Raw genomic sequence first — 57,671 nt, forward strand, 5'->3', positions numbered from 1 at the left:
CCTTCCGGCATCAGTCAACGCAAATTACTAACGGATATACTCGAATTACTGCATCAGCATCTTTCTTCACTGGGAGATAAAGGAGTGCCCGCAGGGAAGAAAGTGACGGCAATGATCCAGGAAATCAGCCAGTCAGGCATTACGCCGGGAGCCTATTTCCGCATCATGACCGGCCTGCTAAGCATTGGTGAAGACGTATTCGATCATGCACTAAAGCACTTTTCAGGCACCAAGAGTTTTATCGATCGCGCCAGATTCCACATTGAGAAAAACATTCTTAATAATCTGACGCTCGACGATATTGCCGCACGCTCCTTCGTCAGTTCCTGCTATCTGAGCCGGGCCTTCAAGAAAATGACAGGCTACGGTTTTTCAAATTACATCGCTGCCCGCAAGTTAAGCGTAGCCAAATCACTTTTGCAGTTCAGCGATCTCAGAATCAACACCATCGCGCTGGAACTGTCATATCAGGACGCCAACTACTTCTGCCGGATATTTAAAAAAGAGACCGGCATGTCACCGTCAGATTTCCGTAAAATCGTCGCACCAGAACCCGTCAATTCACAAGCGGGCTAATTTTGTGGGCGGGCTCGCCGTAAGGGCAAAAAAGTCCACCCTGCCCGCAAGATAATTTACGTTGCTTTCAGCCGCCGCCCCCTACCATGGGGGAACCTTTGAACAACGTGGCGCGACTTTGGAAGACTCTCTTTTTACCTCTGAATCGGTTGCCGCCGGGCACCCTGATAAAATGGCCGACCAGATAGCTGATGCCATTCTGGACGCCTTTCTTTTACAGGATCCACAGGCCAGAGTGGCATGTGAATGCCTGGTCAAAACCGGCGTAGCCATTGTGGCCGGGGAAATCAGCTCAACCGCCCATGTTGATATCGAATCAGTTATCCGTCACACCATTAAAGAAATTGGCTACAACCATTCCAGCCTGGGTTTCGATGGCGCAACCTGCGCCGTACTGAATATGCTGGGTAAGCAGTCTGCCGATATCGCACAAGGCATCGGCGGCACAACCCCTGACTCACTGGGCGCGGGCGATCAGGGCATCACTTTCGGATATGCCTGCAATGAAACGCCGGAATATATGCCGGCGACGCTGGTGTATGCGCACCGGCTGATGGCGCGTCAGGCGGCGTCACGCCAGTCTGGGCGCCTGCCCTTTCTGCGTCCCGATGCTAAAAGTCAGGTGACGTTGCGCTATCGCCAGCATCAGGTGGTATCCGCCGATACGCTGGTGATTTCAACGCAGCATTGCCCGGAGATTTCTCTTACACAACTTCGCGAAGCGGTGCTGGAAGAGATCATCAAACCGGTTATACCTGCCCGCTGGCTAACGCCGCAAACCCGTATTTTGATCAACCCCGCCGGACAATTTATCACCGGCGGTCCGGCAGCCGATTGTGGTCTGACTGGCAGGAAAATCATCGTAGATACCTACGGCGGCGTAGCACGTCATGGCGGCGGTGCATTTTCGGGTAAAGATCCGTCGAAAGTCGATCGCTCGGCCGCTTATGCCGCGCGCTATGTGGCAAAAAATATTGTCGCGGCGGGGCTGGCAGAACGCTGCGAAGTCCAGTTCGCCTGGGCCATCGGCCTGCCCCGCCCGGTCGCCATCCGCATCGACACTTTTGGCAGCAGCCCGCTGACGGAGCAACAGCTGGTTCAGCGGGTGAACCGACATTTTGACCTCAGCGTCAGCGGCATCATCGCGACACTGGATTTGCTTGTCCCGCGTTACCGTCAGACCGCCTGCTACGGCCATTTTGGTCGCGACATTTTCCCCTGGGAAAAAACCGATAAAGCACAGGCACTGCGCGATAACGCCTGAATATAGTGCGCGACGCACTTCACCTTGAATCTGTTAACAGGAGCGACTTATGCCCGGACAAAGTTTGGGATTAATTGAAACCGTCGGTCTGGCCGCGGCAATAGAAGCCGCGGATGCCGCGATAAAATCCGCGCACGTCACGCTTATCGGCTATGAACTGACCCAAGGTGGCGGTATGGTCACCGTCAAACTCGAAGGCGAAATCGGCGCGATTAACGCGGGGGTCGCAGCGGGTGTGATGGCGGCCAGCAAAGTTGGCACCGTTTATGCGCACAAAGTAATTGCCCGCACAGCGCAACACATTGAATGCATGATTTATTCTGCAGATACCCTCGGCATAACCGCTGCCGAGCCTGAAGCTGAACCCGTGCCGTTTGAAAACCCACTCACTATTCCGGTGCGTAATGTGGAAGAACTGAATGTGGAAGAAACGCCGGATCAATCCACTTGTATGGATTTTTCAGAAGAGGCACCGAAGAAGGAACAATCAACGGTCACTGTAAACAACAGCCAAAAGCCTCGTGGCGCTGGCCGTAGAAAATAAACGTAAAAAAATAAACGTAATTTGCAGATAAAAAAACGGCGATGCATCAGCACCGCCTTTTTTATGGGATGTTTTTATGGGCTAAATGAAATCTAAGGTTTTGCAACTTCCGCCACCGGCATATTACCCGGCAGGTTTTTACCTATACACAGGCGATACACCGCAGCACCCAGGCAAGCACCGATAACAGGCGCAACAATCGGGATCAGGAAATAAGGAATGTCACGACCTCCGGTCATGGCGATGTCACCCCAGCCGGCAAAGAAAGTGAATAATTTCGGGCCAAAATCACGCGCCGGATTCATGGCAAAACCAGTCAGCGGACCGGTGGAAGCGCCGAGAACTGCGACAAGAATGCCAATCAGCAACGGACCTAGCGGGCCACGCGGCACGCCGTTGCCGTCGTCGGTCAGCGCCATGATCAGTCCCATCAGAATCGAGGTTATGACTATTTCAATAAACGCGGCCTGCCACACGCTGATGGCCGCCGAAGGATAAGTACTGAAAATGCTGGCCAGTTGAAGGCTTTCCACACTGCCGCGTACCATATGGCTGGCGGTTTCAAAATTGATAAACAGATTATGGTAGAACATGTATGCCAGCAGCGCGCCACCGAAAGCCCCGGCTACCTGGGCGATAATATATGGCACCACTTTACGGGCGGGAAAACACGCAAACAGCCACAGAGCGATGGTGATCGCGGGATTCAGGTGTGCGCCGGAAATGCCTGCGGTGAGATAGACAGCCAGCGAAATCTCCAGCCCCCACACAATGCAGATTTCCCACAAACCAAAACTGGCTCCTGCAACTTTTACTGCCGCAAGACAGCTGATGCCAAAAAACAAAAATAAGCCGGTACCAAGAAATTCCGCAATACATTGCGTCTTCACTGAATCATTCATACAACGACCCTTCCCGATAATTGTTTTATAAGGCTGGATTTCCTTAACAGAAACTCAGCCGCCGATATGGCAATGAAAACCAGACGACTCAACTTCTCTTTTTAATAATTCCATTTTTGATTCGGCAATACTGTCTGCTTCGCCCATCGGATAAATACGCCCCAGCAGGCCATACTTATTTTCACCAAAAGAGTGATAAGGCAATAAATGCAAGGTATCGACGTTAGACATCAGCCGCGCAAATTCCGCAATATTATGTATTTCTTCGGAATTATCATTCACGCCAGGGATCACCGGAATACGCACAATGGTTTTGGTCAGGAATGAAATACGCAGTAAATTCTCCAGGATCTGACTATTTTCAATCCCGGTATTCGCCAGATGAACGGCCGGATTGATCGCTTTAATGTCGGTAAGTGCCAGATCAACGTAAGGGAATACATCGGCAATCACCTCCGGCGTGGTAAAACCGGTCGTTTCGATGGCCGTGTGCCAGCCCTTTTCCTTACAGGCTTTCAGCAGTTCCCGGGCAAAATCAGGCTGCGCCAGCGGTTCACCGCCGGAAAGCGTGATGCCGCCGCCAGAACGACGGTAGAGATTTTCTTCCTTTTGTAGTTCCCGCATAACGTCAGCGACCGTCATGCGTTTACCTTTCATTTCCAGAGCCTGTGTCGGACAAACCTGCGTACATTTGCCGCACTGAATACAACGTTCGCGATCAATAAAGAAAGCATTACTGACCGATAATGCCTGCTGCTTGCATGCCTCAATGCATTTACCACAGCGAATACAATCGCTCTTCTTAAAAATTAATTCCGGCTGAGGACGTTGTGATTCCGGATTACTGCACCATTTGCATGACAGCGGACAACCTTTAAAAAAAGGAATAGTGCGGATCCCCGGCCCGTCATGCAAAGAATAGCGCTGAATATTAAACAGCACCCCTTCCATCTCATAATCGACTTTATTCATAACTTGACCCGCCATCAGCGCCACAGGTTATTTAAAAAACGGGCTATGTATTGCTACATAGTCCGTGAAGGTAGCTGATCAGAATTGCTGTTCTGTACGGCTGATAATGTCGTCCTGCACCTCTTTCGCCAGCACCACAAACTGCGCACTGTATCCGGCGACCCGCACAACAAGATCCTGATGTTGTTGTGGATTGTTCTGCGCTTCTATCAGAGTGTTACGGTCAATGACGTTGAACTGGACATGCATACCTTTCTTATCAAAGTAGTTACGCACCAGTCCGCTGAAATGACGTAGCCCCTGTTCACCGGCCAGAGCAGACGGCAGGAATTTCTGGTTGTACAACGTGCCATTGGAGGCAATGAAATGATCGAGTTTAGCCACTGAGTTAGCCGCTGCCGTTGGCCCCTGTGTATCCTTGCCCTGACGCGGTGATACGCCGTCGGCCAAAGGTTCTTTCGCCATGCGTCCGTCAGGCAGTGCAGCCACATCTTTGCCGAACAAAACGTTAGCGGAAACCGGATAGATCCCAGCCTGGAACTGGCCACCACGCGGGTTGGTGTATTTTTCGACTTCCTGGCAGTAAATCAGCGCACAGTTGCGCGCCACCAAATCCACTTCGTCGATGTCGTTACCAAAGCACGGTGAGTTTTCCAGAATGTGGCGAATCTCTTCAAAGCGCGGGTTATTGCCAGCCGGAGCCGCAGAAGTAGTGCTGGCAAGCTGACGGTAAACTTCATTTTTAATCGCCGCCGGATCGAGAGAACCATGCTGATTGATGATACGTTTCACCATCTCATGAATTTCCTGCTCGCCGAGGGATGACTTACCGCCTGCTTCATGAGGAGCGCTGCCGATGGCATGACCGAAATTAGCGTCCAGCGCGCTTTTCAGCTCAGTCATTGACAGTTTGCGGTCTTCAAAAACTTGCTTCTGGATGGCGTAAACAGAATCCCCGGTGTCAGCGATACCAAAGGCCTGCGGGCCGGTAAAGTTGTAGATTGCTCCGCCATCCTGTAATGATTTACCACGACCAATGCAATCATCCACCAGCGCGGAAAGGAACGGTAACGGGCAGCGCTCGCCGTGAGCGATATCGACACTGTTACAGGCCTCGACCAGCTGATGAACGAAGTGTGCCATCTGTTTTTTGAAGGCAGTGAAGAAGTCATCAATGCTGGCATATCCGGTCATTTCGCCGGTCACTGGTCCTAATTGTTTACTGCCCACACGGCCATTGTTCAGTGTGATTTCCAGCACCTTCGCCACGTTGAAGAATGCCGCATCATGCCAGCCTTCGGTACGGTGAGGTGCCTGCGGTTCGACGCAACCGATAATGCAATAGTCACGGGCATCGTGCAGAGAAACGCCACGGTTTTGCAGCGCCGGAATGATCACTTCATCGTTATACATTGCCGGAACGCCCAGCCCCATGCGCACCAGTTCACATGCGCGGTAGAGGAATTCGTCCGGCGTACCCTGCCAGACGCGAATGGAGAAAGACGGCTGTGGCAGGCGCACATGTGCAGTGGCTTCCATGCACATGTAAGTCAGGGGGTTTGTGGCATCGCGGCCATCTTCAGTCTGACCACCGACGCACAAGTTCTGGAACACGGCGTAACCGGCAAATGCCTGTGCGGAAATTTCATCGCGGGTTTTGTTGATGTCGTTAAGCTTTATCCAGCAGCAATCCACTAACTCCTGCGCGAATTCTTTCGAGATGGAAGTATCAGCGGCGAGATACGGGTACATGTACTGATCGAAACGCCCCGGGGAAATGGAGTGACCGCTGGATTCTATCTGCAACATGCTTTGCAGGAACCAGAAGGTCTGACAGGCTTCCCAGAAATTGCTGGCACCGTTTTCCGGCACCCGCGTACAGTTTTGGGCAATTTGTTCCAGTTCGCGCTTACGCGTTGGATTACTTTCCAGCTGCGCAAGACGTGTCGCTTCCAGCGCATAGCGATGCGCAAAATTGATTGCCGCCTGATAGCTGATAATCACGGCATTGTAGAATTGTTCTTTTTTAATATATCCCGGTTCCGAACGGTCCAGAGCTTCCAGCTGACGGGTCACGAGGTTAATAATACCTCGGAAGCCGATTTTCAGTATTTTGCCGTAATCCACACTGACATGGCCGACACCACCATAGAAATAGTTGCCGACGGTAAATACGCCGCTGGCCATACTTTCTTTGGTGCCTTCTGACATATAAGATGCCGCCAGTGAACTGGTGGTTTTTCCCGGCCAGTATTTAAATGCCTCATGCAAATCATCAGCCGTTTTTTTCGGGATAATAAACGGGTCGGCGACCCGGTGTTCCATGGTATTAAACTCTTTTTCTACCCAGTCGTAAGAGAATTCAGGACAGATTTCAGTGGAGCGAGGATTAATCGTCACCGCGCCAACAATCAGTTCGTCAGGACGAATAGTTACCGGCAGCTCATTAAATATTTTTTCGACTACGCGTGCCCGGCGCATAATAGCGGGCAGTTGTTCATTTTCTTTATACGCCTGCGTCGCTAATACTGCACGTTCCGATTCAACATAAGGTTTCGCATGCAGGATCATATTTTTGAGTCTGACAACACGTTCGGTCGGATTAGAAAAACCTTTCTCTAACATAGTGTAACTCCCGAAATGAGTGATTTAACCTTGCGGCAGTAATAGTTTTTATTAGCGGATAATCAGAAAGCGCTATTATTGTTATCGTCTTCTATTATTCGCATGGCTTCATTTACCGCGGCGACTTCGCCAAAAATAGCAAGCGTCGTAATATGTTGTGGACAACTACCAAATATTTCCGAGACCACAACGTTGGCGCTTTTACTGGCAGCATCTGCGTAAAAATACAGGTCCGGCACCGGCAACATAATCATGCCAATCGCATCGATACGGATAAGATCAAGCCTTGAACGAAATTCCCCGGGCATTCTGCGTTTTATCATCGCCACGATGTCCGGGGTCGGGGCATTAATAATGCGTTTTTTCATCGACGCCCCTTATCTGACGTTAAGGGCCTCGACCATCACGCAGCGACGGGTTCTGGCAAATGAACGCGCTGACGTCAGCCCTTCTCCGGTAGGTCCGGCAATGGTAAAGGTGGCATGCCCTTCGCCGCCGACACCCAACCCGGCATAAGAAGGCCCGTTTTTGACGAAAATCGTGGTCTGGATCTGCCGGGCCATTTTGGTCAGCTTTTCGACGTTGGTTGAATGCATGATGGCGGTATGGCGGTTGCCATGTTCGACCTGCACCGCCAATTCAATGGCTTCATCCACATTATCGACCCGCACCACCGGCAGCACCGGCATCATCAGTTCATGCAACACAAACGGATGATTTTTCTCGGTTTCAATCAGAATCACTTTAGTGTCTTCCGGCGCACTGACGCCCAGTTGTTGCAGAATATAGCGAGCATCTTTGCCAACAAAAGCGGTGTCAGGACCGGAGCCTTTTTCGTTCAGCACCAGAGATTCCAGCTGGCGGATAAGTTGTTTGTCACACAGTAAATAGCCACCGCTTTTTTTCATGCAATGGATCAGATAATCCGCTACCTGATTGACCACAATCACTTCTTTTTCAGCCACGCACGGCAAATTATTATCGAAGCTACATCCGCGAATGATGTCGCGGGCCGCCTTTTCAATATCGGCGGTTTCATCCACTACTGCGGGCGGATTGCCTGCACCGGCGCCAATCGCTTTTTTACCGGATGACATTACCGTTTTCACAATCGCCGGACCGCCGGTCGCCACCAGCATATTGATGCGAGGGTCGTTGATCAGCGAGCGGGTGTTGTCTATGGAAGGCTGTGTTACCGTCACCACCAGATTGGCCGGCGCGCCCAGGGCGGCGAGTTTCTGGTTAATCAGTTCAACACAGTATAAAGAAACGTTGCGGGAGCGCGGATGCGGGCTGAATACCACGGAATTGCCTGCCGCCAGCATACCGATACTGTTGTTGATGATGGTTTCTGTCGGATTGGTGGTCGGCGTGATCGAACCGATAACCCCGTAAGCAGAAAACTCCGTCAGGGTCAGGCCGCTGTCACCACTCAGCGCGCCGGTAACGAGATCTTCCAGCCCGGGGGTTTTCTGTGCCGCCACGCGGTTTTTGGTCAGCTTGTCGGCGTAATTGCCCATGCCGGTTTCTTCTACCGCCATGCGGGAAATACCCTGCAAAACGGCGTCCTGCAGGAATACATCGCGGATGCCCTGAACAAACGTCGCCCGATCCTGCATTGAACAGTGGCGATACTGAACCTGCGCCAGCACTGCCGCGGCAATCGCTTCATCCATGGAAGCAAACGCACCGTTACCTGCCTCACATGCCGGTGACTGCACCGCCGTTGCAGGAGCTTTAGAAGGTGCCTGCGCCAGCGCTCTGGCAACAATGGCGTCGAGCGTGTCACCGCCCGTTGCCTGAGCGATTTCAGACACTACCTCAGGCGCAGTATCTGACGTTGTTTTGGTAAACCTGCTCAGCACGTTGGAGACCGCCTGAGCAATTTCAATATCATTCATGCTGTTAATTCCTTACTTCACGTCGCTTCGCCAGGTTAACCCTTAAATATAGGGCTTGGTGGTAGAGCTGATAGGCGTCGGATCCAGCGTGGCAAGCAGTTGCAGCCCGACTTCACGTGCTGCAATTACGGCCTGTCGCACTGCACCAGAATCACCGGCAAAGGTGAAAATGACTTCGTTGCTAAAACTGGTACCTTTCGACGGACTGGCGTAACCCACCGGCTCGATCACTGCCGATTTGGCCGCCACATCGGCAATGACCACGCCGATGGCCGCAGGTGACGCACAAGTCATACCGAAGGCTTTACCGACCGGCGCACCGAAAGCTTTATTCAGCGCAAAACTGGCACGTGCTGTGTACTGGAATTCAAGATGACCGGCCGGAGAGCCGTAAACATCGCCCATCGTGCGTTCAATCTCTGACAGCGCCACTTCAATAGCACGGCGGACATCGGACACATCAGTAGCACCAAAAATAATTAAACATCCGTGCCCGCCGCCGCCTTCAGTATCACGCGCCAGTTCCACCGATAATATTTCGCTGTTGGTGGCTTTCACTGCTTCATCTGCCGCAAATATATGCGGACCCGCACCGGTTCGCGCCCCAAGAATACCAATAGAGCGATATTTCTTGTCGATATTCATGACGTCATGCAACTGATGATCGACATTGGCAATAACCAGACCAATAGTATGTCCGAGCGCGGTACCGACAAATTCCGTTAACCCGCAACCAGCAATACTGGCGGCTTTTTTATCCCTGGCATTGTCGCTGGTCTGTTTATTCACTACTTCAGATATAATCTGCTCAACAAGATTATCTCTCATGGTCAGTATCCTCTGGGGTTATTAACCGACAACTGTTAACCGACCTTTATTAGCCGACGGCTTTTGGAAGAATTTTTTCAACTTCAATATGCGGGCGAGGAATAACATGTACAGATACCAGCTCGCCAACTTTGAGCGCCGCAGCAGAACCGGCATCCGTCGCCGCTTTCACTGCACCAACGTCGCCGCGCACCATGACAGTAACCAGCCCTGAGCCGATTTTTTCATAACCAACCAGAGTGACATTGGCGGATTTAACCATGGTATCTGCGGCTTCAATTGCAGAAACCAGACCTTTTGTTTCAACCATACCTAACGCTTCTTGTTGCATAACGACCTCTGATATTGAGTTGGGAAATTAATTAATGCAGGGTTATTAACGTCGGCCAAAAATCCGCGCACTTATACCCTGCAGGTAAACTATTCACGCACAATGATAATAAGGACTGCACGACAAAATGTTTTGCCCGCCAGCCGGACTTTCTTGTTATTTCATCCGGCAACGGGACAATAAAATCTCTTTGTTTTCTTTTTAATTAATTCACCGTCTGCTCGGCGCAAATCGCTACCGCATCCAGCGCTATCATTTTTTCTTCATTAGTCGGGATCACGACTACGCGCGGGGAACCAGGCAATGAGATAACGCCCGTGCGACCGCCGCAGGTGTGCTGATTTTTCTGCACGTCCAGTTTCAGCCCCAGCACACCAAGGCGCGCAAGCGTCAGTTCGCGGACCAGCGCTGAATTTTCGCCAATGCCACCCGTAAAAATCAGCGCATCGAGTCGTTTCAGTGAGGTCAGATGCGCCCCCAGATGGCGCGCCAGCCGGTGAACCATCACATCTATTGCCAGCGTTGCCCGGGCATCACCCTGCCCGCGCGCTTCCAGTAAGGTGCGGCAATCACTGGATAACCCGGATAATCCCAGTAATCCTGACTGGTTATTCACCATTTTGTACAACGCATCGATACTCTGACCGGTACAGGTCGCAATATGCGCCGCAGCACCAAAATCCAGATCGCCACAGCGTGTCCCCATCACCAGCCCTTCCAGCGGCGTCATGCCCATTGAGGTATCCACGCTGCGCCCGTTTTGCACAGCACATACCGAAGAACCGTTACCAAGATGGGCAATCAGAATGCCATGATCGGCCGGGTCGAGATCCAGCATTGTCAGCGCTTCGCCCGCAATATAACGATGCGAGGTGCCATGAAATCCGTAACGGCGGACCTGATAGCGTTGCTGATATTCCAGCGGAATGGCGTAGGTGTAGGCCGCCGCAGGCAGTGTCTGATGAAACGCGGTATCAAACACCGCGACCTGTGGCACCTGAGGCAGCAGTGCGATGGCCGCTTCGATGCCGGTCAGATTCGCCGGGTTATGCAGAGGCGCCAGCGCCGACAGCGCACGAATTTTTTCGATGACCTCCGGCGTGAGGCGAACCGATTGTTTGAATTCATTACCGCCATGGGCGACACGATGTCCGATAGCCTTTACCGCAGGCAACCACTGGCGTTCTGCCAGTTCCCTGAACAACACTTTCAGCGCGCAAACGTGGCTGGCTTCGCTCAGCGCCACCGTGGTCTTCTGTCCGTGACTGTTTTTCAGCGTCATGCTGGCGTTATCCAGCCCCAGTCTTTCAGCCAGACCCGACAACACCGGCGCGCCTGAATCAGACGGGATCAGCGAAAATTTCAGCGAGGATGACCCGCAGTTAATAACTAAAACCAGTGAACCGAAGGACATGTTGACCCCTGTTAATCATTTCCTGTTGTGAGTACGAAGCGGGCGACACTGAAGCGTGTGAGCGTGTTGCGCGCGACAGTCAGATCTTGTTCAACCGTGCCGCCGCTGATGCCAATCCCGCCAAGTAAAATCCCCTTCGACCAGCACGGTAGTCCGCCACCAATGCAGCAAATGCCGTTTTGATGTTGCAGGCTGTAAAGCGCTGCGCCCGGTTGGATCAACGCAGCAAGTTCGTGAGTGGGCATTTTGAGCGCCACGGCGGTGCGGGCTTTTTCCGGCGCAAGCTGGTGGCTGATCAGCAATGCATTCTCCATGCTGAAGAAATAGCGCTGATGGCCGCTGGCATCCGCCAGGCTGAACACCATCGGCACGCCAATACTCAGCGCTTCTTCAGCGGCAAACCGCGCCAGCAAGGCGCCGTCATCCAGGCTAAACGTGCACTGCGAACCCGTTCCCTGGAGGGTAATCGCCGCGCTGATCCAGCCATCGAGTTGTTCAGACATAGCGTTTCCTTAAGACAGATCTTGCGGATCGACGATGCCAACCACGGCTGCATCAATCACAGAATGCTCTTTGCTGTTGCTCATGCGCGCCGAACTGCCGGTGGAGATAATGACGATTTCGCCATTGCCTGCCCCGACGAAATCCACCGCCACCTGGGCGCTGCCGGTGGGCTGATAATGCTCATCCAGCCGCGCAACCATCAGTAATTTGGCCCCGTTTAACGAGACGTGTTTGGTGGTCGAGACCAGCGCGCCGGTCACTTTTGCCAGATACATAATTCCTCCGGTTCACCGGATCACGGTGATGTTCTGTCGGCGAATTTCATCTTGCGCAGCGGGCGTAATCAGCGTGTTACGGCCAATGTGCAGCAAGCCGCTGGTGTGATGAAGACGGATATCATTGAGTGTGATCAGTCGCTTTTGGCAGGCAGTGTCTTCAAGGCCTTTTATCGCAATGCCGTATTGCCTGAGCGAATCAACATAATCATTCAGCCGGGTCTGCAGCGGCGGCGTAAACGCACTGTCACTGAGATGCAGCAGTTCGGAATTGAGTGTGACAATCACCGGCGTATTTAAGCTGAGCGCGTGAAAAACCTGCGTAGTCGCGAGGTTATCGCGTAACCCCAGCGCAATTTTGCTCAGGCTGTTGGTGGAAAGCGCCGGCAAATACAGGCTGTCGTCGGTCAGCGTTGAAAACTCATCGGCACCGCTAACCGATTGAATTTCAGAGAGTAACGCAGATTTCAGGCCGGATTGTCCGGCGCTGTGTGAAAACATCACCCGGAGATCATAACCGGCAGATTCAAGCGCCCGCAGGCTTTTCAGAGTCTGTGGCAAGGTATTCAGATCGCTGCCGGTGATCACCACGCGCACGGTTTTGCGTCCGGCATTGCATGCCGCACGTTTGCGCACCAGCAGCTCGGCAATCGACTTATCAATCAGCCGTGACAAACGCTGAAGCTCCGGCGTATTCATGGGTGCGTCACCTTGCCGGTCCGAAACAGCAGGTCGCCGTTGCGCAGCCCCAGGCCGTTGGCTTCTTCCACATCGATATGCAATTCCAGCACTGCATCCGCACTGACCCGCACCAGCACATGGCTCAGAATGCCCGCCCGCTGGCCCTGTGCCTGCAAATCGATTTCCATGCCATCGCGCAAACCGTGGCGTTCTGCTTCCTGCGGGGAGATATGTATATGTCTCCAGGCCACAATGGTCCCGTGCGGTTTGCTGACTTGTCCTTTCGGCCCGACCAGCTCGATACCTGGCGAATTTTCCAGATCACCTGACATTCTCACCGGCGCTTTGACGCCCAGCGCAAAACTGTCGGCCACTGAAATTTCAATCTGCGTGACGCTGCGCAGCGGCCCGAGTACCCGCACATTGGCAATATCACCCTTGGGCGTACGCAAGGTAACGGTCTCTTCCGCAGCAAACTGACCGGGTTGTTTAACCGCTTTCAGGCGCGTCAGCGTCGAGCCATATCCGAACAACACATCCATATCTTCACGGCACAAATGCACGTGGCGGTTAGAAATACCGACTGGCACAGCAAACTTCGGTGCGCGGTATTCGCCGGTTTCAGCGATGCAGGAAAGCAGCAGGTCAATACTCTGCGCACAAGGTGTATAGGGATTGGAAGCGGTGCAACTATCGGCCAGCACGGCCTGTGTCAGCAAGGGGCGCATCGTTTCATATGCGGCCAGATCCGTACCGAGTTCTTTTAAGCTGCAGGGGATACCAAATTGCCGGTTTAGCTGTCGGAGGCACTCCACCAGTTGTGAAATCATGTCTTGTGGATCAGCAGTTGCGATACCCATAATTTTGGCGCACAGACAGTAACGGCGGGTCGTTTCAGGCGAGGCATGCGCGGCGTTAAATTCGGTGACTAAAGGCAACAACATGGCATTAATTTTACCATGAGGAATATGCAACATCCCGCCGATGGCGTGTGCCATGCCATGCACCAGCCCAAGGCCGGCCGAGTTAAACGCCATGCCCGCCATACAGGAAGCGTTATGCATATGAGTCCGCGCCGCGACGTCTTTATCATCCTCATAAATCTGCGGCAAATGCTGCCACGTCAGGGCGATGGCTTTTTCGGCCAGCGCATCACTGAAATCATTAGCGCCGGCTGAAACCAGTGCTTCGATGGCATGAGTCAGCACGTCCATTCCGGTATCAACTGCGATATGTCGCGGTACACTCAGCACCAGTTGCGGATCAAGAATGGCGGTATCCGGCACCAGTGCCTGCGAAACCAGCGGGTATTTGCGGCCATTCTGCGGGTCAGAAATAATCGCATAGGACGTCACTTCCGAACCGGAACCGCTGGTCGTCGGAATGGCGATCAGTTCGATGTCATATTGCTGAGAATCGGTCTGCTGATAGTAGTCTTCCAGCGTCACTTTGATGCCTTTGGCAGCATCCAGCGAAGACCCGCCGCCCAGTGCAATAATCACCTGTGGCCGGAAGGCTTTAAACTGTGCTGCGCCTTCCTGCAAAATTTCCGTGCACGGATCTGGCCTGACCTTGCCATACACCGATATCGTGGCCTGCGGCATCTGTTCCGTCAGATACGCGACCTTACCTGACGTCACCATAAATTCATCGGTGACAATCGCCACTTTCATATTAATCAGGCTGTTTAATGCCATGAGGGCGCCGTCGCCAAAGTACACGCGCGGGCTGGAGAAAAAATAACTCGCCATTATTTCAACACCTTTACTCAGGATGCCGGCTTACGGAAGGCGGCCGAAAAAAGATGCATTTAACCTAACATTCTGCTTCTGAAAGGCTGTTGCTCAGGGTTGTGCAGGTGGAGGACTTTTTTGCCCTGTTGTTTTTGCAACGGGCAAAAAAATGCAGGACGCAAGAAGATGACAGAGAAAAAAACACAAAACCTTTTGCATCAAATTGACACAATTTGTTATGTTATCACATATCACAAAACGCCTGAGTGGACGGGTTCAGGGATGACGCTAGACAAAACACAAAACAATGAGCCGGTTCTGGTGGTTGAAGGACTGACACTGCGGCTCGCCGGTGAAAACCGTATTTCCGGTTTGACCTTCAGCATCAACGCAGGCGAGCGCGTTTGTCTGCTCGGCGCTTCCGGCTCAGGCAAATCTCTGACCGCCAGGGCGATCACTGGCACAGCGCCCGCAGGCGCGGATCTCAGTGGTAGTATCCGGGTGAATGGCGCAGAAGTTTGCGGCAAACCGCCGGTATCACGTTGCGCGTATAGCCGTGTCGCCACGGTTTTTCAGGATTCTTCCGCTGCACTCAACCCGCTGATGACACTTGGAAAACAGCTGCGCCTCGCCCTGCCCGCTGCGAGCGCGGATGAGATTCACGCCATGCTGGACGCCGTGGGGTTGGGCGATATTGCGCGACTCTCTTCACGTTATCCGGCTGAACTTTCCGGTGGTCAGCGCCAGCGTTTGTGCCTTGCGCTGGCGATGCAATCTCGCGCAGCGTTGCTGGTGGCGGACGAGCCGACGACCGCGCTGGATGTGTTAACCCAGCATCAGGTTTTGCAGGCCATGCGTACAGCCTGTTTTGCCCGCCCTTCACGTGCGCTGCTGTTTATCACCCACGATATCGCCGTCGCCGCGCAATTATGCGAGCGCGCACTGGTGATGGAAAACGGTGTTCTGGTGGAATCTGCCGTGATGTCGCAGTTGCTCAGCCGCCCGCAACATCCGTATTCCAGACAACTGGTTCACGCCGCCAGACAGGCCGCCATGCTGCATCAGAATGCTGCGTCACTTTGCGGGGTTGCAGTCTGATGGAAATCCCACTGCATCTGGTCACCGAACCCTTTTTGCATCTGCATAACGTCAGCCGTCATCATGCGCTACCACGTGCCTTCTGGCGCAGACAGCACAAGACGCTGTTTGAGCATTTGTCGCTACGCGTAAGCCGCCACGAAACTCTCGGACTGGTGGGTGCCTCCGGCTGCGGTAAGTCTTCCCTGCTGAAAATTCTTCTGGCGCTCGAAGCACCCGACAGCGGAAAAGTGTATTGCGCGGGTACAGAAATCCGCCCGGGCTCAGCACGTTCTTTGCGGGAATACCGGCGGTGCGTGCAGTATATTCCGCAGGATCCTGCAGGCTCATTGCCACCTGCGCAGACGATCGGTCAGATTATTGCCGAACCGCTGAAACGTCTGGGTTTTGAAGGCGATATTCGTTTGCGGGTCAGCGATGTGATGGCGCAGGTGAGTCTCAGCGACACTCTCAACTCCCGGACGGCAGGCGAGCTTTCCGGCGGACAGGCGCAGCGTGTGGCGATTGCCCGTGCGCTGGCGATCCGCCCGCAATTTCTGGTGGCTGATGAGCCGGTCAGCGGGCTGGATCTGCCGCTGCGTGCGCAGGTCAAACAGCTGCTGCAACAGGTGACGCAGCAAAATGGCATGGGCCTGCTGATGGTGACACATGATATTTCGATGGTCGCCGGTTTATGCGACCGTCTGCTGGTGATGCACGGCGGTGAGATTGTAGAAGACCGCGCCACGCAGGACGTTTTGCGTTCGCCGGACCATACTCATACGCGGCAGTTACTCAACGCCATACCTCATTTACCTTTGATCGTTAACGGATAACCGGATGCTGACCCGTTTTATTGCGCGCCCTTCTGCGCCCAAACCGCCGCTGCTGCTTGCCAGCAGTCTGGTGTTTAATATTGGCTTTTATGCTGTCGTGCCATTTCTGGCGATTTTTCTTCGAGATGATTTACTGCTTTCCGGCTGGGCGATCGGGCTGGTGCTGGGTCTGCGGACGTTCTCACAACAAGGGATGTTTTTAGTCGGCGGCGCGTTATCAGATCGCTACGGCGCACGTCTCATTATTCTGCTCGGTTGCGTGGTGCGCATCGCCGGTTTCTTGCTGCTCGGACTTTCCGACACGCTGGCACCCGTGATCCTCGGTGCCTGCCTGACCGGTGTCGGTGGTGCGCTGTTTTCCCCTTCCATTGAAGCCCTGCTGGCGCAGGCCGGAACCCACAGCGAAAAAGCCGGAAAACGCAGCCGCGCCGAATGGTTTGCTCTGTCAGCAGTATGTGCCGAACTGGGTGCAGTGCTTGGGCCGCTGCTCGGTTCCCTGCTTTCCGGATACGGTTTTCAGCCGGTAGCGCTGGCCGGTTCCGGACTGTTTCTGATTGCGCTGCTGGTGCTGTTTTTCACCCTGCCCGCCACGCCAAAACGCGCCACAGAACTGAAAATTGTGCCGTGGTGGGAGACGTTCCGTCAGCCGCGTTTTGTGGCTTTTATCATCGCCTATAGCGCGTACCTGTTCAGCTACAACCAGCTCTATCTTGCACTGCCGGTTGAACTGCGCCGTTCTGGCGGCAGTGAGCAAGATCTCGGGCCACTGTTCGTCCTGGCTTCGGTTCTGGTGATCGTACTGCAAATGCCGCTGGCGCGTTTTGCCCGCCGGATGGGTGCCGCACGGATTTTACCTGCGGGCTTCGGATTGCTCTCTGCCGCGTTTGTCGCTGTCGCGCTGTTCGCCTGGACGATCCCGCCACAAGGCTGGCTGCGGCTGCTGCCATCTGTATTGCTGATCACCCTGCTGACTGTCGGCCAGATGTTGATTGTGCCGGTCGGGATGGATCTCATTCCTCGCTTTGCCGGGCAACATAATCTCGGCGCACATTATGGTGCGCTCTCGTCGATGGGCGGCATTGCGGTGCTGACGGGCAATTTCCTGCTCGGCGGCCTGCTTGATAACGCGCTAATTCCATCACCCGCTGCGGTCATTCCGTGGCTGGCGCTGGCGGCGGTTCCCTTTTTAAGTGCGCTGGCGATGTGGCGAATCTGCCGCCGCCTGCCTCCTCCCGCAATCTGACAAGGATTTTTTGATGTCTCTGTTACGTGTAAGCCCGCTGGCCGGGCTGCTTTCTGCTGCGCTATTACTGACCGGTTGCTTCAATGAAGCCGATAAAACTCCCCAACAAAGTGTCGATCAGCGCCTGCGGCTGGCGATGTTACAACCGCCACGTTCCGGCCTGACGCCGCTCAGCGACGATGCGTTTAAACTCTCGCGCTGGAGCACAGCAGAAACGCTGGTGGTGCTGGATAAAATGGGCGAAGCGCAACCGGCGCTGGCGACAAAATGGCAACAAACCGGCGATAACCGCTGGCGGTTTGAGTTACGCCCGGAGGTAGAATTCCATGATGGCAGCGCGCTTGATGCCGCCACGGTGGTAAATGCGCTGACCGTCGCCGCACAAGCTGCGCCAAAACCACGCATTCTGGATGGCGTGCAACTGACCGCTGAAGCGGACGGTCAGCTGGCCGTTGTCGTCACCACCGCGCAACCCGATCCGTTGTTGCCACAGCGACTTTCCAGCCCGCAGCTGGCCATCCTTTCAAAAAAAGCCTACAGCGCGGATGGCACGGTTAACCCGCGTCATACCGGTTCCGGCCCCTTTGAACTGGTGCAGGTCAACGGCACCAGCAGCGCCAGACTCGAGCGCTTCGCCGGTTATTGGGGGGAACAGGCTAAAGCCAGCGGCATCGACGTCAGTTTTGTGCCGGATGGTACCGCGCGGGGAGCAGCGTTACGTACCGGTTCAGCGGATATTGTGGAAGCTATTCCGGTTTCACAGGCACCGTTGCTCGACCAGCGTTTAATCCACGAAGTGCCCATGCCGCGCACCAACACGCTGTATCTCAACACGAAATCCGGCGTGATGCAGGATGCGGCATTGCGTGCCGCCGTGCGCCACGCGATTAACCGTCAGCAACTGGTGGATAACGTCTACGAAAAACGTGCCGACGTGGCGCAGGGTTTGCTCGGCCCGGCGCTGCCGTGGGCGGCAGAATTGCGCCAGCCGGTGAGCGATCCTGTTACTGCTGCTAAACCTGCCGGTGAAACCATCACATTAGCGACATTCAGTGACCGCGCCGAACTGCCGGAAGTGGCGGTGTATCTGGCGCAGCAGCTGACGGCGGCCGGTTTTACCGTCAATCAGGTGGTTCGCGAGTATTCACAAATCGAATCTGATGCGCTGGCAGGTAAGTTCGATGCGTTTATTTTATCGCGTGCGACAGTACTTGATTCCGGCGATCCGGTGGCCTACATGTACAGCGATTTCGCCTGCAAAGGTTCGTTTAACATCGCGCAACTTTGTCGCCCTGAAATCGACCAGGCGTTGCAAAAAGCCGCTGCCATTCCGGCAGGCAATGCGCGCCGTGAGGCCATTATGCGGGCTGAAAACCTGATCCTCTCAACTGATGCCGCCATTCCGATACTGCATGAACGAGTGATTCAGGGCGAAGCGGCTGATATTCGTGACGCCGTGCGCGACCCGCGTGAACGCACGCTAATCAACGCTGCTACACAGCGTGTGAGTCAGGCTGGCTGATGAGTGAATCTCTGTATTGCCGCACCTGCGCGGGTGTCAGCCGTCTGCGCATGAGCCAGTCCGCCGGAGCACTGATGCCACTGATTTCACGCCTGCTGACCCTGGCGGCGATAGTGGTGCTGACCGGTCTGCTGCCGTGGCTGTCCGGCGGTGATCCGGCGCTGTCATTACTGCGCGCGCGTTCCGGCGAGCAGGAAGCCACGGCAGAAACTCTGTCGGCAATCCGCCAGTCGGTCGGGCTGGATAACGGCCCCTGGTTCGCGCTGACGCACTGGTTGAGCGGTTTGTTGCTGCACGGCGACGCCGGTGTGTCCTGGGTTTCGGGATTGCCGGTTCTGCCCGGTATGTTGCAGGCAACCGGCGTTTCAATAACGCTGATGGCATCCTCCGCGGGCGTGGCCTTTACTCTCGCGCTGTTGTTGTGCGCCGGCACAATGTTGCGCGGATTACAGGGCAGAATGCCCCGCCCGGCGGGTTTTACCGCCGCGCTTTTCACCGCCCTGCCGGAGTTTTTACTGGCGTCAGTTTTGCTGATCATCGGTGCGGTCTGGCTTTCTCTTTTTCCGCCTTATGGCTGGCAAGGCTGGCATTACGCAGTGCTGCCTTCGCTGGCGCTGGGTATTCCGGCGGGCGGGTATCTCGGACGAATTTACTCTGATGCGCTCTGCGAAACCTTTAAAGAAAACTGGCTGACGACCTGGAGCGTGCTGGGTATTAAACGCCGTCACACCGCGCTGGCCGTTGTCTGCCGGACGCTGCCCGGGGTAATGCCACTGACCGGGCTGGTGCTGGTTTCCCTGACCGGCGGCGCAGTGGCGGTTGAAAAGGTGTTCGCCATTCCGGGTCTGGGGCGCGCCACGCTGGGCGCGGCGGCTGCGGGGGATTTACCGGCCTTACAGACCGGAATTCTGATCCTGCTGTTACTGGCGTCTTTTTTTGGCATGTTAACCGGCGGCGTGAGGATCTTACTCCTGGGGCGCGCCGTCAGGCTGAACGCGGTGCCGGTTCCGGCATCTTCTGACCACACGCAAAAATCGCGGCCGTGGATCCCGCTGTTCTGCCTGTTGATTCTTGTTGTAATGGTCTGCGCCGGTTTGCCACGCGACCCGCTGGCATCGGACTATTTACGGTTACAGCCGCCGTCTTTCGCCCTGCCTTTTGGCGCGGACGCTATGGGGCGCGACCTTCTCGCCCGTGTGGCGCACGGCACACTCAATACCTGTTTTCAGGCGCTGATTGTTTCGCTGATTTGTCTGGTCGCCGGGGCGATTGCCGGTGCGTTTCCCCGCGCAATGACCGGCCCTGTTGAAGTCGCCAATGCGCTACCGCCGGTGATCGCCGGATTAGTGGTCGCTGCCCTTAACGGCCCGACGGCAGGAGGCGCCATCATTGCCGTCACCGCCGTCAGCTGGGCGCCGCTGGCAGCTCACACCGCCGCGCGGGTGGCGGAAATCCGCGCGCGTCCTTATATGCAGATGCTGCCCCTTTCCGGCGTCGGGGCTATTCGTCGTCATGTGTTTTATGTGTTTCCCGCCCTTGCCGGTCCGCTTCTGCGCCACGCATTACTGCGTTTACCCGGCATCGCGCTGGCGCTGGCGTCTCTGGGTTTTCTCGGGCTTGGCGCACCGCCGCCGGTGCCTGAATGGGGACGCGTGCTGGCCGAAGGCATGCCTTATATCGAGCGTGCGGGCTGGACGGTTTTCGCCCCGGCAGGCGCGCTGGCGTTACTGTCAGTGATGGCCGTAACCCTGAGCAATGTACGCTGGAAAAATCCGGCCCGTGCTCGCTGAACCATTATCTGAATTTATAGTTTCGCGCTAATCTGTTGGACTGATTTATGACAAGAAGACAGAACAGGAAGACAGAAAATGGACTCGCGTAAACCGCTGGACGGATTTGCCAGCAGCGTGATGGTTGGGCTTTGTATTATCTGGGGTGTGCAGCAGGTGGCGATCAAAAGCGCCGCAGCGGATATCACGCCGTTGTTGCAGGTGGCGCTGCGCTCGGGCATGGCGGGGCTGGCGGTGATGGTCCTGATGCTCATCCGCCAGCGAAAAATTCCGTTCAGCGCACAGACGCTGCGCCCCGGATTGCTGGTCGGTTTGCTGTTCTCCGTTGAATTTATGTTTGTCGCTGAAGGGCTGCGGTTCACGACTGCCGCTCACATGGCGGTTTTCCTGTATACCGCACCGATTTTCGCTGCGCTCGGTCTGCATTTTCTGGTGCCGGAAGAACGCCTGAGCCGCCTACAATGGTCCGGCGTCGGCATCACCTTTCTCGGCGTAGTTGTCGCTTTCCTGTTTGGCGGCAATAATTCTACGGCACCGCAGGCCAGCAATATGCTGCTCGGCGATTTCTTCGGCCTGCTGGCCGGTGCCTTTTGGGGCATGACCACTATCGTGGTGCGTCGCAGCGCGTTATCTTCCGGCAGCGCCACCATGACGCTGTTTTATCAGCTGGCTGGTGCGTTCGTTTTGCTCGGTGCCACGGCGTTACTGACCGGTCAGACGCAGTTTCGCCTGACGCCGGTTTCTGTCAGCAGCATGGTATTTCAGACCTTGATCGTGACGTTCGGCAGTTATCTGGCGTGGTTCAGCCTGATGCGCCGTTATCAGGCTTCGCGTCTGGGGATCCTCTCGTTTATGACGCCGGTTTTCGGCATTATTGCGGGCGTGGTTTTTCTGCATGAACCGCTGAAAATCAACTTTATAGCCGGTGCGCTGCTTATCATGCTGGGGATCCTGACCGTGAGCGCCGAAGGAATGTTGCGCCAGTGGATAGCAAAAAGGCGTTTGGGGAAATTGCGTTAATGCCTGATTACAGTGAAAATTAATCCTGATCATTAAGCACGCGACACGAAGCAGCTAATCTGCTGCCTGTCCCCGCGATTACAAGAAAAATGGAGTTTATCATCGCCCGATCACAAGACATTTCAGCGATCAAGATCGTCAAAACATCAGCGACCCTGATGGGGCTGGCGCTGTTACTGGCCAGTTGCTCTTCGCAGCCGCCGAAATCACTGGTCACGCCGCTGCCACCGGTGTCCAAACAGCCACTGCCGGGTAAATCTGCGCAGTCGCATGAACCGGTGCGCGGTGTATGGCTGGCGACGGTTTCCCGTCTCGACTGGCCGCCGGTATCCTCGGTGACAGAAAGCAGTCCGGCTGCGCGCATCAGCCAGCAGAAAAAGGCTCTGACTGACAAACTCGACAAGCTGCAAAGTCTCGGAATAAACACCGTATTCTTCCAGGTGAAACCGGATGGCACGTCGCTGTGGGCCTCTAAAATCCTGCCGTGGTCGGATACGCTGACCGGCAAAATCGGCCAGGATCCGGGCTATGATCCGTTGCAGTTTATGCTCGATGAAGCGCATAAGCGCGGAATGAAGGTCCACGCCTGGTTTAACCCTTACCGCGTGTCGGTCAACACCAAACCTTCTACCGTGGCTGAGCTGAACAACACGCTGCCACTGCATCCTGCCAGCGTATTTGTCCTGCACCGCGACTGGATCCGCACCGCCAGCGACCGCTTTGTGCTCGACCCCGGTATTCCCGAAGCGCGCGACTGGATAACCAGCATCGTGGCCGAAGTGGTGTCGCGTTATCCGGTGGATGGCGTGCAGTTTGATGACTATTTCTATACTGAAGCGCCGGGTTCGACGCTTGACGATAATCTGACGTTCCGGCGCTACGGACACGGATTTGCCTCGAAAGCCGACTGGCGACGCCATAATACCCAGCTGCTAATTGAGCAGGTTTCACGCACCATTAAACAGCTGAAACCCGGCGTGGAATTTGGCGTCAGTCCGGCAGGCGTTTGGCGGAATGTATCGCACGATCCGGCAGGTTCCCGCACTTCAGGCGCGGCGGCCTATGATGAGGCGTATGCCGATACCCGTCTCTGGGTGCAGCAGGGTTTGCTTGATTACATCGCGCCGCAACTTTACTGGCCTTTTGCCCGCAAAGCCGCCCGTTATGATGTGCTGGCGCAGTGGTGGGCGGAAGTGGTGAAACCCACCCATACGCGCCTCTACATTGGTGTCGCGCTGTATAAAGTGGGTGAACCTTCGAAGAGTGAACCCGACTGGATGATTAGCGGCGGCGTGCCTGAGCTGAAAAAACAGCTCGATATGAATGAATCCAACCCGCAAATTCAGGGCACGATTCTGTTCAGGGAAAACTACCTCAACCAGCCGCAGACGCAGGAAGCCGTCAGCTACCTGAAACGCAGATGGGGCAACGCAGGCTGAGGCAACAGGAACGCGACCGGTCAGGCGGTCGCGTTTTGAAAATCTTCTTTTTTAAGGCGCATCGGTGTAATCGGCATACCGTAAAAATCGGTGGTCGGGCCGGTGATTACACCGCCCAGATCACTGATGATTTTCACCGTGGAATCCCGCGCATCCAGCAGCACTTTATCCGTTTGCTCCAGCATCTCCTGCAATGAAACACGCGCCAGTTGTTTACCGATCCCCATTCCGCGATAGCACGGATTCACCGCAAACCGTCCCCAGTGCCAGTGATTATTTTCATACCAGCAGGAAACGGTGCCCAGAACATATTCCCCCGAGCGGACTATCCAGCACTGACTTTTCAACTGCGGCGGTAATGAAATCAATTCCGCCGGAATATTCTGCTCCTGCGCAAAGGTCTCAGTTAATAGTTTTGTCACTTCCGGCAGGTAATTACTGCGCATAATTTCAATTTGTATTCTTTGCGGATGACGTGCAGCGTTACGCCGGAAGGTGTTAATTCTCAGCGCACGTAACCCGTTTATTATTTCCTGCGCATCCTGTAACGCCATTGCATTATCGATAAATGATAATTCATTATCCGCCGCATCATCCGCCGTCGCTAAACTCCGCGCACCCGCCGCCGTCAGCTGAAAACTTTTCTGCCGTTTGTCTTTGACACCCGCCACCGGTTCAACATAATTTTTCCCGGCCAGCACGTTCAGCGTCCGGCTCAGGGACGCCTTGTCCATACTCAGCTGCAGACATAATTCGGCAAAAGACGTCACGCCATTCTTCGACAGATAGGTCAGCAGATGCGCCTGTGTCAGGGATAAACCCGAGCGAAAACAGTTCTTATCCAGCAGCCCGAGCTCCCTGACAAGATAGCGGAGCTCGGTACGGATCGTGTGAATGGCCGACATGATTAACCCTGATTGTTGATAGTATCAATGAAATTAAAGGATCTCCATTATTCTGTCAAGACGCTAGTTTGAAAGCCGCTTTATATTGGCGTTCCAGACTACTTTTATAGCGAAGAGAGATAACCTTAAAAATTTACGCGGTAAGCTTTTAACCTTAGAATGAAGTTATCTGCTTCTTTATTAAAAATAATTAGCATTCTGAATGCATAAGCCTGACTGACTGCTGAGGAACACTGCTTTATGCGACAAACACCTCTGAATTATCCGACTCACGAACATTCTGAAGCTTGTCTGTGCCACAGCCCCGCCTTTGTACGAATCAACACAGTCCTGAGCCGGGAAGCCGCAAAAGCACCGCCCATCACCGCTGCAACAGTTTCCGCGGCTCTACCGGGCGAAAAATCCCTCCGTGAGGCCACAACGGCGACATCTGCGCACCTGAAAGCGTTCATAAATGTGCGAATTTTCGATGGTGTTTCTGACGAGCTGCGCGAAGGTTTGCAGGTCATTATTGAAGGCAATGTGATTAAGGCCATCGAAACGGCGGGCACACCATTACCTCAGAATGCCACGATAATTGATGGTGCAGGCGGTGTTCTGATGCCGGGGCTGATTGATGCCCACTGGCATGCGATCATGGCGCGTCCGTCAATGATGACCGCTATGACGGCTGATTTTAACTATATTCAGGCGCTGGCGATTGCTGAGGCGCAGGCGACGGTATTGCGTGGTTTTACCACTGTACGCGATATGGGCGGCCCGGTCTTTGGCCTGAAACGGGCGATTGACGAACAGATAACGCCGGGGCCACGTATCTATCCATCGGGTGCATTTATTTCGCAAACCGGCGGACATGGCGATTTCCGGCTGCTGCATGAAGTACCGCGCGCACCTGGCGACAACCTGAGTTATATCGAACGGATCGGGATCACGGCGATCGCTGATGGAGCTGATCAGGTTCTGTTGCGTGCCCGGGAGCAACTGATGCGCGGCGCATCGCAGGTTAAGTTCATGGCGGGCGGTGGCGTCGCCTCAATGTATGACGGCATCGATGTCACCGAAGGTTCCGTACCAGAAATCCAGGCGGCGGTGACCGCAGCGGAAAACTGGGGAACATATGTGACCGTGCACGCCTACACGGCGCGGGCGGTGTCGATGGCAATCAAAGGTGGCGTGAAGTGCATTGAACACGGCCAGTTGGTGGATGAAGACACGGTGCAGTTGATGGCGCAACAGCATATATGGTGGTGTCTGCAGCCTTTCCTCGATGATGAAGATGCGGTGCCGATGGCGACGCCTGCATCGCGCGCCAAACAGCTTGTAATGTCTGCGGGGACTGATACGGCTTACCAGCTTGCCAAAAAATACAACATCAAAACCGCCTGGGGCACGGACACTCTTTTTGACGCTCATCTCGCCACCCGTCAGGGCGCGCAGTTAGCCAAACTGGTGCGCTGGTACACCCCGGTGGAGATCCTGAAAATGGCCACCAGCGTGAACGCCGAGCTATGCGCCCTCTCCGGCCCCCGCAATCCGTACCCCGGTAAGTTGGGCGTTATTGAAGCGGGTGCGCTGGCAGACATGATCGTCGTAGACGGCGATCCGCTGACAGATATTGAGCTTATCGCCCGGCCGGAAGAAGCGTTCCGCGTTATTGTGAAAGACGGAAATGTTATGAAAAATACGCTGTAACAGACGGGGAAATACTGCCAGTCCCCATCCTACAGCATCACTTTCGCCGCCATTTCACGGCTGTAGTCACGGCTGGCGTCGACCAGCACGCGGGTGTAATCGTCCGTGATATCGCCGCGCAGCAGGGCATCGGTTTCCAGTGTTTCAAGGATTTTGCCGTATTTCATCACCGCGACGCGCTGGCAGAGATGGGCGATCACACCCAAATCGTGGGTGACCATCAGATAAGTCAGGCCTTCCTCTTTTTGAAGATCGAACAGCAAATTGAGGATTTCTGCCTGTACCGACACATCCAGCGCAGAAGTCGGTTCGTCGAGAAGTAACACGCGCGGTTTGAGGATCAGCGCCCGCGCAATTGCCACGCGCTGGCGCTGGCCGCCGGAAAGCTGATGCGGATAACGGCTGCGGAACGCACGGTTCAGGCCGACTTTCTCCAGAATGGTATTAATGCGCTGATCACGCTGGTCGATACGGTGAATTTGCAGCGGTTCTTCCAGAATGTCGCCGATAGTATGGCGCGGATGCAAGGAGCCGTAAGGATCCTGAAACACCATCTGCACCAGACGACAGCGGTCGCGTCCGATGCGGTGCTCAAGCTGCTGGCCATCGATTTTCAGCTCGCCCTTCCAGTGAGTAAACAACCCCGCCAGACATTTCAGCACCGTGGTTTTACCGGAACCGGATTCGCCCACCAGCCCGAAAATCTCGCCTTCACGCACGGCGATATTCACATCCGTCAGCACCTGCGTGGTTTTCGCGCCTTCGCCAAACGTCAGGTTCAGGTTGCGCACATCAATCATGGTTTTAGCTGTCATGTCGGTTCCTTAATCTGTCAGCCAGCTGGCCTGCCGCTGCATCACCGGCAGCGGATAACGACGGTTATCCATGTCCGGCAGCGCGTTTAACAGGCCGCGAGTGTACGGATGCTGCGCGTTATCAAGATCGGTAGCGGCGATGGATTCGACGATGCGTCCGGCGTACATCACCAGCACACGATCGCAGAAACTGCGCACCAGATTGATGTCGTGACTGATAAAGATCAGCCCCAGACCGCGCGTTTTCACCAGGTCGTCGAGCAGCGCCAGCACCTGTAAACGCACGGACACATCCAGCGCCGAGGTCGGTTCATCGGCGATCACCATTTCCGGGTCGGTGATCAGCATCATTGCAATCATGATGCGCTGTCCCTGCCCGCCGGATATCTCATGCGGGTACAGACCGTAAACGCGTTCCGGATCCCGGATGCGCACCACGTCGAGCATGTTCAGCACTTTGCGTTTAGCATCCTGATACGAACATTTGTGGTGCGACCGCCACGCTTCGGCAATCTGATCGCCCACGCACAGCACCGGATTCAGTGAGTATTTCGGGTCCTGCATAATCATCGAAATCCGTTTGCCGCGAACCTGACGCATCTGCTTCGGGCTGGCGTGCAGCAAATCGACATCGGCGAACTGCATTTTGCTGGCGGTGATCTGCGCTTTTGACGGATGCAGATGCAACAGCGCACGACCGACGGTGGATTTACCCGAGCCGGATTCGCCGACAATAGCCAGTTTTTCGCGTCCGAGCTGGAAAGACACGCCGCGTACCGCCTGCGTCACCTGACGACCATTCACAAAACTGACGTGCAAATCCTGCACATCGAGTAACGCCTGAGCGTCAGTCATTTCTGGGATCGAGAATGTCACGAAGGCCATCTCCTAAAAAGTTGAACGCCAGACTGTTAATCAGGATCGCCAGACCGGGAATAGTCGCCACCCACCAGCACTCCATCATGTACGTACGCCCGCTGGATATCATCGCGCCCCACTCCGGATCCGGTGGCTGTGCGCCGAGGCCGAGGAAGCCCAGACCGGCGGCAGTCAGAATGATACCGGCCATATTCATGGTGATACGGATGATCACCGACGGCAGGCACAGCGGCACAATGTGACGCCACAAAACTCGCAGCGGACTCGCGCCCTGCAAACGCACCGCTGAGATAAAGTCAGCCTGTCGCAGCGAGAGCGTTTCAGCACGCGCCAGACGCGCAATTGGCGGCCACGCGGTGAGCGTAATGGCAATCACTACATGTTCCAGCCCCGGCCCGAGCGCGGCGACAAACGCCAGCGCCAGCACCAGACTCGGGAAAGAGATGAAAATATCGGTGACGCGCATCAGCACCATGTCGGTTTTGCCGCCGAAATACCCGGCGGTGACACCTAACAGTAATCCGAGCGGCCCGACGGTGACCGATACCAGCAGCACGATGTACAAAGTGATGCGCGAGCCATACACCAGACGGCTGAAGATATCGCGGCCAAACTCGTCGGTGCCGAACCAGTGTGCCGCCGACGGCGGGCTGAGCGCGTTGTTTAAATCCTGCACCAGCGGATGAAACGGCGCGATCCACGGCGCGAAAATCGCCACAATCATCAGCACCAGAACTATCGCGCCGCCGATGGCCGTCAGCGGATTACAGGCCATCTGCCACAGAAAATGGCCCACGCGGCCAAACGCCCTTTTCACGCGCTGACGTTTTTCGTCGCCTGCGCTGAGCGTGACGGAATCGAGGGAAATCGTCATACTTTTGTCCTCGGGTCAAAGACCTGATAGAGCAGGTCAGAGAGCAAATTCAGCACCACGAAAATCATGCCGACCACCAGCACGCAGCCCATCACCGCGTTCATGTCACCTAACATCAGGCTGCTGGTGAGATACGAACCGAAGCCCGGCCACGAGAACACAGTTTCGATCAGCACCGCGCCTTCGAGCAGCGAGCCGTAAGCCAGCGCCACCACAGTCAGCAACTGAACCAGAATGTTGCGGAAGGCGTGATTCCACAGCACATGCCATTCACTCAGCCCTTTGACGCGGGCAGTGATAATGAATTCCTGTGAAAGCTGCGCCAGCATAAAGCTGCGGGTCATGCGGCTGATGTAGGCCAGCGAATGAAAGCCGAGCAACGACGCAGGCAGGATCAGGTGATTAAGCGCGTTGCGGAACACTTCCCAGTTTCCCGCGATCAGCGCGTCAATCAGCATAAAACCGCTGTGGCGCGTAACCTGTCCGTCGAGGCTGAAATCTACCCGTCCGGCACCGCCTACCCAACCGAGCCAGGCATAAAACACCAGTAAACCCATCATGCCGACCCAGAATATCGGCGTGGAATAACCGGCCAGACTGATGATGCGCACCACGTAATCCGCAATACTGTTGCGTTTTGCCGCCGCCAGCACACCTAACGGTATGCCGACGCCTGCGCCAAGAATGATCGCCAGCGTCGCCAGTTCCATGGTGGCCGGGAACACGCGCAGAATGTCCTGCGTCACCGGTTTGCCGGTCAGCAGCGCGTTGCCTAAATCGCCGTGCGCCAGCCCGGAAAGGTAGATGCCGAACTGCGTCCACAACGGTTTATCAAAACCGAGCTGGTGGTAAACCTGTTCATAGGTGCTGTGGTCGGCGTCCGGTCCGACAATCGCCAGCACCGGATCCACCGGCATCACGCGGCCAATAAAAAAAGTCAGCAACAGCAAGCCAAACAGTGTGACCGCCACCTGCACCAGCCGTTTGCCGATACGTCCGGCGGGGAATGACATCCGCGCCGTTTGCTTTGAAGCGGGAGCCGGGATTTGCATGGTCATAATCCTTTACCTCCGGTTGGCTGCACGTCAGCAGGTTCGTCTTTCCAGACGTCGCGCAGGAACGTGGTCGCAGAGGGATGCGGCAGATAGTTTTTGACGTCCCTGCGCACCACGATGGAATCAACCATTTGCGAGAGCGGCACCAGCGCCGGGATCAGCGCGTCATAGCGTTCCTGAATGGCGAAGTAATCCTGTTTTTGTTTCTCCGGGTCACGTTCGAGCAGCGCCTGATCAATATCCGTGTTCAGCTGTTTGTCGTAAAAACCGGTGCGCCAGCCCTGAAAGTTGGTCAGCTGCGCCGCGTCGTTGTTATCCGGGTTATAAACCAGCGCGCGCAGGCTGGAATGCGGATGCGGTTCCACGCCGCTGCCGCCGCGCCCGACCAGCATGTCGAACTTACGTTCACGCATCGCGCCGTAAATCTGGTTACCGGTGCCGGTGACAATTTTGGCGCGAATGCCTGCCTGCATCAGCGTGGACTGCACAGCAATGGCGATATTGAGGAATGGCTGATCCGCCAGCACCCGCAGCGTGGTATCAAAACCGTCGGGATATCCGGCTTCTGCCAACAAAGTTTTCGCCCGCGGAATATCGAGCTGGTAACCCGGATCCGGCAACGTGGCAGGCATCCCGACCTGAATCGGCCGCTGATGCACAATGCCGTAGCCGTTCATTAGCGCCTTGCCGATGCCCTGATAATCAATCAGATAGCGCACCGCTTCGCGTACTTTCGGGTTAGCAAAATGCGGCTCTTTCATGCTCATCGCCACGTAATAAATGGTGCCTTTTTTTACCTGATCGACCTGCATCGCCGGGTCGTGACTGAGCGCGGTAACATCCGATACGGCCATGTTATTGGCAATGTCCAGATCGCCTTTTTCAATCATCAGGCGCAACGTCTGCGACTCCTGAAAATGACGGAAGACTACGCGCGAAAGCTTAGGTTCACCGCGCCAGTACTGCGGATTACGGCTCATGTTCAGCACGTCTTTCGCCTGCCAGTTATCGAGGCGAAACGGCCCGGAACCGGCTTCGTTGGTGGTCAGCCAGCGGTTACCCCAGTCGCCATTCACTTCATGCGCCTGCACAGTTTTGCTGTCCAGCGCTACCACGCTGCCGAGCGCCGCAAGTGAGTAAATCACCAGTTTCGGGTCATTGGGTTTAGGTAACTGAATTTCGACGATACCGGGAGACGGCGAACGCACCATCTCATCGACATTCTTTTTGCTGAAACCGTAGGATTTCCACACCGAGGCCTGTGCAAGATTGAGGTGCAGAATGCGGCGCATCGACCACACCACATCGTCAGCGGTCACCGGATTGCCGGAGTGGAATTTCACGCCGTCGCGCAGATGAAACGTGATGAGATTACGGGCGTCATTGACCTCCCACGAGGTCGCCAGCGCCGGGCGCACGTTGGTGAGTTGTTGCGGATCAAGCTCAATCAGCGGGTCATAAAGATTGACCACGATGCCGACAATATCATTGCCGGTCATCGCTGCCGGATCGAGCGTTAACAGGTTATTCATGTTCATGCCGATGATCAGCTGGTCGGGCGGCGTTTTTGCCTGCGCCGTCCAGCCACCGGTCATCAGCAGGAGCGCGAAAATCCACGCGCCCCACGTTTTGCCAGAGTTCATGATGTACCTTCCGGGTAGAGTCAGAGGTTTATTATTTTTTTCTGCCCGCAGGTCAGTCGCGACTGACGGTATGGGTTTCTATGTAATCAAAATTGATGTCCTCACCCAGGCCAGGGCGGTCAGAAAGATGCACAAAACCGTGCTCATCCATCGGGTCAACGATGCTGTTCAGATACGCAGCGGGTTCGTCGTATTCGAGGAAAGGATGCAGCAGACCGCGCTCGTACCAGCGGCAGTTGCGGATAGCACCGACCACCGCCAGACTCGCTGCGCCGTTGCCGTGTACTTCGCAGTCCATGCCAAAGGCTTCTGCCAGACTGGCAACTTTCATACACGGCGAGATGCCGCCGACGCCGTTAGCACCGGCACGTAAAATGTCGCAGGCACCGGCTTTGACCCAGTCCGCACGGCTGTGATGTTTACCGCCGAGACTTTCCGGCCCGATCACGTCGATGGACAGGTTTTCCGCCAGCCAGGCGTAGGACGCCATGCTCTCTTCTTCCATCGGTTCTTCGAACCAGGCAAAGTTGAGTTTTTCCAGCGCTTTACCAATGGTCAGCGCCTGACTGCGGCTGTACCAGTGATAGCCGTCAAGCATCAGTTCGATGTCCGGCCCGACGGCTTCACGCACGGCGGCGCAGGCTTTGATGTCCATTTTCGGATCCGGGGCGAATGCCACCGGCGGCATCCAGGTGTGCAGCTTGATGGCCTGATAACCGCGCGCGACCAGTTTTTCGGCAAACTGACCGAATTCATCCGGTGTCGATAATCCGCCTTTCAATTCATCGCCGCACATGGTGCTGCCGTAGGCCGGTACTTTCTCGCGGAATCCGCCCAGCAGTTTGTGTACCGGCATGTTCAGTTTGCGGCCGATCAGATCCCACAGCGCCTGCTCGACAAACGACAGCGCCCGTTCGGTCAGCTGATGTGCACTGCCGCGTTGCCAGTGCACCAGATCCTGCCAGAGACGTTCACGGTCGAACGGATTCTGACCGATCAGTACTTTTCTGAAAAAGGCGTTCACGACGTGCGGACGCACAACTTCCGGCGGCGCGAACGAATATCCGCAATCGCCTTCATCGGTGGTGATGGTTAACATCGCCATTTTTGCCTGACTTTCTTCACCCGGATGCGAATGACCCGCGCTGTCTGAAACACGACGGGTCGGATAAGTAAAAACAGAGACTTCAACAGAACTTATTTTCACAGCGATACCTGCCATTACTGAGTGAGTTAACGCCCTTCAGGGCGCGCCGCAATTGCGTGTTCATTCAGCAATGTGAGCGCACTCACACTTCCTTAAAACCGCAATCCAACAATAATAAAATAGCGTTTCAATATTGAACTTAGACAGTTTCCTGAAGCATTTCCACGGCTAAAAGCCGAAAATTTCCGTGTTTGTTTGGGCATCTGCACGGACGAATGTGAGCATTTTCACGAAAGTAGGGGGAAGTGTGATCTGTACAGGAAATAGACGGAGTGAGTGTGGGGAGATATTCAGTCTATGTTTGTGATGAAAAAAGTTGTGATCAGAAAAGTGGGCACAGGAAAGCCATTCCGTTAGGCTACCGGTACTGGAAAGTATTTGGTGATCAGCCGGAGTAGAAAATGTTGCGTGTTATTGATACGGAAACCTGCGGATTGCAGGGTGGCGTGGTGGAAGTGGCCTCCGTCGATATCGAGAACGGGAAAATTGTTAACCCGATGAGTGATCTGGTGCGCCCGGACCGTCCGATCAGCCATCAGGCGATGGCCATCCACAAAATCACCGAAGCGATGGTGGCCGACAAACCGTGGATTGAGGAGATCATCCCGCGCTACCACGGCAGTCAGTATTATGTTGCTCACAATGCCAGTTTTGATCAGCGCATGCTGCCTGATATGTCGGGCGAATGGATTTGTACCGTGAAACTGGCGCGGCGTTTATGGCCGGGGATTAAGTACAGCAATATGGCACTCTACAAATCTCTCAAGCTGCAAGTTGCCACGCCTGCGGACTTGCATCATCACCGTGCGCTGTTTGACTGCTATATTACTGCCGCGCTGCTGATCCGCATCATGGATGAATCCGGCTGGACGCCCGAAGAAATGGTGACCATTACCGGACGCCCGGCCCTGGTCAGCACCATGATGTTCGGAAAATATCGCGGCCGGAAAATTGCAGAAATCGCCGAGGATGATCCGGGGTATTTGCGCTGGATGCTTAAAAACATCAAAGAATTAACGCCCGATTTGCGGATGACGCTCAGACATTATCTCGACGCAGAGTAAGGGACTGAATGTGAGTCACATCCGGGATTTTATTCCTGCACACACTCAGCACCAGTTGTCGCAACCAGCGATGCGCCGGATCGACTTCTGAACGCGGATGCCACATCTGAGAGATAGTGATTTCGCGAGTGTTCACCGGCAGTTCAAACGCATGTAACCGGTCTGGCTCAGCAATAAGAAATGAAGCGGGGATCAGCGCCACCAGATCGGAGTTTTGCGCAATCGCCAGCGCGGCAGAAAACCCCGGCACGACGGCGGCGATTTTCCGTTTCAATCCGACTTCGGCCAGCGCGTCATCGACAGGCCCATAGGTGCTGTTGCGGCGCGAAACGACAACATGCCCGAAAGACACATACTCTTTCGCGGTAATCATTTTCTCACCCGCCAGCGGATGCCCCTTTCTCACCACGCCCATAAACCTGTCGCGGAACAACGTCTGTAAACGAATTTCCGGCCCCATTTCGCCTAAAACACCAATCTCAAGATCGACCCGCCCTTCCCGCAATGCATTCGAGGTTTTTTCCGGTTTTGGCATAAATCTCAAACACACGGAAGGGGCGACCTGCGCAGCAGCGGCAATCATCGCTGCGCCGAAGGCCACCACAAAACCATCATTAGATCGGATCAGGAAAGTGCGCTCAAGTCTGGCGACATTGAAATCTGCCGATGAAGGCCGCAACAGCGCGCGGGCTTCAAAACTGGCATTACGGGCACGCTGGCGGATTTCTTCGGCGTAAGGCGTCAGCACCATATTTCGTCCGGCACGCACCAGCAGCGGATCGCCGGTACTTTCGCGCAGGCGACCCAGCGTACGGCTCATGGCAGAGGCGCTTAATCCCAGACGTCGGGCAGCAGCGGCTACACTTGCTTCAGCCAGCAGCACATCAAGTGCAATAAGTAAGTTCAGATCGGGTTCAGTCATCTGCACAGAGTAACGCAACAGCAATAATGAGAGAAGGCATTTGGTGCAGGTATTAAGTGCAGATGCTGCGCCTTCCGCACTATATCACCTGCCGGTATAGTTACCTGACTCAATATCAATAAGGCGAATGCGTTATGGAATTATTTTCCGACAAACCAGGCGATGAAGGATTACCCGGCCGTGAACGGGGACTGGCAATGGCCGCCGTGATGATCATGGCGACGATGGCAGTGTTCGACGGCTCGATGGTTAACATTGCCCTGCCGCAAATCGCGCAGGCACTGGACATTTCTGCGGGCGCCGCGGTATGGGTGTCGAACGGGTATCTGCTTTCAGCATCCATGACGCTGGCGATATTTGCCGCGCTCGCCAGCCACATCGGCTTTCGTCGGCTGTTTGCCGCCGGATTGACGGTCTTTACCCTCGCCTCTTTGGGTTGTGCGCTGTCGTCATCCCTCGACATGCTGATTATCATGCGTGTGCTTCAGGGTATCGGTGCGGCGGCTACGCTCAGTATCGGCCCGGCGATTTTGCGCTCGGTGTTCCCCAACCGTTTACTCGGGCGAATATTGGGGCTGAACGCCCTGATGATCGCCACCAGCACCGCCGTCGCGCCGGTTCTGGGCGGAACAATACTTTCGGCGATGAGCTGGCAGTGGCTGTTCGCCATTAATATTCCGCTCGGCATTATTGCCGTGGTGATTACGCTGCGCGTGGTGCCCTCCAATCCGGCCGGCACGCGTCAGCCATTTGATACGGCGGGTGCAGTTCTGTCGGCGGTGGCGCTGGGCGCGCTGATTATGGCCGCCGAATCCTTCGCACATCCGGGCAGTGACGAACTGGCGACAGCCTTAACGTATGGCCTGACAGCAGTGATCGCAGGCGCGGCCTTTGTCTGGCGTCAGCGTCGTGCACCAAAACCACTGCTGCCGCTTGTCATGTTTGCTTCCAGCCGGTTCACGCTGGCGGCGTTCACTTCGCTGGCCTCTTTTGTCAGTCAGGGGATCACTTTTGTCGCGCTGCCTTTTCTCTTCCAGAGTGTTTACGGTTACAGCGCGTTTGTTTCAGCACTGCTTTTCACGCCGTGGCCGCTGGGGATTATTCTCGCCGCTCCGCATGCCGGACGCCTTGCTGACCGCTATCCGGCAGCGATCATTTCGACCGCAGGATTGTGCGTTTTCGCGCTGGGTTTAATGCTGCTGGCAAAACTGCCACCACACCCGCAGATGTGGGATATCGGTCTGCGAAGCTTTATCTGCGGCCTGGGCTTCGGCTGCTTCCAGAGCCCGAACAACCGTGAAATGCTCTCCAGCGCTTCACGGGAAAACAGCGGTTATGCCTCCGGTGTGCTGGCGATCATGCGCACCTTCGGTCAGTGTCTGGGAACGGCGTGCGTCGGCATTATCCTGACAATTTATTCGGCCAGCACTGTGTTGCAGGAAGCGCAGGCGGTGAAGGTCAGTTTGTGGGTGGCGGTGATTGCCACGGTGCTGGCGATGCTGATCAGTCTGAGCCGCTTGCGAAACCCTGCCACTCACCTGCAAAATGGCTAAAACTTACACATGCTGATCAAGGATAAATTCTATGCTGGAACTGAGACCCAATTGCGAGTGCTGCAACACCGATCTGCCCCCGGCTGCTGACGCCAGAATTTGTTCATTTGAATGCACATTCTGTGTCCCTTGTGCCGAAGATAAACTGAGCGGGATATGCCCCAATTGCGGCGGAGAACTTGTCGCACGCCCGCGCAGACCGGCAAATAAACTGGCGAACACTCCGGCCTCCACCACGCGGGTCTTTAAGCCACAGGGCTGTTCTTCTTAGTAATGGCTGAATGAAATCTGGATCATCATTAAAAATAAAGGATTTTTATGCCTCGCTATTTTTCTCTGGTTTCTTCATCTGCACTCATTGGTTCGGTTTTTATGCTCACCGGATGTCCGCCTCCGCCTGATTTAACGCAGTGGCAGCGCCCCAATAGCACCATAGATGATGCGCGTGTTGCGATGGGGCAATGCGGCGTCCCGCTGCCGGGGCCGGAACCTTCTTTTACCGATAATGAATCGGTGCTGTATTACCAGTGCATGGAGGGGAAAGGATTTACCTATAAGGGGGGTTTTCACATTTGCGATTACTACAAAAACACCCCTGCCTGCATCGAGAAACAACAGGGTCACCCGCTCAGTCAGCGACAGCTCGAAGCACTGCCTTTTGTCGCTGATGAGGGTTTTCATCCGATCAAACCGGATTCAGGCCGGAATGAATACCAACTCATCAGCTGGCGTAAAGCGGGTGCCTCACGGCATTTTTCGCACGCAGCTGAGAATGACAAGCTCGCGTTACAGGTGATGTATGAATGCGGATATCCGAAACCGCTAGGCTCGGTTCCTTTCGTTCCGACCGTCCTGAAAGCCGCCAAAGTTCAGCAATGTATGCTCGATAATGGTTTTGAACCGAAACATAAACTCATGCTGGTTTGCCGCAACTATCCGCAAGTGACTGGTTGCAAGAAATAGCAGCCACTGCTGAAAAAGTTCCACAAAAAAGGCCGCTTGCGCGGCCTTTCAGATTTCAGAGCTTATGACGGCTAGTTATTTAGCGTCAGCGTCTGGCAGCGCATAAGCGATGATGTAATCGCCCAGTTTGGTGCCGAACGAACCGTGACCGCCTGCTGCGATAACAACGTACTGCTTGCCATTCACAGAGTAAGTCATCGGCGTCGCCTGGCCGCCTGCTGGCAGACGTGCTTCCCACAGTTTGTCACCGTTGCTCATATCGAACGCGCGCAGGTAGTTATCTGCGGTCGCGGCGATGAAGAACACGTTACCGGCGGTAGAAATCGGTGCGCCAAGCATTGGCATACCCATTTTGAACGGCAGCGGTAATGGTGAGCTGTCGCGCACGGTACCGATACGTTTTTTCCACACGATATCGTTGGTTTTCAGGTCAACGCCGGAGATGTAACCCCATGAAGGCTGTTTACAAGGGAAGCCCAGCGGAGACAGGAACGGATTCAGCGTCACGCCGAATGGCACGCCGTACTGTGGCTGAATGCCAGTCTCAGTACCGGAACCTCCTTTATCGTTCTCGTCTGGCTCCATCGGGTTGCCAGGACCACGTGGGATCAGTTTAGACACGAATGGCAGAGCAATCGGGTTAGCGATAGCCACCTGACGATCGGTATCCACAGAAATACCACCCCACTCGAACATGCCGAGGTTACCCGGGAACACCAGAGTGCCCTGCTCGGATGGCGGTGTGAAGGTGCCTTCATAACGCAGTTTGTGGAAGATCACACGACACATCAGCTGGTCATAGATCGTTGCGCCCCACATGTCTTTACCGGTCAGTTTGGCTTCCGGACGGAAAGTCAGTTCGGAGAACGGCTGAGTCGGAGAAACGTGGTCGCCTTTCGCTGCGCCTTGCGGAACAGATTTTTCAGGTGCATCAACAATCAGCTTACCGTCACGGCGATCCAGCACGAAGATGTTACCGGTTTTAGTCGGAACATAAATCGCAGGAACTTTGTTGCCGCTCTTGTCAGTGATATCAGCTAAGGTTGGCTGCGCCGGAACGTCCATATCCCACAGGTCATGGTGAACAGTCTGGTAGAACCACGCCAGTTTGCCGTTGGTTGCGTTAAGCGCCAGCAAGCCGCTCGCGTAACGTTCCATTTCCGGAGTACGGTTGCCGCCCCAGATATCTGGTGTCGCTACGCCGATTGGCAGGTAAACCAGATCCAGCTTGTCATCATAAGCCGCTGGTGCCCATGAGTTCGGGGAGTTCGGTGTGAAATGCTGACCATCCGCAGGGATTTTGTTTGGTTCAGCAGCACCCGGATCGAATGCCCACAGCAGTTTACCGGTCTCAACATCAAAGCCACGGATAACGCCGGAAGGCTCGCGGTTTGAGTAGTTATCAGTAACCGCACCCGCCACGATGATCACAGATTTAGTGATGATTGGCGGTGACGTTGGCTCGTAGTGACCCGGCGTTGCGTAAGGCATGTTGCCTTGCAGGTTCAGCTCACCGTTGTTACCGAATGCCGGGCAACGTGCGCCGGTTTCAGCGTCCAGTGCGAACAGACGGCCATCATTAACAGGCAGAATGATACGACGTGAACAGACAGCAGGTGCCGCGCCCTTAGCAGCATCACCTTGTGCCGCAGGCGTAGTCTCATGATAAGACACACCGCGACAGGTCACGTGCTGAAAGGTCGGGTTAGAATTGAGCTGTGGATCGAATTTCCACTTCTCTTTACCGGTCGCGGCATCCAGAGCAAACAGCTTCTGGTGTGGCGTACACAGGTAAAGCATGTCGCCGATCTTAATTGGCGTCACTTCGTCGGTGATTTCACCCGGATCGTTCGGAGTTTTCAGATCACCGGTACGGAAAGTCCATGCCACGTCGAGTTTGCTGACGTTTTTATCGTTGATCTGGTTCAGTGGCGAGTAACGGGTACCGCCCTGAGTACGGCCATAGGCCGGCCAGTCACTGGCAGGAACGCCGGAATCGGTCGCTGCAGGTGCAGCATCGGCAGCTTTGATAGTGCCGTTGATTTCCTGCGGATCGTTGAAGACGGAGTACGCCAGCACAATCACGGTGAACAGCAGGGAAACGGCCAGTGCGCCACGGGCGAAGGCATTTTTCGCCAGCATCTGGTTATAAACGACTGGCAGCAGGATCCACAGGCCCAGGAAGAAGGTGACGTCTAAACGCGGCGTCAGTGCCCAGAAGTCTGTGCCCACTTCCCACACAGCCCACACCGTGGTGCCGAACAGGAAGATGGCGTACAGCAACAATGCAGAAGAGCGACGGCGATACAGCAACCACGCGGTAACCAGCGAGATAACACCGGCAATAATGTAATAAAGAGAACCACCTAATTTTGCCAGCCAGATACCGCCGACAAGAAGATAAATCCCGCTTAACGCGGCGAACAAAGCGGTAATTATGACGACGATGCGTGATAACGAGGCTTTCGTTTCCATAGTTGATGACCTTACTGATTTTTATAATCGTCGATTCAGGGTGACCCGAATCTTCAAGAACATCCGGTTCTCACCGGGTGTCATTCCTTGCGTGTGCCGCCCTGCTTTCTCAGTGCAGGCACCGGGCAGCACCGCGTGGTTCATTGTTCTTACTGACTAAAACGCTTACTTTATGAAATCTATTCGAAACTATAAGAAAGCGTAGCGCCGCCACCGTAGTTTCTGCCAGGTGCCGGTTCGAAATAGCGACCGTTACCTTCATTGACGATGACAGAACCGACGTAATTTCTGTCGAACAGATTGTCGACGCGGGTAAACAGGTCGAGCGTCACTTTGTTCCAGTTGAAGCGATAACCCGCATTCACGCTGGCGACGGTATAAGCCGGTGCCTGTTCACTGTTTTCGTCATTCACTTCGATGTCACTCATGTAGCGCACATCAGCGCCAGCATGCCAGCCATCAACCGGTGCCCACTCCAGAGAAGCGTAGCCCATCTTGCGTGCGATACCCGGCAGACGGTTGCCCGCTGGCGTGCAATCCCCGGCGCCACAGGTCTCATTGCGGAAGGTGGCATCGAGTAAAGTCCAGGCCATTTTAACGCGCCAGTTTTCTTCAATCTGCTGATCTAACGACAGTTCCAGTCCGCGACGGCGTGTCTTACCGGCGTTGGTGTAACTCGAACGTCCGCCGACACTTTCTGCAACAATTAACTCGTCGTCGGTATCAGTCTGGAAGACCGCGGCGGTAACTAAGCCATTGCCGACGCGCCATTTACTGCCCAGTTCAACCGTATTGCTGGTCGAAGGTTCCAGCCCCAGGTTCAGGCCAGACTTGCCGTCAGTGCGGTAAGAAAGCTCATTAATGGTTGGCGTTTCGAAACCGCGACCGGCAGAGATATAGGTGTTCAGCGCCGGCGTCACTGCATAATTCAGTGAAGCCATTGGCAGCAGCTTGTGATAACGGCGCGAACCGCTGTCATCCGGATTACTGCCGGTAATGTAGTAATCCTGCGAGTCAAAACTCACGGTGCTGTAGCGCGCCCCGACATCCAGCGTCCAGCGCGACGTCAGGTTCCACGTGGTTTGCAGATACGGATCAAGGTTCCACATCACGTTCTTTTCATTGCGACGTTCGTCGCCTTTTACGCCCAGGTCGCCTTCATCATTGAAGTTTTCATAACCAAAGCGGCGTTCGGTCATGGTTTCATAATCCAGACCGCCGGTAACTGAGAACGGCACAGAACCAATCTGATCGTCATGTTTCCAGCGGGTATCCACGCCGGAGTATTTACGTTCCAGAACGATCACCCCGCCTGCGTTCAGCGGATTCTTCTGCGATGCTGCCGGAATGGTCTGGTATTGCGTGGTGTGGCGCTCGCCGTGATAGGTCATCAGGCTGAACTCATCGTTCTCGCCCATCTGACGCTGATAACGCAGGCCAACCTGAGTCTGATCCAGCGATTTGCGCGCATTGTATTGATCGGCACGTTTCGCCTGCGTCGGGTCATCGTGCCATTCGGATTCAGTCAGACCGCCCGGATCGTTCGCATCGACAGAGACGCTGTTAAACATTAGCGTCAGGGTGCTGGCATCATCAATGCGCACGCCCAGTTTGCCGTTACCGAGGTTTTTCTGCGTACCGCTGTGGTCGCGATAGCCGTCGGTGGTGAAACGTGAGCCGGAAATCAGGTAATTCACATCACCCGCGTGTGTGCCGTCGCCGGTCGCACCGCTGGCTTTTACGCTGTTACGAAACGAGCCGTAACTGCCAAAATAAGTGCCTGCTTCCAGTTTTGCAGGCTGAGAACCGGTCTGGGTATCCACGTTCACCACGCCGCCGGAAGCATTGCCGTACAGCGCCGAGAAAGGACCGCGCAGCACTTCCACGCGTTCTACCGAGTTCAGATCGATATTGGAGGTCTGGCCCTGCCCGTCAGGCATCGTGGCCGGAATACCATCAACGTAAATACGCACACCGCGCACGCCGTACATCGAACGGCTGCCGAAGCCACGCACGGAAAGTTGGAGATCCTGCGCGTAATTCTGGCGGTTCTGCACCTGTAAACCCGGAACGCTGCCGAGGCTTTCTGACAGGTTGACCTGCGCTTTGCTGTTTCTGAAATCGTCGCCATCCACCACGCTGACCGCTGCGGGTGTGTCCAGTTCTGACAGACCGCCGCTGATTTCGCGTTTAATGATCATCAGGGAAGAAGAGTCTGATGAATCGTCCGTATCGCCCTTAGAGGCGTCGGTCGCTGACTGCGCGTAACTGACTGAAACCGGGTTCAAAAATGACAAGAACGTGATGATAAAAGCAGAGGTTTTGGCGTTCACTTTATGAGTTCTTTTGTTTTGTGTTAAAAGGCTGGGTCAAAAACAAGACACATCTCTCAATTTTAGACATTAGAAGTAGACATAAATCGACCGTTCTGATTGAGAGCCGTAAGGGGGCTCACTATAGATTTTTTCTTCCTGTTAGTACATACGCAACTTTACAAATATAACTTTTTAACAAAATACCGCACGCAGTGTGCATCATGATGCGATTTTTCAATTAAATCCCCGCGTAAACTTCGTGGATTAATTGGCCTGATACCGTTTTGAAGGCCGGACAAAATAAAACACCGCTTTCATTTGAAAATTCACCGGATAAATCGACACGTATGACAAGCCAGTAAATGGTAACGGTTACATTATAGGTAATTAACTGATATGAAACATATAAATCATAATCACGAAATGCCCATTACGACTATTAATCATGCGCTACTTACGGTTAGATAATTTGACTTTCATCTTTCGAAACCGCACTAACTGAATCTGAGTCAGAATAAATATAGACCACTATTTTAAGACAAGAGAATATTCTCTGACGTTTTTTCACCCAATTAGTTCCGGGTAATGAAACCTCCACTTCTTTACATAAGATATAAAATCAAAATCCATTCCGCTGTTTAAAATATCCACAACCCGCTCAGGGAAAACGCTTCCACGACCTTAGCCGCCCTGCCCTGATGACGTTTTTGTCATCAGCACGTCACTTATCTGTCAGACCGTCAGACTCACAGTGGCCCCGCAGACAGATGTTCATTCCGGTTTAAAACGAAGAGAGGAAGTGCCATGCGTTTACGTTTAGCTTCAACATTGTTGGCCGCCGCGGCGGCGTTCGGTTCCCAGGCAGCCGCTACGCCCGGCGAGTAAAAGCAATCATCAGGGAAAGTGCGTAGACGACGCTGCCGAGAAAAGCAGCGGGGGCAAGGTTATCGAAAAGATGCCCCGGCTGGGCATCTGAGTACAGCACCAGCGCGACAACGGAAATTCCCATCATTGCGCCGGGAATGTGGATCCAGCGGGTTAAGCGCTGCTTTTGCGCTTTGTAGGCAGCGAACTCCTGATTCGTGCGCTCCAGCGCCTGGCTAAGCCGTTCGCAATCTTCTTCGTTATCGCGAAAACGTTCTGCCAGACGGCTGTTTTCGTCCTGAAGCTCAGCGAGCTGCTTTTTCAGTTTCGTCCTTTCGCTCTTCGCGTTTTGCCCTTCGTACTCTTCCAGTTTCAGGCTGGCACGCAGTTGCGTGACTTTACGGTTCGCCTCAGCCGTCAGTTCTTTCTGCTGTCCGAGCAGCGCGTAATTACCGTCCGCACGGCGGTTGGCAGCGTGACGTTTGTCTTCTTCCTCAACGATCTGGCCCTGTAGCTTGTCGCGGGCGGCGGCCATCGCCGCCATCTGACTGCCCATGTAAGCGACAAGATTTCTGGACTCTTCCAGCCCGGCGGAGGCAGAGTTTCCGGCAGTTTGCTGACGGGATCGCATCAGCGCCAGTTCGTCGGCGTGCTGCTTTTTCTGTATTTCAGACTGACGCAGCAGTTCGCTGACCCGCGTGTTCAGGCGGTATAGCTCGCCTTCAAGTCGCTGAACATCTTCTGTGTTCCCGCTGCCGGTTTGATGACGCGCCACAGCCAGTTCTTGAGTCAGGCTGCGCACCTGTTTTTCCAGTGACGCCAGTTTTTCCAGCGTGATGGCGGTGTCTTTAAAAACGGTTTTGACTTTGGCTTTATCGCCTTCGGCACGGCTGAAACTGACGCCTCTGAGCGCGCTTTCCACTTCGCGGGCGATAGACGTTTTATCCATTGCCTTCATCCGGTTGCACGCGCTGGCCAGAAAAGTGGCCGCTTCATTGCTGTTACCGGTGCCAAAGGCTTGTTTGATAAGGCTCTGTATCACGCTCATGGTTGTCGCGCTCACTTGCAGTAAAAGTCAGGACACTCCCGTTGTGACCCCGTTTACTTATTGTATCAGATAGGATTTATTTTATTTACAGGAGTTATTTTAAGCGAAGTGAGTACAGCAGGATCCGTGGATTTTAGGACTTAAATCGCGATCACCCGCAAACTCTGCACCCCTTTTGCGCCGAGCATCAGCGCACTTTCGCTGTCGGCCATCGCGGCGGACCCCGTTACCATCACCGTATAACGGGCATTGAAGGGTTGCGGCTGGCGATGAGCAAGGTGCAGATGTTCGATGATGTGCTCCACGTCGAGCAGCACCACCAGATGTTTCGCCATCGCACTGAGGGAATTCACGCAAAGCTGCGGATCGCTGAGAAACACTGCACCGGTTTCGGCCACCCCAAAGCAGGCACGAACCACGCCGACGTCCACGTCTTTGAGCGCTGCCGCCAGCGTGCGGGCGCTGAAATCCACTTCCGCGATAATTTCCGGTGTGGCGGAACAAAACAGGGAATCCGCCGGATACAACCCGCGCAGGTAGGCGTTCAGCGTGGTATAGCCATTCTGCGGCGTATGCAAAAACGTGTCGTCCCAGACGCCGCCCATCAGGGTCAGCGCGCGGCCAAATTCTTCAGGCAGATTGGGAATTTCAGTCTGTGGCGGAAATAGCGTTTGCATGATTTTATGCTGACGAATACCGGTGAGGAAATCGTTGCGGCTCATGATATGTCCTTATAAGCCGGAGTCAGGTTGCCCCGCTCCGGCCGTTACTGCTGATTAGTGGAATTGCAAATACGCGACGTGCGTTTGCAGATATTCCTGCAAGCCGTGTTTGCCGTCTGCACCACCGACGCCTGATTTACGCCAGCCCGCGTGGAAGCCCTGCATCGCTTCAAAGTTTTCACGGTTGATGTACGTCTCACCGAATTTCAGTTGTTTCAGCGCTTTCATTGCGGTGTTGATGTTGCTGGTGTAAATCGACGACGTCAGGCCGTATTCACTGTCATTGGCCATCGCGATGGCTTCATCCAGCGTTTTAAATGTCGCGACAGGCAACACCGGACCAAACACTTCTTCGTGCATGATCGGCATATCTTGCGTCACATCCACCAGTACCGTTGGCTGATAGAAAAATCCTTTGTCGCCATGGCGTTTGCCGCCCAGCAGCACTTTCGCGCCCTGCGACACGGCTTTCGCCACTTTCTCTTCCACACGCTGCAAGGCTGCACCGCTGATCAGCGGGCCCATATCCAGCTCTTTTTGTTCGGCAGTATTGCCAAACGTGACTTTTTTCATCGCATCGCCGATGCGCGAAATGAATTCGTCGTAGACGCCTTCCTGAACGTAAACACGTTCGGCGCAGTTACACACCTGCCCGGTATTGATGACGCGGGAGCTGACTATGGCTTTTACCGCCAGATCCAAATCGGCGTCATTCATCACGATGGCCGGGGCTTTACCGCCCAGTTCCAGCGAGACTTTCGTGACGTTCTGCGCTGCGGCGGTCATGGTGGCGATACCCGCCGCCACGCTGCCGGTCAGGCTGACCATGCCGACTTTCGGGTTGGCTGCCAGTTCCTGACCGACGGTCGGACCGTAACCGGTCACAATATTCAGCACGCCCTTTGGCAGACCAATTTTGTGGATGATTTCAGCAAAGATCACCGCGTTGTTCGGCGTGATTTCACTCGGTTTGATCACGATAGTATTACCGGTAATCAGCGCCGGTGCCGCCTTACGGGCAATCAGGAAGAACGGGAAGTTCCACGGCAAAATACCGGTGGTCACGCCGATAGCTTTTCGGAATACAAAGATGTTTTCATTGGGACGGTCGCTCTGAATGATTTCGCCTTCGTATCGGCGCGCCCATTCCGCCATGTAATCGAGATAATCCGCGGTGAACAGCACTTCGGTTTGCGCCAGCCCGTAGGTTTTGCCGCCTTCAGCAATAATGGTGTCCGTCAGTTCGGCTTCGCGCTCGCGGATACCGGCGGCGATTTTATGCAGCCATACGCCGCGTTCAACCGCAGGCAATGCTTCCCAGCCTGGTTGCGCCGCTTCGGCGGCATCAATGGCTCTTCTGGCATCTTCTGCCGAGCCTTCAGGGATCTGCGAAATCACCTGTTCCGTTGCCGGATTCACAACGTCAATCCACTTACCGCCGGTGTTTTCAACGAATTCGCCGTTGATGTACATACGTTTCTGAACTGTGCTCATGTAGGGAGTCTCCAAGATACGGGTAGAGGTGATGAACGAGTTGTTAATAAAAAAGCTCTTTTTTGTGAAGTTTTAACAGCCTGTTCTATCCGTCTGATTTTTACCTTTCCGTGATTGCCATTTAATTTTGAGAAATGGCAAAAATGTCATAGTCGTGTTGCCCGACATAACATTTCTGCAAATTATGGTGATATCTACTGACGAACACTTCTTGGCGCATAGCCAAACTCGCGTTTGAACAATGTGGAGAAGTAATTGCTGTCGCAAAAACCGCAGTTATGAGCGATCTCGGTAATCGGGCTGTCGCTGAAACGCAGCATATTGCGCGCATTAAGCAGGCGCAGACGGTTGAGATAATTGAGTGGCGTGCAGCCGGTTTGCTGTTTCATCTGCCGGTGCAAGGTGCGCAGCGACATCGAGAACTGCGCGGCCAGCTGCGGCCAGTCGATTTCTTCGTCGTAATGTTCGTTCATCCAGTCCAGCAAATTATTCAGGTCACCGCCCTGCCCGCGATAACCCACGTCGCGGCTGCCTTTACGCAGCAATAGCAGGAGTTGCATAAAGTACAGCTCCTGCTGCGCCTGATTTTCCGGTGACAGGCTGAAGGGCTTACGCGCGAGCAGGTCAATCAGGGTTTTGGCCTGAGTTATCTGATTCGGACTGATGCGCCAGTGCGCCGGATAAATTCCGTCCACTTCCTGCGGTAACAAATCGCTGACGCCATTCAGGAAACGAAACGCATTCGGGCTGCGGTACAGCACGTTGGTCAGATGCAGATTGTCGGTATCTTCATAAAGATGGTGGTCGCTGTGACGGACAAAACAGACACTGCCGGCACTGAGGATCAGCGGCTGGTCGTTGAAAACGTGCGTGCCGGTACCCTGCTCGACCAGCACAATTTCATTGAAATCCTGATGATGATGTTCGGGAAACGTTTCCTGCGGATAACGGGGTTCAATGGCGACCGGAAAATCCCCTGAGGAAAAATACTCACTACTGCGTAGCACGGTCATTTCCGACTCCTTATTAACATTATCGTAATATCTTAGTCGTCACCGGCGCGGCTATAAGGCTGAAACTGTGATCCGCCAGCCGCTTTTGAACAAAACATTTCCCTCCTTACGAAATCCTGCGCCATCCGCCGTACCGCGTGGCTTTACACCTTATTTAAGTACGGACTTCAGAGACCGGTAAGGTGTGGTTTTCTGACCGTTTGGTATGACCGAAACAAAATTGTTATCAAATTGTGAGGTTGTTCGCTTAAACCTTTGCATCTTTGCCATAGTTGGCGCTGAACTGGCACTCGCGGAAAGGTCAGTCTGAAGGCAACCTCCTAGAGTCGTGATCATGCGCCTGGCGCGTCGGCAACTTTTCGTCGTTAAACTTTTTGCAGATTTATGCGAATAGCATGCGGAGTACCAACAATGAAATTAAAACACGTACTGAGCCTTACCCTGATGGCGAGCAGCATCCTGCTGGCAGGCGCGGCATCGGCAGAAGTCAAAATTGCGCTGGTAGCGAAATCGCTGGGCAACGGTTTTTTTGAGGCGGCTAACGTCGGTGCGCAGCAGGCAGCCAAAGAACTGGGGGACGTTAAGGTAATTTATACCGGCCCGACCACCACCACCGCCGAAGCGCAGATTGAAGTGCTGAACGGCCTGATCGCGCAGGGCGTCGATGCCATTGCCGTCTCCGCAAACGACCCTGATGCGCTGGTGCCGGTACTGAAAAAAGCCATGCAGCGCGGGATTAAAGTGGTGTCGTGGGATTCCGGCGTTGCTAAAGATGGCCGTCAGATCCACCTCAATCCTTCCAATAATGCGCTGATCGGCGAAACTAACGTCAAACTGGCCGCCGATGCGCTGAAAGCCCTGAACGTGGAAAAAGGCGATGTGGCAATCCTCAGCGCCACGCCAACCTCGACTAACCAGAATCTGTGGATCGCAGAGATGAAAAAGGTGCTGGCGAAATACCCTTCGGTGAATCTGGTGACCGTCGCTTATGGTGATGATCTGTCAGATAAAAGCTACCGTGAAACCATCGGATTGCTGAAATCCTACCCGGATCTGAAAGTGATTATTTCTCCGTCTTCCGTCGGTATCGTGGCGGCGGCACAGGCGGTGAAAGATCAGGGCAAAATCGGCAAGGTTTACGTAACCGGCCTGGGTTTGCCGTCTGAAATGGCGGGTGCGGTGAAATCCGGGGCAACGAAAAGTTTCGCCATCTGGAACCCGATCGATCTGGGCTACGCCGCGACTTATCTGGCGGACGATTTAGTCAAAGGCACCGCCACCAAAACCGAAGCCAGCATGGGCCGTTTAGGCAAAGTGAAACTGGATGCTGACGGCAGCGGCGCGATGGCAGAACCGTTTGTCTACGACGCCAGTAACATCGACAAATTCTCCAAAATCTTCTGATCCTGAATGCGGCTCATCGTGATGCGGTGAGCCGTTTTGTTGTGCTTAGCCAGACAGGGGAACTGAAATGACAGACTCAACGACGCCGCTTTTATCATTAAAAGGCATCAGCAAAGTCTTTCCGGGTGTCAGGGCGTTAAATAACGTTCACGTGGATTTGTATCCGGGAAAAGTAACCGCCCTGATTGGCGAAAACGGCGCGGGAAAATCGACGCTGGTGAAAGTCATGACCGGCATTTATCAGCCGGAAGAAGGCGAACTGCGTTATAAAGCTATTCCAATCAAACTGCCGAATCCCGAATCCGCGCACAAAGTTGGCATTACCGCCATTCATCAGGAAACCGTGCTGTTCGACGAGCTATCCGTCACCGAGAATATTTTTGTCGGCCATTACATCTATCGCGGGCTGTTTAAACGCCTGAACTGGCCGGCAATGCATCAGCAGGCACGCGATATTCTGACGCGTCTGGAAGTGAACATTGACCCGCACGCCATCCTGAAAGACCTGAGTATCGCGCAGCGTCATATGGTGGCGATTGCCCGTGCGCTGTCGTTTGATGCCCAGGTGGTTATTCTCGACGAACCGACCGCCGCGCTGTCGCAGCATGAAATCGTTGAGTTTTATCAGATTGTTGAACGCTTGAAACGCGAGGGTAAAGCTATCCTGTTTATTTCGCACAAGTTCGACGAGATTTTCTCCATTTCCGATTACTACACGGTTTTGCGTGATGGCAGTTATGTCGGTTCCGGCAAAATCAGCGACATCAGCGAACAGCAGATGGTGACCATGATGGTCGGTCGCGAAGTGAGTCAGGCTTACCCGAAAGTGAACTGCGAGCCGGGTGACACCGTGCTCGAGGTGCAAAACCTCAGCCATCCGACCGAGTTTGCAGGCATTAACTTCTCTCTGCGCAAAGGCGAAATTCTCGGCTTTTACGGGCTGGTCGGAGCTGGCAGAACCGAGCTGATGCAGGCGCTGTTTGGCGTCACACAGCCCGGCGGCGGAAAAATTCTGATCAATGGCAAAGAACAACATTTCTCCCGCCCTTCCCAGGCTATCCGCGCAGGGATTGTGTACGTGCCGGAAGAGCGCCAGAAACAAGGCGCGATTATTGATCTGCCCATCAGTCAGAACATCAGCCTGCCGCAGCTCAGTCAGCTGAATCCGCGTGGGGTGCTCAACGACAAAAAAGAGTGGGCGCTGGCGGATGATTACGCCCGACGTTTGCAGGTAAAAGCGTCCAGCTGGAAACAGGCGGTGGGTACGCTTTCCGGCGGTAATCAGCAAAAAGTGGTGATAGCCAAATGGCTGGCGACCAAACCGGACATCATCATTCTCGATGAGCCTACTAAAGGTATAGATATCGGTTCCAAAGCGGCGGTGCATCAGTTTATGTCTGAACTGGTCGGGCGCGGGCTGGCGGTGATTATGGTGTCATCTGAATTACCGGAAGTGATGGGCATGGCCGATCGCATCATTGTGATGCATGAAGGGCTGATGGTGGCGGAATTTAACGCCGGTGAAGCCAGCGCAGAAATGATTGTCAGTGCCGCCAGCGGCGCGGGCAAGGAGGCAGCATGATCAAGAACCTGCTGAAATATCGCGAGCTGTTGCTGGCGGTGGTGATAGTGCTGATGGTGCTTGGCGTTGGCGCGCGTTCACCGGAATTTGTTGGTGCCGGAAACCTGCTTGAGATGTTTAACGATACCTCGATCCTGATCATCCTCGCCCTCGGACAGATGATGGTGCTGCTGACCAAAGGGATCGACTTATCGATGGCCGCCAATCTGGCGCTGACCGGCATGATCGTCGCGCTGATTAACTTCCATCATCCCGATATTCCGGTGTGGTCGCTGGTTGTGCTGGCGACAGTTCTCGGACTGGTGATGGGCGCGATTAACGGCCTGCTGGTGTGGAAAGTCGGCATTCCGCCGATTGTGGTCACGCTTGGCACCATGAGCATTTATCGCGGCATTATCTTTCTGCTTTCCAACGGCGGCTGGATCAACGCTCACCAGATGAGCCCGCAATTCCTCAGCCTGCCACGTGCCACTTTTATCGGCCTGCCGCTGCTCGGCTGGTGTGCGATTGCGGCACTGATTCTGGTGGCCTATTTCCTGCGTTACAGCCGCACCGGACGCGCTTTGTATACCGCAGGCGGCAACGCCACGGCAGCGTATTACACCGGCATTAACGCCGGTAAAATGCAGTTCGTCAGCTTCTGCCTTTCCGGCGCGCTGGCCGGTTTCTGCGGCTATCTGTGGATTTCACGCTTCGCTGTCGCTTACGTCGATGTTGCTAACGGCTTTGAATTACAGATTGTCGCGGCGTGCGTCATCGGCGGGATCAGCACCATGGGCGGCATCGGCTCGGTGGTCGGCTGCCTGCTCGGCGCGCTGTTCCTCGGCGTCATCAACAATGCCCTGCCGGTGATTGAAGTGTCGCCGTTCTGGCAGATGGCGATTTCCGGTGGCGTGATTGTGATAGCCGTCATCCTCAACGAACGCGCCAATAAACGTAAGGGGCGGCTGATCCTGCGCCATTCTCCTGCCGTCCAGCCTGTGCGAACTGAAACCGGAGCAAGATCATGAGTAAGACCTTAACTTCGCGCAACACGCCGCATTCAACTGCCGGAGAAAAATCCACCATGTCCGTCACGCCGTTTTTCCGCCGCCTGATGTGCTGGGAAGGATTTTTGCTGCTGGTAACGCTGCTGGTGTTTGTGGTGAATGCGTTCGCTTCGCCGTATTTCCTCAACATCTGGAATCTGTCGGACGCGACGTTTAACTTCACCGAAAAAGCCATCATCGTGCTGCCGATGGCAATGCTGATTATCGCCCGTGAAATCGACCTGTCGGTCGCCTCCACCATGGCGCTCAGTTCCACCGTGATGGGATTCTGCGCGCAGGCCGGTTTGCCGACACCCGCGCTGGTGGGCGTCGGGCTGAGCGTGGGATTGTTATGTGGCCTGATCAACGGGCTGCTGGTGACGCGGCTGAATCTGTCGTCAATCGTAATTACTATCGGCACCATGAGCCTGTTCCGTGGCATCACGTATGTGCTGCTCGGCGATCAGTCGCTGAATAAATATCCCGCCAGTTTTGCATGGTTCGGTCAGGGATATGTCTGGGGGCCGCTGTCGTTTGAATTCGCCCTGTTCCTGGTACTCGGCGCAGTGTTTTATTTCCTGCTGCATAAAACCAACTTTGGCCGCCGTACGTATGCCATCGGCAACAATCCGGTCGCGGCGTGGTATTCCGGGATTAACGTGAAACGCCACAACCTGACGCTGTTCGTGCTGGTCGGTGTAATGTCCGGACTGGCGGCAGTGCTGCTGACGTCGCGCCTCGGCAGTACGCGTCCGACGCTGGCACTCGGCTGGGAACTGAGCGTGATCACCATGGCAGTGCTCGGCGGCGTCAGCGTGCTCGGCGGATCCGGCAGCATGACCGGCGTGATCATCGCCGCGTTCCTGATGGGCCTGCTGACCTTTGGACTCAGCCTGCTGAATGTGCCGGGGATTGTGATGTCGGTGATTGTCGGCGCGATGCTGATCGTGGTGATTTCATTGCCGGTGTTGTACCGCAAGGTGCTGGCGCGGGGAAAATGACTGTCTGGCTCTCCGTCTCCGGGCGGAGAGCCAGTTTTTTTTACCGCCCTGTCCTCCGACAATAACCCCACAGGATTTATTTCTCCTTGCAATACTTGCTTCCCGCCGCCCTCCTCCCGTAGTTTAAAACCAAATGTCTGTTTCTGAATGTCTTGAACAATGGGGAAAACATATGCGAATTTTAGTTGTGGGTGCTGGTGCGACCGGCGGGTATTTCGGGGCACGTCTGGCGCAGGCCGGGCAGGATGTGACGTTTCTTTTACGTGAAAAACGCGCGCTTGCGGTTGAGCAAAACGGGCTGACTGTTCACAGTCCGCACGGTGATTTCCATTTCCAGCCTAATGTCTTACAGGCCTCGCAGCTCACCGGTCCCTATGACCTGATTTTACTGACCGTGAAAAGCTTCGGGCTGGAAGCGGCGATGAAAGACATCGCACCGGTTGTCGGTGAAAATACCATGGTGATGCCGGTTCTTAACGGCATGAAGCACATGGAGACGCTGAGTCAGCGTTTCGGCGAGCACGCGCTTATCGGCGGATTATGCAAAATTAATGCAACGCTGGATGCGGATGGGCATATTCACCAGATGACGCCATTGCACCAGATTATTTATGGCGAACTCTCCGGCGAAAAAACCGAACGTATTCTGAAAGTCGATCAGGCGTTTCAGAGCGCAGGCGTTGAAGCCATCCTTTCTGAAACGATTATCACGGATTTGTGGGAGAAGTGGTTGCTGCTTTCAAGCCTCGGCGCCATCACCTGCACCATGCGCGGAAACATCGGCCAGGTGGCTTCTGCACCGGGCGGAACAGAGTTCGCCCAGGCTATTGTCACGGAGGCACTGACCACCATGAAAGCCTTTGGCTACGCGGAACGCGCGGCGGCGGTGGCAAAAGTCAGGGAAGCGGTGACGGATAAAAACTCGCCACAAACCTCGTCCATGTACCGCGATATGATGCAGGGATATCCGGTTGAAGCGGAGCAGATTGTTGGTGATTTAGTAGAGCGCGCAACGCGTGTGGGCATCAGCGTACCGCATCTGCAGGCCGCTTATACACATTTGTGTGTTTATCAGAAGAACTACTTAAAACAGTAAAACCTTTCCGCCTGTTCATGCAAATTTCAACGCTGAACGGGCGCATTCTGTTGAATTACGCTACGAGAAGATTACGTGGAAGCACAATGATGGGAACATCATATTTGCTGACTCGTGGAATGATCGCCAAACTGCATAATTAAAAAGGGGAAAAATGCCCCTTAATCATAAAGCCATTTACCCGCCCTAGCCGATTCTGCAAACATTCTCACCGTTAAAGGCTTTCTGATCTTTTCAACATCCTTACGCTTAGCCTTAAACCAGCGAGTTAAAAAAGGAAGGTTTTCCCAAGGAAAATAGTGGGACCAATTTACGACTGAAAGATCCACTTTAAAGGTTTTTTCATAGGCTTCGAGAGCACATATGAAATCATCACCCGGAGCAAAATCCTGTAGCTCAGTGTCAAACTCAAGCGGCACTTCCCTTTTTAAATCGAAATCGTAGTATCCAGGTATTTCCTCGCGGAACATTAACAAAACTTTTTCGTCCATTAAAAGTACGTCCATTCAATACGATCTTCTGGATGGGCGATTAAGTTATATTTCGATCTGGTTTCAGTTGCTACCTGCTGGACTAATATGATTGCCATTGCATATCCAACAAAGGGAACATATCTATCAATCAATGCAGCCCATTTAGTGGTTCTACGCATAGTCAGAGTATTGAAAGTCTTACCAACCGGCGTCCACGCTTTAAGGCTAAAGGGTAGTTTGGCTTGCTTTAAAAGTGCTCTTGTTAGCTTTGACGCCACGCTGGTTCACGTTATTGCAGTTACCATTTTGCCCGGAACCGGAATGTAAGGCTGCCCTGTAATAATGAGAACTGTAGCCGTAGTGTCTAAGCCGAGGTGGTTCGCTAAGCTTTCAATAAAAATTAATCCGAATAACTCTTGATTACTCAGATTCGCATGACCGTGGTAGAAGTACGTCCCGTTTAGCGTTTCGGTAGTATCCATCTTCCATATCCATTTGATTAGCAGGGCTTTAGAATACTGCTGTATTCATAAGCAGGCAAAGGGAATTCTATGTGCGGGCGCTTCACGCAGCAGGAGCCCCGCTATCAGTAATAAACATCTGAAAATCATGCAACTACGACTTTCGATAATTGTACCCCGCTGAACAAAGGAATACTTTTAAGCCTCACTTTTAAAAATGGAATTTTTGAAAATGGCTATACCAGCTTATTTATGGCTTAAAGACGATGGCGACGCACTGATTAAAGGCGGTGTGGATGTTATCGGGCGGGAATACAGCATCGAAGTAAAAGGATTCCATCATAATCTGATGACGCCAACTGATGATCGTACCGTGAAAATTACGGGAACACGTATTCATTCCCCTATGATGCTGGTGAAAGATTTTGACTGTTCAAGCCCATATATCTACAAAGCAGTGGCAACGGGTCAATGCCTTGCTTCGGCTGAATTCAAATGGTATCGAATTAATGATGCAGGTCAGGAAGTTGAGTATTTCAACATGCTGTTAGAAAAGGTTCGGATAGTGTCTATTTCGCCGGCTATGGCAGCAGCCAGCAATCCGAATGAAAATCATATGGAAACTGTTGAGTTGCGTTACGAGAAGATTACGTGGAAGCATAACGATGGGAATATCATATTTGCTGACTCGTGGAATGATCGCCAAACTGCATAATGTGATTAAGGGGCAAAATGCCCCTTAATCATCATAAAACCACCTCTTGGCCTTCACCGCTTCAATGATCATTTCAACGGTTAATGGTTTTAGCTCACGTTTGGGCGGTTTTCTCTGCCAAAATGCCCTTTCAGCCTCATAGTAATTCAACATATCGAACTTAGAATAATCAACACCGTATTTAGTAAAGACATCAATCAATATCTCTGCCAAATCTTCGGGCAACAGTTGCCAATCATCTTGCACTGACCAAAATTTCTGGATAGGGACAATTTCGGGATCCCGCCAGCTTTTCCTGAACCCATATTTATCGGTTAGGTAGTCACAGATCTCTTTATCTAAATTCATTAGAAAGATGGCCATACGATTCGGTCAGATGGGCGTGCGATAATGTAAAATTTATCTCTGGTCCTTTTGGAAACTAATTGAAGCATTATTACAATTTGGGCATAACCTAGCCACGGAGTCCATCGACCTATAAATGGAGCGATTTTACTGGTAGGAACCATCTTCATCTTTGAGCCTTTACCCATTGGTGCTTCCAGTCGCAACCCGAATGGCAACCTCTTTTCTTTAAACATCGCTCTGGCTATTTTTGAAATGACGCTCGTTCCTGGCGTATTTGTTGCAGCCGATAATTTTCCTGAGACGGGGATCCAAGGTTGCCCAATGAGAATCATCACCGTTGCCGAAGTATCTAAACCTAAGTAATCAGATAAACTTTCAATGAAAATCATGTTGAACAATTCTGGCGCAGTTACATTGGCATGACCATGGTAGAAGTAGGTTCCATTAAGTTCTTCGGTAGTATCCATTTTCCATATCCATTTGATTAGCAGGGCTTTAGAATACTGCTGTATTCATAAGCAGGCAAAGGGAATTCTATGTGCGGGCGCTTCACGCAGCAGGAGCCCCGCTAACAGTAATAAACATCTGAAAATCAGGCAACTACGACTTTCGATAATTGTACCCCGCTGAACAAAGGAATACTTTTAAGCCTCACTTTTAAAATGGATTTTTTGAAAATGGCTATACCAGCTTATTTATGGCTTAAAGACGATGGCGGCGCACTGATTAAAGGCGGTGTGGATGTTATCGGGCGGGAATACAGCATCGAAGTAAAAGGATTCCATCATAATCTGATGACGCCAACTGATGATCGTACAGGGAAAATTACGGGTACACGTATTCATTCCCCTATGATGCTGGTGAAAGATTTTGACTGTTCAAGCCCGTATATCTACAAAGCAGTGGCGACGGGTCAATGCCTTGCTTCGGCTGAATTCAAATGGTATCGGATCAATGATGCAGGTCAGGAAGTTGAGTATTTCAACATGCTGTTAGAAGGTGTGCGGATTGTCTCTATTTCCCCAGTAATGGGTCATTCAAGCAATCCTAATGAAAACCATATGGAATCTGTTGAATTACGCTACGAGAAAATTACGTGGAAGCATAACGATGGCAATATCATCTATGCTGATTCATGGGATGACCGCCAGACTGCATAATGTGAAAAGGGGCATACCGCCCCTTAATCATATAGCCAACGACCCGCCTTTGCTGATTCGATAATCATCTCGACCGTAAGCGGCTTGTAAACTCGACGTTGTAATTTCTTCCACCATAACCACACAGGCCATTCTGGTTCAAAATAATTATCTAAATTAAAGTTATCGTAAGAAATACCGTACCGGGTAAACAAATCTACTAACATTTCTTCTAATTCTTCCTGAAGATAATTAAAATGCTCCTGAAAGGTCCATTCTTTAAGAACTTTTTGCTTCCGTACGCTATATTTATCAGTGATATAACTTAAAATCTCTTTCTCATCGACCATCAGAAATACGTCCATTCAATACGGTCTTTCGGCCGTGCAATCAGATTATATTTATTCCTGGTTTTTCTGGCTATGATTCCAAATATGATCATGGCAGGAATTGTTCCTCCGACATACGGCGCGTAACGCCCGACAGCAGCACCAACACTTTTCGTCATGCGGGTTTTCATGAAACCTACAGGTGTTGCCACTGGTTCAACAAAGCGCATATCTTTAAAAATTCTTCGAGAAAGTTTTGAAGCGACGCTGGTCCCCCAGGTTGAATCCCCCAATCCCTTCGGTTTTGGAAGAATTGGCCAGCCTGCAATGATCATCGCAGAGGTTTCTATAGCGAGCCCTTGATGCTCAGCAAAGGACTCCGCAAAAATCAACCAAAATAACTCCTGAGCGCTTACATTGGCATGACCGTGATAGAAGTACGTCCCGTTTAGCGTTTCGGTAGTATCCATTTTCAATATCCATTTGATTAGCAGGGCTTTAGGATACTGCCGCATTCATAAGCAGGCAATGTGCCCCCTCGCACTGAATATCATCATTGCTCCTTCCGTCACGTTAATCGGTCTGTTGATACCAGAACCTTGCAACGGTTTCATTGATCCACGCACCCGCGGGCTATTTTCGTGAAGGTAACATCCTGATCAGCGTGTTATCGCGCCGGCGATAGTGATGCCAGAGAGCCGCCAGAGTATGTAATCCGATGAGGTAATACCCCGCGTTAGCGAGCCATTCATGCAGCGTTTTTAATAGTTTCTGTAACGGTAAATCCGGAAACACGCTTTTCGGCATAAGGATGTTAAACATCGTCCAGTCATGCCCGCCATAATATTGTGACAAAATACCCATCACCGGTAAGCTGAGAAACATCAGATATATAAGAATCTGCGCGCCACCAGAAAAATAATGCTGCCAGCGCGGCAACGCGGGTTTGACCGGTGGCGTAACATACATCCCGCGAACAAACAGCCGTATACACATCAGAAATAATACGCAAAATCCCAGACTGTAATGCGTCAGGGCTAATAACTCCCGCAAGGGCGTGCCTTTTGCAAAACACCCTTTTATATCCATCGTGGCATAGGTCAATACCACTAAAA

At 53.7% G+C, this 57,671-nt stretch carries 54 protein-coding genes and 2 pseudogenes (2 of these 56 cut by a window edge); 23 read left to right on the forward strand and 33 right to left on the reverse strand.

From position 1 onward, the window contains the following. The 3 genes from ACJY2G_RS04185 to ACJY2G_RS04195 all read left to right on the forward strand — a co-directional run. Positions 1–576, forward strand: the 3' portion of a protein-coding gene (locus ACJY2G_RS04185; protein WP_439291352.1) for an AraC family transcriptional regulator. The gene continues 492 nt to the left of window position 1, outside the view; 576 of the gene's 1,068 nt are visible here — the last part of the coding sequence; its start codon lies off the left edge, out of view; it ends in the stop codon at positions 574–576. Between the two features lie 118 nt (positions 577–694). Further along, a complete protein-coding gene (gene metK / locus ACJY2G_RS04190) occupies positions 695–1,840 on the forward strand; it encodes a methionine adenosyltransferase (RefSeq protein ID WP_430319475.1) in 1,146 nt (381 codons plus the stop codon). Positions 1,841–1,889: 49 nt separating this feature from the next. Then, on the forward strand, positions 1,890–2,384 hold the full coding sequence (locus tag ACJY2G_RS04195) for a BMC domain-containing protein (protein WP_120162937.1): 495 nt from the start codon (positions 1,890–1,892) through the stop codon (positions 2,382–2,384). A 92-nt stretch (positions 2,385–2,476) separates the two neighbouring features. Here ACJY2G_RS04195 and pduF read toward each other — a convergent pair whose 3' ends face one another. From pduF to pduL, 12 genes are all read right to left on the reverse strand, one after another. Beyond that, on the reverse strand, positions 2,477–3,286 hold the full coding sequence (gene pduF / locus ACJY2G_RS04200) for a propanediol diffusion facilitator PduF (RefSeq protein WP_439291353.1): 810 nt from the start codon (positions 3,284–3,286) through the stop codon (positions 2,477–2,479). A 54-nt stretch (positions 3,287–3,340) separates the two neighbouring features. Next, on the reverse strand, positions 3,341–4,258 hold the full coding sequence (locus ACJY2G_RS04205) for a glycyl-radical enzyme activating protein (RefSeq protein WP_120162935.1): 918 nt from the start codon (positions 4,256–4,258) through the stop codon (positions 3,341–3,343). A gap of 78 nt (positions 4,259–4,336) precedes the next feature. Next, the gene (gene grpM / locus ACJY2G_RS04210; protein WP_439291355.1) at positions 4,337–6,883 is read right to left on the reverse strand and encodes a glycyl radical diol dehydratase GrpM; all 2,547 of its coding nucleotides are present in this window, start codon (positions 6,881–6,883) and stop codon (positions 4,337–4,339) included. Positions 6,884–6,945: 62 nt separating this feature from the next. Further along, positions 6,946–7,251, reverse strand: coding sequence for a BMC domain-containing protein (locus ACJY2G_RS04215; protein ID WP_112289093.1), 306 nt, complete (start codon positions 7,249–7,251; stop codon positions 6,946–6,948). Between the two features lie 9 nt (positions 7,252–7,260). Continuing rightward, on the reverse strand, positions 7,261–8,784 hold the full coding sequence (locus tag ACJY2G_RS04220; protein ID WP_439291357.1) for an aldehyde dehydrogenase family protein: 1,524 nt from the start codon (positions 8,782–8,784) through the stop codon (positions 7,261–7,263). A 42-nt stretch (positions 8,785–8,826) separates the two neighbouring features. Beyond that, the gene (gene pduB / locus ACJY2G_RS04225) at positions 8,827–9,612 is read right to left on the reverse strand and encodes a propanediol utilization microcompartment protein PduB (RefSeq protein WP_112289091.1); all 786 of its coding nucleotides are present in this window, start codon (positions 9,610–9,612) and stop codon (positions 8,827–8,829) included. A 49-nt stretch (positions 9,613–9,661) separates the two neighbouring features. Then, positions 9,662–9,943, reverse strand: a complete 282-nt coding sequence (gene grpH / locus ACJY2G_RS04230) for a propanediol utilization system shell hexameric protein GrpH (RefSeq protein WP_095925478.1) — start codon at positions 9,941–9,943, stop codon at positions 9,662–9,664. A 205-nt stretch (positions 9,944–10,148) separates the two neighbouring features. Beyond that, positions 10,149–11,357: a propionate kinase gene (gene tdcD / locus ACJY2G_RS04235; RefSeq protein ID WP_430319469.1), complete on the reverse strand. Its 1,209-nt coding sequence runs from the start codon at positions 11,355–11,357 to the stop codon at positions 10,149–10,151. A gap of 11 nt (positions 11,358–11,368) precedes the next feature. Further along, positions 11,369–11,860, reverse strand: a complete 492-nt coding sequence (locus ACJY2G_RS04240) for a GlcG/HbpS family heme-binding protein (protein ID WP_439291359.1) — start codon at positions 11,858–11,860, stop codon at positions 11,369–11,371. A gap of 9 nt (positions 11,861–11,869) precedes the next feature. Further along, entirely contained in the window at positions 11,870–12,136 is a 267-nt protein-coding gene (gene grpN, locus ACJY2G_RS04245) for a microcompartment shell vertex protein GrpN (protein ID WP_112289088.1), read from the reverse strand. A gap of 12 nt (positions 12,137–12,148) precedes the next feature. Further along, positions 12,149–12,835 (reverse strand): flavoprotein, encoded by a 687-nt coding sequence (locus tag ACJY2G_RS04250; RefSeq protein WP_439291360.1) that lies wholly within the window; start codon positions 12,833–12,835, stop codon positions 12,149–12,151. After that, positions 12,832–14,568 carry a phosphate propanoyltransferase gene (gene pduL, locus ACJY2G_RS04255; protein WP_439291361.1) on the reverse strand — a complete coding sequence of 579 codons (1,737 nt, stop codon included), beginning with the start codon at positions 14,566–14,568 and terminating at the stop codon, positions 12,832–12,834. The genes ACJY2G_RS04250 and pduL overlap by 4 nt, the downstream gene beginning before the upstream one ends. Before the next feature lie 264 nt (positions 14,569–14,832). Here pduL and ACJY2G_RS04260 point away from each other — a divergent pair, with 264 nt between their 5' ends. From ACJY2G_RS04260 to ACJY2G_RS04290, 7 genes are all read left to right on the forward strand, one after another. Beyond that, on the forward strand, positions 14,833–15,648 hold the full coding sequence (locus ACJY2G_RS04260; protein WP_439291363.1) for an ATP-binding cassette domain-containing protein: 816 nt from the start codon (positions 14,833–14,835) through the stop codon (positions 15,646–15,648). After that, complete coding sequence (locus ACJY2G_RS04265; RefSeq protein WP_439291365.1) at positions 15,648–16,463, forward strand: ABC transporter ATP-binding protein; 816 nt, start codon at positions 15,648–15,650, stop codon at positions 16,461–16,463. Before ACJY2G_RS04260 ends, ACJY2G_RS04265 begins: the two co-directional genes overlap by 1 nt. Before the next feature lie 4 nt (positions 16,464–16,467). After that, positions 16,468–17,706 carry an MFS transporter gene (locus ACJY2G_RS04270; protein ID WP_439291367.1) on the forward strand — a complete coding sequence of 413 codons (1,239 nt, stop codon included), beginning with the start codon at positions 16,468–16,470 and terminating at the stop codon, positions 17,704–17,706. A 13-nt stretch (positions 17,707–17,719) separates the two neighbouring features. Beyond that, a complete protein-coding gene (locus ACJY2G_RS04275) occupies positions 17,720–19,228 on the forward strand; it encodes an ABC transporter substrate-binding protein (protein WP_439291368.1) in 1,509 nt (502 codons plus the stop codon). Continuing rightward, positions 19,228–21,018 carry an ABC transporter permease subunit gene (locus ACJY2G_RS04280; protein WP_439291370.1) on the forward strand — a complete coding sequence of 597 codons (1,791 nt, stop codon included), beginning with the start codon at positions 19,228–19,230 and terminating at the stop codon, positions 21,016–21,018. The genes ACJY2G_RS04275 and ACJY2G_RS04280 overlap by 1 nt, the downstream gene beginning before the upstream one ends. 78 nt (positions 21,019–21,096) lie before the next feature. Beyond that, on the forward strand, positions 21,097–22,038 hold the full coding sequence (locus tag ACJY2G_RS04285) for a DMT family transporter (protein ID WP_430319461.1): 942 nt from the start codon (positions 21,097–21,099) through the stop codon (positions 22,036–22,038). Positions 22,039–22,127: 89 nt separating this feature from the next. Continuing rightward, on the forward strand, positions 22,128–23,477 hold the full coding sequence (locus tag ACJY2G_RS04290; RefSeq protein ID WP_430319460.1) for a glycoside hydrolase family 10 protein: 1,350 nt from the start codon (positions 22,128–22,130) through the stop codon (positions 23,475–23,477). Positions 23,478–23,497: 20 nt separating this feature from the next. Here the strand turns inward: ACJY2G_RS04290 and ACJY2G_RS04295 are convergent, their stop codons facing one another. Then, positions 23,498–24,382, reverse strand: coding sequence for a GNAT family N-acetyltransferase (locus tag ACJY2G_RS04295; protein WP_430319459.1), 885 nt, complete (start codon positions 24,380–24,382; stop codon positions 23,498–23,500). A gap of 240 nt (positions 24,383–24,622) precedes the next feature. Between ACJY2G_RS04295 and ACJY2G_RS04300 the strand changes: the two genes are divergently transcribed. Continuing rightward, positions 24,623–26,074 carry an amidohydrolase family protein gene (locus tag ACJY2G_RS04300; RefSeq protein ID WP_430319458.1) on the forward strand — a complete coding sequence of 484 codons (1,452 nt, stop codon included), beginning with the start codon at positions 24,623–24,625 and terminating at the stop codon, positions 26,072–26,074. A 29-nt stretch (positions 26,075–26,103) separates the two neighbouring features. On the opposite strand, the gene ACJY2G_RS04305 is transcribed toward ACJY2G_RS04300, so the two are convergent. The 6 genes from ACJY2G_RS04305 to ACJY2G_RS04330 are packed head-to-tail and all read right to left on the reverse strand — an operon-like array spanning position 26,104 to position 32,547. Then, complete coding sequence (locus ACJY2G_RS04305; RefSeq protein ID WP_430319650.1) at positions 26,104–26,874, reverse strand: ABC transporter ATP-binding protein; 771 nt, start codon at positions 26,872–26,874, stop codon at positions 26,104–26,106. Between the two features lie 24 nt (positions 26,875–26,898). Further along, positions 26,899–27,765: an ABC transporter ATP-binding protein gene (locus tag ACJY2G_RS04310; RefSeq protein ID WP_120162978.1), complete on the reverse strand. Its 867-nt coding sequence runs from the start codon at positions 27,763–27,765 to the stop codon at positions 26,899–26,901. After that, positions 27,737–28,642, reverse strand: coding sequence for an ABC transporter permease (locus tag ACJY2G_RS04315; RefSeq protein ID WP_112287441.1), 906 nt, complete (start codon positions 28,640–28,642; stop codon positions 27,737–27,739). The genes ACJY2G_RS04310 and ACJY2G_RS04315 overlap by 29 nt, the downstream gene beginning before the upstream one ends. Continuing rightward, the gene (locus ACJY2G_RS04320) at positions 28,639–29,655 is read right to left on the reverse strand and encodes an ABC transporter permease (protein ID WP_112287452.1); all 1,017 of its coding nucleotides are present in this window, start codon (positions 29,653–29,655) and stop codon (positions 28,639–28,641) included. The genes ACJY2G_RS04315 and ACJY2G_RS04320 overlap by 4 nt, the downstream gene beginning before the upstream one ends. A gap of 41 nt (positions 29,656–29,696) precedes the next feature. Next, positions 29,697–31,340: an ABC transporter substrate-binding protein gene (locus tag ACJY2G_RS04325; RefSeq protein WP_430319457.1), complete on the reverse strand. Its 1,644-nt coding sequence runs from the start codon at positions 31,338–31,340 to the stop codon at positions 29,697–29,699. A gap of 52 nt (positions 31,341–31,392) precedes the next feature. Continuing rightward, complete coding sequence (locus ACJY2G_RS04330; RefSeq protein WP_037033211.1) at positions 31,393–32,547, reverse strand: mandelate racemase family protein; 1,155 nt, start codon at positions 32,545–32,547, stop codon at positions 31,393–31,395. Between the two features lie 401 nt (positions 32,548–32,948). Between ACJY2G_RS04330 and exoX the strand changes: the two genes are divergently transcribed. Beyond that, on the forward strand, positions 32,949–33,611 hold the full coding sequence (gene exoX, locus ACJY2G_RS04335; protein ID WP_120162919.1) for an exodeoxyribonuclease X: 663 nt from the start codon (positions 32,949–32,951) through the stop codon (positions 33,609–33,611). Here the strand turns inward: exoX and ACJY2G_RS04340 are convergent. Then, positions 33,586–34,533, reverse strand: coding sequence for a LysR family transcriptional regulator (locus ACJY2G_RS04340; protein ID WP_430319456.1), 948 nt, complete (start codon positions 34,531–34,533; stop codon positions 33,586–33,588). The two genes, exoX and ACJY2G_RS04340, sit on opposite strands and share 26 nt — an antisense overlap. 134 nt (positions 34,534–34,667) lie before the next feature. Here ACJY2G_RS04340 and ACJY2G_RS04345 point away from each other — a divergent pair, with 134 nt between their 5' ends. From ACJY2G_RS04345 to ACJY2G_RS04355, 3 genes are read left to right on the forward strand one after another with little or no spacing between them, the layout of a single operon-like run. After that, positions 34,668–36,086 carry an MFS transporter gene (locus ACJY2G_RS04345; RefSeq protein WP_430319455.1) on the forward strand — a complete coding sequence of 473 codons (1,419 nt, stop codon included), beginning with the start codon at positions 34,668–34,670 and terminating at the stop codon, positions 36,084–36,086. A 31-nt stretch (positions 36,087–36,117) separates the two neighbouring features. Beyond that, entirely contained in the window at positions 36,118–36,357 is a 240-nt protein-coding gene (locus tag ACJY2G_RS04350; protein WP_430319454.1) for a DUF1272 domain-containing protein, read from the forward strand. Between the two features lie 47 nt (positions 36,358–36,404). Beyond that, positions 36,405–37,049 carry a hypothetical protein gene (locus ACJY2G_RS04355; RefSeq protein ID WP_439291373.1) on the forward strand — a complete coding sequence of 215 codons (645 nt, stop codon included), beginning with the start codon at positions 36,405–36,407 and terminating at the stop codon, positions 37,047–37,049. Positions 37,050–37,124: 75 nt separating this feature from the next. Here the strand turns inward: ACJY2G_RS04355 and ACJY2G_RS04360 are convergent, their stop codons facing one another. The 6 genes from ACJY2G_RS04360 to rhaS (ACJY2G_RS04385) form a co-directional block, all read right to left on the reverse strand. Beyond that, a complete protein-coding gene (locus ACJY2G_RS04360) occupies positions 37,125–39,524 on the reverse strand; it encodes a glucose/quinate/shikimate family membrane-bound PQQ-dependent dehydrogenase (protein WP_430319452.1) in 2,400 nt (799 codons plus the stop codon). 179 nt (positions 39,525–39,703) lie between these two features. Then, complete coding sequence (gene pqqU, locus ACJY2G_RS04365; protein WP_439291375.1) at positions 39,704–41,857, reverse strand: TonB-dependent receptor PqqU; 2,154 nt, start codon at positions 41,855–41,857, stop codon at positions 39,704–39,706. Positions 41,858–42,707: 850 nt separating this feature from the next. Beyond that, positions 42,708–43,751 (reverse strand): hypothetical protein, encoded by a 1,044-nt coding sequence (locus ACJY2G_RS04370; RefSeq protein WP_430319450.1) that lies wholly within the window; start codon positions 43,749–43,751, stop codon positions 42,708–42,710. A 140-nt stretch (positions 43,752–43,891) separates the two neighbouring features. Beyond that, positions 43,892–44,473, reverse strand: coding sequence for an LUD domain-containing protein (locus ACJY2G_RS04375; RefSeq protein ID WP_439291376.1), 582 nt, complete (start codon positions 44,471–44,473; stop codon positions 43,892–43,894). 54 nt (positions 44,474–44,527) lie between these two features. Then, a complete protein-coding gene (gene aldA / locus ACJY2G_RS04380) occupies positions 44,528–45,967 on the reverse strand; it encodes an aldehyde dehydrogenase (protein ID WP_439291378.1) in 1,440 nt (479 codons plus the stop codon). A 194-nt stretch (positions 45,968–46,161) separates the two neighbouring features. Next, positions 46,162–46,980 carry an HTH-type transcriptional activator RhaS gene (rhaS, locus tag ACJY2G_RS04385; RefSeq protein WP_132964550.1) on the reverse strand — a complete coding sequence of 273 codons (819 nt, stop codon included), beginning with the start codon at positions 46,978–46,980 and terminating at the stop codon, positions 46,162–46,164. 411 nt (positions 46,981–47,391) lie between these two features. Here rhaS (ACJY2G_RS04385) and rhaS (ACJY2G_RS04390) point away from each other — a divergent pair, with 411 nt between their 5' ends. The 6 genes and pseudogenes from rhaS (ACJY2G_RS04390) to ACJY2G_RS04415 form a co-directional block, all read left to right on the forward strand. Beyond that, on the forward strand, positions 47,392–48,384 hold the full coding sequence (gene rhaS / locus ACJY2G_RS04390; protein ID WP_439291380.1) for a rhamnose ABC transporter substrate-binding protein: 993 nt from the start codon (positions 47,392–47,394) through the stop codon (positions 48,382–48,384). A 67-nt stretch (positions 48,385–48,451) separates the two neighbouring features. Further along, a complete protein-coding gene (locus tag ACJY2G_RS04395) occupies positions 48,452–49,966 on the forward strand; it encodes a sugar ABC transporter ATP-binding protein (protein ID WP_439291381.1) in 1,515 nt (504 codons plus the stop codon). Further along, a complete protein-coding gene (locus tag ACJY2G_RS04400) occupies positions 49,963–50,976 on the forward strand; it encodes an ABC transporter permease (RefSeq protein ID WP_439291383.1) in 1,014 nt (337 codons plus the stop codon). Before ACJY2G_RS04395 ends, ACJY2G_RS04400 begins: the two co-directional genes overlap by 4 nt. A gap of 56 nt (positions 50,977–51,032) precedes the next feature. Continuing rightward, complete coding sequence (locus ACJY2G_RS04405; RefSeq protein WP_113876654.1) at positions 51,033–51,995, forward strand: ABC transporter permease; 963 nt, start codon at positions 51,033–51,035, stop codon at positions 51,993–51,995. Positions 51,996–52,167: 172 nt separating this feature from the next. Then, positions 52,168–53,091 carry a 2-dehydropantoate 2-reductase gene (gene panE, locus ACJY2G_RS04410; RefSeq protein ID WP_113876608.1) on the forward strand — a complete coding sequence of 308 codons (924 nt, stop codon included), beginning with the start codon at positions 52,168–52,170 and terminating at the stop codon, positions 53,089–53,091. Positions 53,092–53,134: 43 nt separating this feature from the next. Beyond that, a pseudogene (locus tag ACJY2G_RS04415) lies at positions 53,135–53,230 on the forward strand (type VI secretion system tube protein Hcp); the annotation flags it as partial. A 22-nt stretch (positions 53,231–53,252) separates the two neighbouring features. Here ACJY2G_RS04415 and ACJY2G_RS04420 read toward each other — a convergent pair. Together ACJY2G_RS04420 and ACJY2G_RS04425 are read right to left on the reverse strand one after the other, a co-directional pair. Further along, on the reverse strand, positions 53,253–53,597 hold the full coding sequence (locus tag ACJY2G_RS04420) for a DUF1493 family protein (RefSeq protein ID WP_129639626.1): 345 nt from the start codon (positions 53,595–53,597) through the stop codon (positions 53,253–53,255). Further along, positions 53,582–54,046: pseudogene (locus ACJY2G_RS04425) on the reverse strand (STM2901 family protein). Before ACJY2G_RS04425 ends, ACJY2G_RS04420 begins: the two are co-directional and overlap by 16 nt. Before the next feature lie 211 nt (positions 54,047–54,257). Between ACJY2G_RS04425 and ACJY2G_RS04430 the strand changes: the two are divergent. Beyond that, complete coding sequence (locus tag ACJY2G_RS04430) at positions 54,258–54,740, forward strand: Hcp family type VI secretion system effector (RefSeq protein WP_129639624.1); 483 nt, start codon at positions 54,258–54,260, stop codon at positions 54,738–54,740. Positions 54,741–54,764: 24 nt separating this feature from the next. On the opposite strand, the gene ACJY2G_RS04435 is transcribed toward ACJY2G_RS04430, so the two are convergent. Then, positions 54,765–55,088: a DUF1493 family protein gene (locus tag ACJY2G_RS04435; RefSeq protein ID WP_165353186.1), complete on the reverse strand. Its 324-nt coding sequence runs from the start codon at positions 55,086–55,088 to the stop codon at positions 54,765–54,767. Further along, on the reverse strand, positions 55,088–55,555 hold the full coding sequence (locus tag ACJY2G_RS04440) for an STM2901 family protein (RefSeq protein WP_439291385.1): 468 nt from the start codon (positions 55,553–55,555) through the stop codon (positions 55,088–55,090). Before ACJY2G_RS04440 ends, ACJY2G_RS04435 begins: the two co-directional genes overlap by 1 nt. A 210-nt stretch (positions 55,556–55,765) precedes the next feature. Here ACJY2G_RS04440 and ACJY2G_RS04445 point away from each other — a divergent pair, with 210 nt between their 5' ends. Further along, a complete protein-coding gene (locus tag ACJY2G_RS04445; protein ID WP_439291387.1) occupies positions 55,766–56,248 on the forward strand; it encodes an Hcp family type VI secretion system effector in 483 nt (160 codons plus the stop codon). A 23-nt stretch (positions 56,249–56,271) separates the two neighbouring features. Here the strand turns inward: ACJY2G_RS04445 and ACJY2G_RS04450 are convergent, their stop codons facing one another. From ACJY2G_RS04450 to ACJY2G_RS04460, 3 genes are all read right to left on the reverse strand, one after another. Next, positions 56,272–56,577, reverse strand: a complete 306-nt coding sequence (locus tag ACJY2G_RS04450) for a DUF1493 family protein (protein ID WP_240783363.1) — start codon at positions 56,575–56,577, stop codon at positions 56,272–56,274. Beyond that, on the reverse strand, positions 56,577–57,026 hold the full coding sequence (locus ACJY2G_RS04455; protein ID WP_112287423.1) for an STM2901 family protein: 450 nt from the start codon (positions 57,024–57,026) through the stop codon (positions 56,577–56,579). The genes ACJY2G_RS04450 and ACJY2G_RS04455 overlap by 1 nt, the downstream gene beginning before the upstream one ends. Before the next feature lie 163 nt (positions 57,027–57,189). Further along, positions 57,190–57,671: the 3' portion of a cytochrome b gene (locus ACJY2G_RS04460; protein ID WP_439291389.1), read on the reverse strand. 52 nt of this gene lie beyond the right edge of the window; the window shows 482 of its 534 coding nt (coding positions 53–534); the start codon falls outside the window, past its right edge; its stop codon occupies positions 57,190–57,192.

The organism is Rahnella sp. ATs2 (assembly GCF_051851855.1).
In the GTDB taxonomy this organism is placed as follows: Bacteria; Pseudomonadota; Gammaproteobacteria; order Enterobacterales; family Enterobacteriaceae; genus Rahnella; species Rahnella variigena.

Bases quoted from the DNA above. Each gene is read 5' to 3' on its own strand.
- ACJY2G_RS04195 (WP_120162937.1), top strand. From the start codon at position 1,890: ATGCCCGGACAAAGTTTGGGATTAATTGAAACCGTCGGTCTGGCCGCG.
- pduF (WP_439291353.1), bottom strand. From the start codon at position 3,286: ATGAATGATTCAGTGAAGACGCAATGTATTGCGGAATTTCTTGGTACC.
- ACJY2G_RS04205 (WP_120162935.1), bottom strand. From the start codon at position 4,258: ATGAATAAAGTCGATTATGAGATGGAAGGGGTGCTGTTTAATATTCAG.
- grpM (WP_439291355.1), bottom strand. From the start codon at position 6,883: ATGTTAGAGAAAGGTTTTTCTAATCCGACCGAACGTGTTGTCAGACTC.
- ACJY2G_RS04215 (WP_112289093.1), bottom strand. From the start codon at position 7,251: ATGAAAAAACGCATTATTAATGCCCCGACCCCGGACATCGTGGCGATG.
- ACJY2G_RS04220 (WP_439291357.1), bottom strand. From the start codon at position 8,784: ATGAATGATATTGAAATTGCTCAGGCGGTCTCCAACGTGCTGAGCAGG.
- pduB (WP_112289091.1), bottom strand. From the start codon at position 9,612: ATGAGAGATAATCTTGTTGAGCAGATTATATCTGAAGTAGTGAATAAA.
- grpH (WP_095925478.1), bottom strand. From the start codon at position 9,943: ATGCAACAAGAAGCGTTAGGTATGGTTGAAACAAAAGGTCTGGTTTCT.
- tdcD (WP_430319469.1), bottom strand. From the start codon at position 11,357: ATGTCCTTCGGTTCACTGGTTTTAGTTATTAACTGCGGGTCATCCTCG.
- ACJY2G_RS04240 (WP_439291359.1), bottom strand. From the start codon at position 11,860: ATGTCTGAACAACTCGATGGCTGGATCAGCGCGGCGATTACCCTCCAG.
- grpN (WP_112289088.1), bottom strand. From the start codon at position 12,136: ATGTATCTGGCAAAAGTGACCGGCGCGCTGGTCTCGACCACCAAACAC.
- ACJY2G_RS04250 (WP_439291360.1), bottom strand. From the start codon at position 12,835: ATGAATACGCCGGAGCTTCAGCGTTTGTCACGGCTGATTGATAAGTCG.
- pduL (WP_439291361.1), bottom strand. From the start codon at position 14,568: ATGGCGAGTTATTTTTTCTCCAGCCCGCGCGTGTACTTTGGCGACGGC.
- ACJY2G_RS04260 (WP_439291363.1), top strand. From the start codon at position 14,833: ATGACGCTAGACAAAACACAAAACAATGAGCCGGTTCTGGTGGTTGAA.
- ACJY2G_RS04265 (WP_439291365.1), top strand. From the start codon at position 15,648: ATGGAAATCCCACTGCATCTGGTCACCGAACCCTTTTTGCATCTGCAT.
- ACJY2G_RS04270 (WP_439291367.1), top strand. From the start codon at position 16,468: ATGCTGACCCGTTTTATTGCGCGCCCTTCTGCGCCCAAACCGCCGCTG.
- ACJY2G_RS04275 (WP_439291368.1), top strand. From the start codon at position 17,720: ATGTCTCTGTTACGTGTAAGCCCGCTGGCCGGGCTGCTTTCTGCTGCG.
- ACJY2G_RS04280 (WP_439291370.1), top strand. From the start codon at position 19,228: ATGAGTGAATCTCTGTATTGCCGCACCTGCGCGGGTGTCAGCCGTCTG.
- ACJY2G_RS04285 (WP_430319461.1), top strand. From the start codon at position 21,097: ATGGACTCGCGTAAACCGCTGGACGGATTTGCCAGCAGCGTGATGGTT.
- ACJY2G_RS04290 (WP_430319460.1), top strand. From the start codon at position 22,128: ATGGAGTTTATCATCGCCCGATCACAAGACATTTCAGCGATCAAGATC.
- ACJY2G_RS04295 (WP_430319459.1), bottom strand. From the start codon at position 24,382: ATGTCGGCCATTCACACGATCCGTACCGAGCTCCGCTATCTTGTCAGG.
- ACJY2G_RS04300 (WP_430319458.1), top strand. From the start codon at position 24,623: ATGCGACAAACACCTCTGAATTATCCGACTCACGAACATTCTGAAGCT.
- ACJY2G_RS04305 (WP_430319650.1), bottom strand. From the start codon at position 26,874: ATGATTGATGTGCGCAACCTGAACCTGACGTTTGGCGAAGGCGCGAAA.
- ACJY2G_RS04315 (WP_112287441.1), bottom strand. From the start codon at position 28,642: ATGACGATTTCCCTCGATTCCGTCACGCTCAGCGCAGGCGACGAAAAA.
- ACJY2G_RS04320 (WP_112287452.1), bottom strand. From the start codon at position 29,655: ATGTCATTCCCCGCCGGACGTATCGGCAAACGGCTGGTGCAGGTGGCG.
- ACJY2G_RS04325 (WP_430319457.1), bottom strand. From the start codon at position 31,340: ATGAACTCTGGCAAAACGTGGGGCGCGTGGATTTTCGCGCTCCTGCTG.
- exoX (WP_120162919.1), top strand. From the start codon at position 32,949: ATGTTGCGTGTTATTGATACGGAAACCTGCGGATTGCAGGGTGGCGTG.
- ACJY2G_RS04340 (WP_430319456.1), bottom strand. From the start codon at position 34,533: ATGACTGAACCCGATCTGAACTTACTTATTGCACTTGATGTGCTGCTG.
- ACJY2G_RS04345 (WP_430319455.1), top strand. From the start codon at position 34,668: ATGGAATTATTTTCCGACAAACCAGGCGATGAAGGATTACCCGGCCGT.
- ACJY2G_RS04350 (WP_430319454.1), top strand. From the start codon at position 36,118: ATGCTGGAACTGAGACCCAATTGCGAGTGCTGCAACACCGATCTGCCC.
- ACJY2G_RS04355 (WP_439291373.1), top strand. From the start codon at position 36,405: ATGCCTCGCTATTTTTCTCTGGTTTCTTCATCTGCACTCATTGGTTCG.
- ACJY2G_RS04360 (WP_430319452.1), bottom strand. From the start codon at position 39,524: ATGGAAACGAAAGCCTCGTTATCACGCATCGTCGTCATAATTACCGCT.
- ACJY2G_RS04370 (WP_430319450.1), bottom strand. From the start codon at position 43,751: ATGAGCGTGATACAGAGCCTTATCAAACAAGCCTTTGGCACCGGTAAC.
- ACJY2G_RS04375 (WP_439291376.1), bottom strand. From the start codon at position 44,473: ATGAGCCGCAACGATTTCCTCACCGGTATTCGTCAGCATAAAATCATG.
- aldA (WP_439291378.1), bottom strand. From the start codon at position 45,967: ATGAGCACAGTTCAGAAACGTATGTACATCAACGGCGAATTCGTTGAA.
- rhaS (WP_132964550.1), bottom strand. From the start codon at position 46,980: ATGACCGTGCTACGCAGTAGTGAGTATTTTTCCTCAGGGGATTTTCCG.
- rhaS (WP_439291380.1), top strand. From the start codon at position 47,392: ATGAAATTAAAACACGTACTGAGCCTTACCCTGATGGCGAGCAGCATC.
- ACJY2G_RS04395 (WP_439291381.1), top strand. From the start codon at position 48,452: ATGACAGACTCAACGACGCCGCTTTTATCATTAAAAGGCATCAGCAAA.
- ACJY2G_RS04400 (WP_439291383.1), top strand. From the start codon at position 49,963: ATGATCAAGAACCTGCTGAAATATCGCGAGCTGTTGCTGGCGGTGGTG.
- ACJY2G_RS04405 (WP_113876654.1), top strand. From the start codon at position 51,033: ATGTCCGTCACGCCGTTTTTCCGCCGCCTGATGTGCTGGGAAGGATTT.
- panE (WP_113876608.1), top strand. From the start codon at position 52,168: ATGCGAATTTTAGTTGTGGGTGCTGGTGCGACCGGCGGGTATTTCGGG.
- ACJY2G_RS04420 (WP_129639626.1), bottom strand. From the start codon at position 53,597: ATGGACGTACTTTTAATGGACGAAAAAGTTTTGTTAATGTTCCGCGAG.
- ACJY2G_RS04430 (WP_129639624.1), top strand. From the start codon at position 54,258: ATGGCTATACCAGCTTATTTATGGCTTAAAGACGATGGCGACGCACTG.
- ACJY2G_RS04435 (WP_165353186.1), bottom strand. From the start codon at position 55,088: ATGAATTTAGATAAAGAGATCTGTGACTACCTAACCGATAAATATGGG.
- ACJY2G_RS04440 (WP_439291385.1), bottom strand. From the start codon at position 55,555: ATGGATACTACCGAAGAACTTAATGGAACCTACTTCTACCATGGTCAT.
- ACJY2G_RS04445 (WP_439291387.1), top strand. From the start codon at position 55,766: ATGGCTATACCAGCTTATTTATGGCTTAAAGACGATGGCGGCGCACTG.
- ACJY2G_RS04450 (WP_240783363.1), bottom strand. From the start codon at position 56,577: ATGGTCGATGAGAAAGAGATTTTAAGTTATATCACTGATAAATATAGC.
- ACJY2G_RS04455 (WP_112287423.1), bottom strand. From the start codon at position 57,026: ATGGATACTACCGAAACGCTAAACGGGACGTACTTCTATCACGGTCAT.